Origin of the sequence: Microvirga subterranea (assembly GCF_003350535.1) — a bacterium.
In the GTDB taxonomy this organism is placed as follows: Bacteria; Pseudomonadota; Alphaproteobacteria; order Rhizobiales; family Beijerinckiaceae; genus Microvirga; species Microvirga subterranea.
Map to the genome: position 1 here is coordinate 296,727 of NZ_QQBB01000001.1, position 57,671 is coordinate 354,397.

Sequence of the window (57,671 nt, forward strand, 5' to 3'; positions counted from 1 at the left end):
GGTCGCGTACAACCGGCCGGGGCTGTAGCTCAGATGGGAGAGCGCTGCAATCGCACTGCAGAGGTCAGGGGTTCGAATCCCCTCAGCTCCACCAAGTCTTTGAATTCCCATCACTGTTCCTGAAATTGAGACGTCTCCTGGCACCACGGTGTCATGCGCGCATCCCGACGGATGCACGTTTCCGCGTGTGCAGCGTCTCAGAAGACCAACTTCTCCGCTCCTCCTGGCCCTCGACTGTACGACGTGCTCGAAGCCGTCCGGAGCGGCTGCCACTAACGGTCCGATGAGCGGGCGGAGTGGCTGACATTCGATAAAGGCGGCCGCCGGGAGGGGCAGCCGCCTGAGGATCGACACAACGCCTGTGCGGCTGCGGGACAGGCGCGGGCCCCCGCGACGCTTCCGGGTATTTACACGATATGGAAGTTGCTGCTGGTGAGCCACCACTGAAGCGGGCCGACTTCGGCGAACTTCACCGCCGCCGCCGCTCCGCTGCCGTCCCGGTCGTAATACAGGCCGCCGTCCCACGGATTATAGAGGACCCGGTCGTCCGCCTCGATCGCCTGACTGCCCCACCGGAATGCTTCTGCCGCCAACACGCCCCGGCACTGATCCAGGCCCGCGAAGGCCGCACGATCGAGCCGGATCGTGTCCTCCCACGGAGCAAAGTCCAGGACTCGGTCCACCTCGCCGCGGCCGGGCTTGACGTCGAACACGAACGTGTCGTGACCGGCGCCGCCGATCAGCACGTCGGCGCCCGTGTCGCCGTTCAGCACGTCATCGCCGTCCCCGCCATCGAGCCGGTCCCGACCGCCTGAGCCTTCGAGCCGGTCGTTCCCGCTCTCGCCGAAGAGGCGGTCGGCGCCTTGGCCGCCATGGAGCTTGTCGTGGCCGCCCCGGCCATAAAGCGAGCTCCCTTTGTCGGTCGCATGCAGCGTGTTGGCGAGTCCGTTGCCGATGCCCTTGCGCGCACTGCCCTCAAGCACCAAGGTTTCGACATTGGCGCCCAGGGTGTAGTTGACTGAGCTACGGACCGTGTCGATCCCCTCACCGCGTGCCTCACGCACCATGTCGCGGGTAGACTCGACGACGTAGGTGTCGTGGCCGCGCCCGCCCCTCATCACGTCCCGCCCGGCTCCGCCGTCGAGAACGTCATGGCCGTCGCCACCGTCGAGCAGGTCGTCGCCTGCGCCGCCGAACAGGCGGTCGTCCCCGCTCCCGCCCGAGACCGTGTCATTGCCGCTGTCGCCGTAGAGCCAGTCGTTGCCGCCGAGCGAGCCCATATAGTCGTCGCCCGCACCACCGTGCAGGGTGTCGTCGTCGGCTCCGAGCACGATGTGCTGATTGGCTCCGTCCGCGAACACCACTTGGGAACCGGACCCGCCCGTCACGCGCACGTTGCCGATCACCGTCGCGAAGGCGACGTGCTCGAGCGCGATCACCGTGCCGGCCGTCAGGCTGCGGGCATCGATCACCAGCGCCGTGACGGGATCGGCCGGATCGCTGCTGCCGCTGATCACCAGCGGGATACCGGAAACGGCGCCAGACTGGGTGAGGGTGAGCGACTGGATCACCAGTGGCCGGTCAACCGGAAGGCCGGCAAGGAAGCTGGAGCCGCCCCCGGCCAGGGTGGCGTGATCGGATGACTCGGAGCCGGTCGAGGCCTCGATGGCGCGAATCAGGTCCGTCAGCGACGATCCTGCCGGCTTCGGAGTGGCAAAGCCGCTGGCCGTGAGGCCGATGCCCGCGGTGAGCTGGACCAGGAGCGCGTTGCGTCCGCCGATGCTCACCAGCGGGATGTCCGCATAGCGTGTGTCGCCGCCGGTCTCGTTCCTGTCGCCGGTCACGACCGGCACGGTCACGATCTGAGTGGCGGTTCCGTCGCCGTTCTCCGTGACGGCGCGGTCGACAGCCACGCCGTCGATCACATCCGCATCCCTGGCGCCCTGCACATTGACGACGATGGAGCTCTGGGTCCCGTCGAGTGAGCGGATCGTGAAGGCATCCTGCCTGTGCTCTCCCTCCCCCAGGGCCTGGACGGCGGCGCTGGCGTTGTCGAGCAGGTAGGTCCAGGCGCCGGTGAGGTGATCGAATGCGAAGGTGCCGTAGGCGCCGCGCACCGGTGCCTGAGCCTGGAAGGACGCCTCGCCGGTATCCGCATCCGTGATCGTGACGACGCCCGATGCGGCGAGTTCTCTGTCTTCCCTCACCGACCCGGTCGATACGCCGCCGATCACCGCGGCATCGTTCCGACCTTCGATTCGGAAGGTGAGCGATGCGATGGCGGTGCCGCCGTTGCCGTCGGACAGGGTGTATGTGAAGACGTCGGTCGCGATCTGTCCGTCGCGCAGCGCCTGCGCCGCGGACGAGGCGACATAGGTGTAGCTGCCGTCCTCGTTGAGGATGAGGGAACCGTAGTCGCCGGAGAGCGAGGAGCCGACTTGGCCGGGGGTGCCGTTATGCGACACGCCGACCACCGCGAGCGCATCTCCGTCAGCATCCTTGTCGTTCGAGAGGACCCCGGTCACGATACTCGCCGTAACCATGCCATCCTCGACCACATCCACCGGACCGTCGACGACCCCCTCCGGCGCATCCGCCGCCGCGATCACATCGAAGCGCAGCGTGTGCTCTTCGGAGGTGTCGACGCCGCCGCCCGATGCGCCGCCGTCGTCCTGCACCTTGAACGTGAATGAGGCGATGCTGCTGCCGTTCAGGTCCGCAGGCGGCGTGTAGACGAGCCGGCCGAGATCGGCGGCCTGAATCACCTGCCCGGCCGTGACGGCTAGGCCGTCGAAGGTCAGCAAGCCGACGCCTGGAACGGAGGTCAGGATGACGGCCTTGATGGAGTCTCCGTCCACATCCACGAACGGGAAGCTCCCGGTCGAAAAGACGTAAGGGATGTCCTCGAGTGTCTGGACGAGGGCGTCCGTCGTGATCGGCGCATCGTTGACGGGCGTCACCGTGATGGTGAACGTATCGCTGGCCGACAGGGCGCCGTCGGAAGCGGTCACCTTGACGTCGAGAGACCCGTTGAAGTTTTCCGGCGGGGCCCCGGAGAAGGTTCGGGTCGCTTCATTGAAGGTCAGCCAGCCCGGCAGAGCGGAGCCGTCCTGCAAGGTCGCCGCGTAGCTCAGCGTGCTGTCGATGTCGGCAAAGGCGTTCTGCGGGAACGTGTACGTCCAGGTCGAGCCTTCCGTGATGATGCCGTCCGCGAGCGGCGCGGAAACGAACGGAGCGTCGTTCACGTTGGCGACCGTCAGCGTGAACGTGTCAGAAACAGAGAGGCTGCCGTCGGAGGCGGTGAGCTTGATGGTCAGCGCGCCCGTCCAGTCCTGCGGCGGCGTGCCTGAGAAAGTCTGCGTCGCGGCATCGAACAACAGCCATGCCGGGAGTGCGGCGCCGTCTTCCAACGATGCCGTAAGGATGAGAGAACTATCGACGTCCGTGAAGGTGCCGGCTGGAACAGTATAGGTCCATGCCGCATCTTCATCGATGGTCTTGTCGGACAGCGCGGCGGACACGACCGGCGCGTCGTTCACGCTGCTGACCGTCAGGCGGAAGACGCTGGATGCGCTCAACTCACCGTCGCTCGCGATCACCTTGAGGTCGATGTTCCCGGTCCAGTCCCGTGGCGGCGTCCCGGAGAAGTTGCGCGTCGCTCCGTTAAATGTCAGCCAGCCCGGCAGGGCAGAGCCGTCCGCGAGCGTGGCGCTGTATGTCAGCACGCTGGAGTCGACGTCGGTGAACGTGTTGGACGGAACCGTATAGGTCCAGAGGGTATCCTCGGTGATGGTGTCGCCGCCGAGCGGAGATGCGACCGCGGGAGCGTCGTTGACGCCCTCGACCGTGATCGTCGCGGTGGCCGTGTCGGATCGTCCGGTCGAGTCCGTCACCGTGTACTGGAAAGACGTGGCGCGCGTCTGCCCAACAGCCAGATCGGCGAAGTCGCCGTGGTCGTCGAACTGGAAAGTGCCGTTCGCATTCAGGAGAACGCGCCCGCCGCCGGAGAGGCTGGTCCACTGGCCGACATTCGCGGGAACGCCATTGATATCGGAGATCGCCTGCGGGTCCACGACGCCGAACGGGCCGCCGTTGTCCAGGTCCCGGTCGTTGGACAGAACATTCTTACCGGTCAGCACGATCCCGGCTTTGGCGCTGAACGCATCGTCGAAGGCCTCGGGCGCATCGGCGAGTTGATTGTCGTAGAAGACCGTCTGGTTGACGTTGGTGCCGGGCTGGAATCCCAAGAAATTCCAATGGAGCCCCAGGGTCTTGGTCGCGGTGTCGTAGGTTGGGGCGTAAACCGTATTGACGCCGCTCATCGAACCCTGATCGGCGATCGTTCCCGGAGCCACGCCTTCCGGCGCCAACCCTTCGATGCGGATGTGGAAGTCTGCCGGCTGCGCCGTTCCTTCGAACCTGGCGAAGACCTGATTGCCGGAAATGTCGATGGTGACCGTGCCCTTGAGAAGGCCATTCTCACCCTGAACCGGCTCGAGCGTACCGTTCCCGTCCGTATCCGATACGATGCGTGCGGAAATCGGCACTTGCAGCTCGGTCTGCTGCCCGACGACGACGGTCCGTTGATCGAGGATCAGGGTGGAATACCCGTATGGCGGTGCGCTCTCGAACCAACCCGCGACGGTTAGGGTGATCTTGACCTCAATGCCTTCGAGAGTGCCTGCCATCTCTTGCCCCCTGCAATCCGGCTCGGTCAGCCGGGATCAGCCGCTTCATTGCGCAACGCGGTTAACTCTTTTGGTAAATTTGCACTTGCGGCTTTCGGGAATAACCGCTGTCCATGACAGTACAATAGGAATAGTTGTTAGTAATTTATGATATAACGTTTAATACAAGTGTTTTATTGACCGGTAGTTACTTTGAGGCAACAGAATTATTGATCCTTGCGGGAATTTTGCAGCTCCGCTGCGCAGGACAGTTGTGGGCACCGGGCAGCGGATACTTGATGCCCAGTCGGAGTATACAGTCTGCCACGGTCGTCCAGCCGGCGGGCCATCGTCGGCTCCTGGGATCCAGCCCAGGGGCGGCCCTATGGCTCCACGATGAGGTCATCTCGGCGACGGCCTCGATCGCGCCGGTCGCCCCTCCGGATCCGCACCAGGATATTGCGGCTGAAGGAGTCTTCCGATCCGGCGGCTGATCTTCAGCCTGAGGAGAGCGCGGAGATGCCATTGCGGCCGCGCGCGGCATTCTGGGGCACGAAAGCACCTCTCGGAGCCAGGCCGACGCGGCCCTGCTCCTTTCCGACCGAGTGGGCCCTGCGTTCGATCAATCGTGCCCGCCGCCGGTCCGGTCGCAGGATGCGGCGGGCCCGATGGCTCTAACGCGTGGTATGCTCGGGCATGTGGACCGGCAGCATCAGGTGTTCATAGGGCGTGTCGGCCCACATGACGTAGGGCTGCGACGTATCGGGCTTCGGCGTCCTCGGATAGCCTTCCATCATGCCCTTGGCGCCGACCACCATCACGTGCGGGCCCGTCTCGACCCAATTGTTGTTCGCCTCCGGCTTCTCCGCATAGGGATCGGTGTTGCTGGCGTCCGTGCCGCCGGCCAGCATGTACAGGAAGCCGACCTTGTTGGCGGGCGGCGGTTTCCGCTCGAGCCATGCCTTGACCCACTCCATGGCGTTCTGGTCGGCGCACATGGGATCGGGTCCCGGCGTGCTCGGACTGTCGGGCAGGCAGGTGAACCCGTTGTCCCCTTTGCGAAGAACCTTCATCGTTCCGTCGGCCGACACCGTCACGACGCTCGCATGCTCGGCGACCGCGGGCGGAGCGGCCGACATGGCGCTTTTGATCAGATCCTGATCGCTCATCTGGCCCGCCGCATGCTGGGCTGAGGCCGAGGCGATCGAAATCACGGCGGAGACGCTGAACGCGGCCCAAGCGAGAGCGTGATGCCTGTTCATGGCTCACCTCCATTTGCTGCGCGACCGGCCGGATCAGGATACTCCCATGTCGGCAGGCGGCATAGGGGAAACGGAAGCGGGGCTTATGGGGTCGGAGACCGGCGCGATGACTTTTGGGCTTGAATTGCGAGCAGACTGAACAGAGAACCATCTGTCCACTTGAGAACATCACAAAGTATCTTAAATTAAACTAAATGTATAACGTTTCCGATCAGGTCATTAAGTAACTATTTATGCTGATGCGACGCTATTCCTTTTGACCCTGTTTATTCCTTTAGGTTAACCGAAGAAACGAGCCGGCGAGGGCACCTTTCGACGCGGCTGATTTTCACGTGGGGGCCAAATCATGGCGTTTTTCGATGTCACTAATGCCTTCGGGCAAGGGTTCAACATGTCTGCAACCGGCGACTCCGGGTGGAGCTTTGTTGAAGCCGATCCGAATGTCTCAGAGCAACTTTACAGCGATGATGGGAAGCTCATCACGTTCTCAGTGAACGGCAGTCCCTACATCAACTTTTATGGGTTCACCTACACGCTCGGTTATACCTATCCTGACGGGAATCGTGACGTTCTGATCGATAACATCTGGTATTACAACAACGGCCAGAATGTCATGTCGGTCACTCAGCTGAACCTTCAAACGACGATTTTTGATTTGCAAGGGAATGCTTGGTCCGTCCGCCTGAACAACGGCAACGACACCTTCGATGGCAACGATTACAACGACGTGATTCGAGGGGGGTTCGGCAATGACCTGATCATTGGTTACGCGGGTGACGACATTCTCCTCGGAGATCAGGGGAACGACACGATCGGCGGTGGAGCCGGAAACGACCTCATCTTTGGGGGCGATGGTTATGACACGGTGAGTTACGGCGGCTTCAGCACAAACTATATTTTCACCAGGAACGTCGATGGATCGGTGACAGTCACCGACACGACGGGCGGATGGGGCACCGACACGGTCTACGATGTCGAAGCGTTTTATTTTAACAATGGCACGTTCAGCCTTTCGAGCTTGCTGCCGATCGATCCGCCTGCCCCTCCGCCTCCACCTCCGCCTCCGCCTCCGACACCGGAAGAGATATATGCGGGCGAAGATACGCTATACGGGACCTCGGGCAGCAACACCCTCAAAGGGTACGGCGGAAACGACACGCTCCGTGGGCAGGGCGGCAACGATTACTTGTTCGGCGGAGACGGCAACGACGTTCTTTACGGCGGAGCCGGAAAAGATGCGTTCGTGTTCGATACCAAACCGAACAAGACCACGAACAAGGATGCGATCAAGGACTTCAAGGTCGTTGACGACACCATTCGCCTCGACAATGCCGTGTTCACGAAAGTGGGCGGAAACGGCACCCTTAAGGCATCTGCCTTCTGGACCAACACCACTGGCAAGGCGCACGACAAGGACGACCGCGTCATCTATGACAAGGACAGCGGCGTTCTGTATTACGACGCCGACGGATCCGGAAAAGGTGCAGCGGTAGCCTTTGCTACGATCTCCAAGAACCTCGCGCTGACCAACAAGGATTTCTACATCGTCTAATAATCACGGACGGTGAAACCCCGGAGCGATCCGGGGCTTCCACAATCAAAGGTGTGTCGCACGACATGCGGTGCGGCTCTCAAGCCATCAGATCGCGGTTTCCCGGCCCGTCAGGATCCAGGCTAGATGAGGGCGAGATCGAACGGGGTCCGGAAGCACTCGCTGACCAACGTATAGGTCCCGCAGATCAGACGAATGCCGCCCGGTCCATTGAAGACTGGAGCCGCCTATGATCTCTACGACGCCCAGTTCTCCTTGAAGTCGCCGTAGAGCGTGAGCCCGCCGTCGGCGAAAATCGTCTGGCCCGTCACATAGGCGGCTTCGTCCGAAGCCAGGAAGGCGAAGACCGGCGCGATGGCTTCCGGGCTCGCGGCGTAGCGCATGGGGATGTGCCGCTCCACGCCGGCGAGGCGGGCCGGATCGTTGCGCCAGGAATCGTTGAGGCTCGTCAGGGTCGCGCCGGGCCCGACGGCATTCACACGGATGCCGCGGTCGGCATATTCGAGCGCAAGAGTCCGGGTCAGGTTGCCGAGTCCGCCCTTGCTGATCGAATAGGCGAGATAGCCGGGCTTCGGGATCACCTCATGGGCGCTCGACGTGTTGATGATCGCGCCGCCTCCCGGGCGCGACAGGAAATGCCGGATCGCCGCCCGCGCAGCATGGGCCGCGCCGAGCAGGTTGACCGCAATGATGCGCTCGAGGACGGCCGGGTCGTAGGCGTCGCCCGGCGTCTCCGCCTGGATCCCGGCATTGTTCACCAGGACGTCGAGCCGGCCGAACATCTCGACAGCTTCGGCGACCATTCGGTCCGCCTCGGAAGCCGCACTTACGTCCGCTTCGATGATGCGGTGAGAACGGTCCCCGTGTCCGCCGTCCGTCGAAGCATGGCGGCAGCCCTCGAGGGCTGCCTCGGCTTCCGGGGCATCCCGCAGGTGGTTGATCGCGACTGTCGCGCCTTCCGCGGCGAACCGCTCCGCGACGGCGCGACCGATGCCGCGCGATCCGCCCGTGACGAGGGCGAAGCGGCCCTTCAGCCGGTCCATCCTCATGGCGCTTCTGCTCCTGCACCGGATGACCCGGCGCGCCGCCGCAGCACCATATAGGCGGCGGCCGTCCAGGAGAAGGCGTCGCCGCCGAGCCCCTCCCCGGTGGTCGGATCGAAATACTCGCAGAACCCTGCCCGCTCGATGGCCCCGACGGTGCCCTGCTCGATCCGGCGTGCAAGGTCCTCGGCGCCGTTCAGGCGCAGGCCGTCCGCGATGAGCCAGTTGACCACGGCCCAGACCGGTCCACGCCAGTAACGCTTGGGTTCGAAGGCGGGCGAGAAGGAGGGCGTGGTCGGTAGGCCGACGATAAGTCCCTGGTGCCATCGCTCGATTTCCGCCGTGACCGCCTTGCGCTGCACATCGTCGAGGCGCAGAGCCACCAGCGGCATGAAACAGGCCTGCGTCGGGGCGTCCACATCCTCGCCCGAGATCAGGTCGAGGGAGACGAAGCGCGAGAGTTCCGGCCGCCAGCGGCGCGCAAGACCGTCCAGGAGCCGCCGGTGAATGTCCGACAATTCTGTCCGTTCCTCAGCCGAGCCGAACGTTTCGGCGAGATGCATCAGGTCCGCGGTCGCCCGTGCGAGAATGGCGGTCATCTGCACGTCGGCGATCTTGAAAGGCGCGGCCGCCCATTGGCGCTGCGGGTCCCAACCACAGTCGCGATAGGTGTCCACGAGGTGGATGAAGCGCTGGTAGTCCTCGTCCCGTGGCCGCATGGCGGCGTCCACGTGACCGGTGTCCTTGCGTCGGATGGTCGTGGTGGTCGTGGTGGGAACGCGTGCGAGCGCCACGTCCCAGGCCGGTGAGTTGTCGCTGCCGCTCTCCCAGGGATGGAGGATCGCCACGAGGCCGAGGCTGTCGGGGTCACGCGCGCGCAGCCACCATCGGTGGGAGCGCAGGGCTGCCTGGAAGAGGGCGCTGGTGCGCTCCTGCGCCTGCGGCAGCCCCGCCTTGACGGCGGCCTCGTGAACCTGGCGGAGCGCCATGCCGAAAACCGGCGGCTGGGTGATGCCGGAGGTCGGGATGCGGTGGCGCGTGCCCCACACTTCGGGCCCGGGGAAATAGGTGTCGCTCGGGGCATGAAACACGATGTGCGGGATCATGCCGTCGTCCCACTGACCTTCCACGAGACGCTCGAGCTCGCGATAGGCGCGGTCCGCGTCGAACAGGGCGAAGCCGATTGCCACGAAGGCCGAGTCCCAGTTCCACTGGAAGGGATAGAGGCGGTCCGTCGGGACCGTGTAGCCGCCGCGGTCGTTGCGGGCGAGGATCGCGCGAGCAGCCTCGTCTCGGTCGAATCGGGTCATGTCGTTCATGGTCATCGTTCCATCATGCTCGTGCGACGGCGCGGCCGGTGGCGCCGTCGATCCAGGTCAAGCGTGCAGGGTCGACGGTGAGGCCGACCCGCTCGCCGGCGGTCACCGTAGCGGTGGGCGGCGCGACGATGCGGGCGAGCTGCCCGTCGATGGCGCCCGTCAGAAGGAGGTGCGAGCCCATCGGCTCCACCACCCGCACATCGAAGGGGATGCCGGATCCGTTCGACGCCAAGCTGGCATCCTCGCCGCGCAGGCCTAACTCCATCTCGCCGCCTGCTGCCGGACAGGGCAGAGCCGTGTCCCCGATGCGCGCGGTGCCTTGCGCGCAGCGCACCTTGATGAAGTTCATGGGCGGGCTGCCAAGGAAGCCGCCGACGAAGCGGGTCGCGGGCGTGGCATAGACCTCGAGCGGCGTGCCGATCTGGTCGATCCTGCCGCCATACATGACGGCGATGCGGTCCGCGAGGCCCATCGCCTCGGTCTGGTCGTGGGTCACGTAGATCGTGGTCGTGCCGGCCTCGCGCAGGACAGCCTTCAGCTCCGTGCGCATCTCGAGCCGCAGCAGCGCGTCGAGGTTCGAGAGCGGCTCGTCCATGAGGAGCACAGCCGGCTCGACGGCCAGCGCGCGGGCGACCGCAACACGCTGGCGCTGGCCGCCCGAGAGCTTTGCGGGATACCGGTCGAGATAACCTTCGATGTGGAGCAGCGCCGCCGCGCGCTCTACCTTCCGCTTCACCTCGTCCTGCGTGACTTTCTGCATGCGCAGCCCGAAGGCCACGTTCTCGAACACGGTCATGTGCGGGAAGACAGCGTAGTTCTGGAACACCATGGCGAGCCCGCGCTTGCGCGGCGCCAGCTCGCTCACGTCCCGGCCGCCGATCACGATGCGGCCGGAATCCTGCTTCTCCAACCCCGCGATGATGCGAAGCAACGTGGTCTTGCCGCAGCCGGACGGTCCCAGCAGGGCAACGAACTCGCCGTCGCGGACATTCAGCGAAACCTCCTGCAGGGCACGGAAGGAGCCGAATTCCTTGACGACGCGGTCGATGACGATATCGGCCATGAAACGCTCCGTTACTTGCTGGCGATGCCCCACACCGCGAACAGGTACTTTCTGACCGCGAAGATGAAGAGCACGGAAGGAAGAATGAGGATGAAGCCACCGGCGAAGCGGTAGTGCAGCGGGCTTTCGGCGAGGATCTTCAGCAGATAGGCCGTGAGCGTGCGCTCGCGTACCGTGAGGATCGAGGCGGCGAAGACCTCGTTCCATGAGATCACGAAGGCGAAGATGGCGGTGGCCGCGAGCCCGGGAAGCGCAAGCGGCATCACCACCTTCCAGAACGCCTGGAAGCGCGTGCAGCCGAAGACCCAGGCCGCCTCCTCGTATTCCCGCGGAATTCCCATGAAGAGGCTCTGGGTGACGAGCGCCGCGAAGGGCAAAGCCAGCACGGTATGGATGAGCGAGACGCCGAAGGGCGTGTCGTAGAGCCCCAGACGGATGAAGGAGACGGTGAGCGGCAGCGCCAGGATGGCGAGCGGAAAGGCGCGGGTGAGCAGCACGAGCAGCCGATAAGCGTTCTGCCCGCGGAAGGCGTACCGCGCCAGCGCATAGCCGGCTGGCGCACCGAGCAGGATGGAGAACACCACCGTCAGGCCTGCGGCGATGAGCGAGTTGAGGAGCGCGTTGAACACGCCCTCAATGGCGAGAAACTGCATCATCGGCGCGAAGGACACATCCGACGGCCAGATCGATTTCGGCCAGCGGAAGACGCCGAGCCTGCCCCCGAAGGCGCCGAGCGCCACGAAGTAGATCGGCACCAGCACCCAGGCAAAGAGGACCGCCATTCCGGTCCAGAGCAGCAGGCGCCGCGCCGAGGGCAGGGTCATGCTGCGGGCAGCTGTCGCCGGCTGCACTTCGGATGTGGTCGCCGTCATGGCAGCTGCTCCGGACGGGTGCGCAGGACGCGCAGGTAAAGGGCGGTGGCCGCGAGCGAGATCGCCATGATGAGGACCGCGTAAGCCGCGGCGACGCCGTAGTTCTGGTTCTCGTTCTGCCAGGTATAGGCCTCGCCCGCGAGAACCGGGAAGTTGCGGCCGCCGAGCGCGTACACGACGGCGAAGACCTCGAAGGCGAGCACGGTGCGCAGGATCAGGGCCGATTGCAGGCTGGGTTTCAGCAGCGGCAGGGTGATCCTGCGAAAACGCGTCCAGGGCTGCGCGCCGAAGATCTCGGCCGCCTCGGAGAATTCCTTGGGAATGAGCTGCAGGCCCGCAATCAGGATCACCAGCACGATGGCGGTCGCGCGCCAGATCTCCGCCATGGCGATGGCGGCAAAAAGACTCCAGGGCGTCTCCTGGGAAAGCCAGCCCACAGGACCTGGGATGATCCCGAGCGCGTAAAGGGCGGAGTTGAGATAGCCCGTGTTCTGCAGGAGCGACAGCCAGGCGAGGCCTGCCGCCAGATCGGAGATCCCGAGCGGGATGGTGAGGATCCAGAGCGCGATGTCGCGGCCCTTTTCCAGCTTGGACACCATGGTGGCCATGACCAGCGCGAGCGCGACCTGGATCGGCACGACCACCAGGGTCAGCAGGAAGGTATTCTGGATGGCGAGCGAGAAGTTGAGATCGCCCGCCATGCGCTGGTAATTGACGAGCGACAGCCCCTCGTCGCCCGAAAACGACAGCCAGACGGTCTGGACCAGCGGCACGAGAAAGAACGCCGCCAGAAAGAGGACCGACGGCGCGATGAGCGCATAGGGAATCCAGGATGTGCGCGAGGACATGAACCGCTCCGATCACGGAAGGTTGAGCCCGGCAGGTCAGCGCCGCCGGGCTCCGGGTTCGATCATTGGACCGGGCAGGCGCCCTGGCTCGGCTTGTCCGGCGCCCAGCACGGTGCGCCCGTATCCTTCATGAGCGCATCGAGCACCTTGGCCTGGCTTTCGAGCACGTCCTTCACGGGCTCGTTGCGCAGCACGATGCGCTGGAAGGTGTCGGTATAGACCTTGTTGAACTCGCCGCCCTTGGCGCCGAGCCCGACAGGCAGGAGGGACACCAGCGCGTCCTTGGCGTTCTGCGTCGCGTCGACGGCGCCTGCCAGCAGCTTGATGCCGGGCGCAAGGTTCGGCGGCAGGTCCGCCTTCACGACCGGAAAGAAGCCGACCTCCGCGGCCGTCGCCAGCTGCGTCTCCGGCTTGGTCATGTGCTCGATCACCGCCACGCCGCCGGCGCGGTTCGGGGCTCCCTTCGGAATCGCGAGGCCGGCGATCACCGGCATGTAGCCGCGTCCCTTCGGGCCGGCTGGAGCCGGGAAGGCCACGAACTGATCGGGCTGCAGGGTCAGGGCCTCCTTCACGCGGGCGATGTGGTCCCAGGCGATCCAGACCTCGCCAGCCATCAAGGGCTCCTGCATGAAGTTGTAGTTGGTGGAGTTCGGGCTCGACACCGCCCAGAGCTCCTTCATGGCGTTCCAGCCGGCCTCGGCATCCGGCGACTTGAAGGTGGTCACGACACCGCCCGTGAAGGACGGATAGAAATAACCCTGGAAGAAGCGCGGCATCAGGCCGGTCGGTCCGGCCGGGAAGCCGAGGCGGCGCTGGCCGGTCTTGTCGACGATGTTCTTGGCCCATTCCTGCAGCTGGGCGTAGGTCAGCGTGTTCACGTCGGCGCCCTGGGGCAGATATTGCAGCGCCTGCTTGTTCGCGACCATCACGTAGGTCGCCTGCATCCACGGAATGTACTGCTGGTGGCCCGTGCCGAGCTTGCCGAGTTCCATGAGGCTCGCCGGGATCCCGCGGTCCTTCAGCTTCGCGGCCACGTCGTCGATGGGTTCGATGTCGGCCGGAACGTGCGGCTGCAACTCGCCGTGGAGCGCGCCGACCACACTGGCGGTGCGCTTGCCGGCCTGGGTCTCGGCCTTCATGCGCACGGCGAAGGCCGGCGGCTCGTCCACCACATAGATGACCTTGCCGGACAGCCCCTTCAGAAGGACGTCGCGAACCTTGGTCGCCTCCTCGATGGGCCGAAGCTGCGTCGAGTAGAAGATCGTCTCCTGGGCCTGCGCCGCGGAGACCCCGCCGAACAGGGCGGCGGCGACGGCGATGGCGCGGAACGGCACCGGGTGCGTCATGTGTTTCCTCCATCGGGCCCTTTCGACACGCCGCTCGGCCCGGGTCCGGAAGGCCCGAGCGGTTTGCAGGTCAGCCCTCCGGTCCGTGGGTTGCCCGCGGAACCTGCCGAACCGGCAGAATGGTCTGGAGCTCGCGCGGATCACGGCCGCCCAGGCGCGCGATCAGCATATCGGCGAGCCGGCGTCCCACGTCGGGAGCGGCGATTTCCATGGTCGACAGCGGCGGATCGGTGTAGGCGCCCGAGGGCAGGTTGTCGTGGCCGATCACGGCGACATCGCGCCCGGCGACGAGCCCCCGCTCCTTCAGGGCGCTGAGCGCCCCGATGGCGATGCTGTCGGTGGCGCAGAGCAGACTCGTCGGCGCCTGAGGCTGGTCCAGCAGCCACTTGGCGGCCTCGTAGCCGCCGGCCTCGTTCGGCTGCGCCGCATATTCCAACGCATCCGGAAGGCCCTCGTCCGCCAGCCCGCCGAGCCAGCCCTTGCGGCGCAGATGCGCGAAAGTGAGGGCCTGCGGTGCGGAGATATGCGCGATGCGACGGTGACCGAGGGCGGCGAGCAGGCGCGTCGCATCCCTGAAGCCACTCTCGCCGTCGCCGTCGATGAAGGCATGGTCCTCGGGTCGTTCCGTGCGCCCGTGAGTCACGAACGGAATGCCGCGCTCCTTCAGGAAGGTGACGCGCTCGTCCTCAAGCCGCGTGCGGACGACGATGACCGCATCGGCCCGGCCACCATCGATGAGACGGCGATAGGTCTCCATCTCGGCGGCGGGGCTCGTGGTCGGCAGCAGCATCAGGTCGAGCCCTTCTTCGGCAAGACGCTGGCTGCACGCCGCAAGGATGTTCAGGAAGACGGGCGGCCCCACCCGGCCCGGCTCCAGCGGCAGGGTCACGGCGACGGCCTCCGCACGGCGGCGGCGCAGGCTGCGGGCAGCGGAATTGGGCCGGTAATTGATGGCCTGCGCGGCTGCGCGAACCCGTTCGCGCGTCGCAGGCGCGACGTCGGAATAGCCGTCGAGCGCCCGGGACACGGTGGTCGTCGACAGGCCGAGGGTTTGGGCGAGTTGCTTCAGTTTCGACACCGCAGCAGGCCTCCGTGCGGAGAGTTCACCCGAAACGATTTGGGAAGTCAATGGCACGGGAAACGCCCCTGTGGTAAGAGACGGGCAGACCAGGGAGGTAGCGATGCGGCAGGCGTGGCGGTGGTTCGGTCCGAATGACCCCGTGAAGCTCGACCACGTTCGGCAGGCAGGGGCCACCGACATCGTGTCGGCCCTTCATCACGTGCCTCCCGGAGAGGCCTGGACCCGCACCGAGGTCGAGCGCCATCGGGATCTGATCGAGTCGACGCCCCCCGGACGCACGCCCCTCGCCTGGAGCGTCGTCGAGAGCATCCCGGTCGCCGACGACATCAAGCGCCAAGGACGCGATGCGGCTCGCTCGATCGAGGCCTGGATCGCGAGCCTCGAGGCCGTCGCGGCGGGCGGCCCCAAGATCATCTGCTACAACTTCATGCCGGTGCTCGACTGGACGCGCACCGACCTCGACTGGCCGCTGCCGACCGGCGCGACGGCGCTGCGGTTCGACCAGGCGAGGTTCGCGGCCTTCGATCTCCACATCCTGAAGCGGGCGGGAGCGGAGGCGGATTACGACGAGGCCACCCGCTCGCAGGCGAAGGCCGTCGCCGATCGCCTCACCGGCGAAGAGGCGCTCACGCTCACGCGCACGATCGCAGCCGGACTTCCGGGCGGGACGACCGAGGCGCTCGATCTCGAAGGTTTCCGCGATCGCCTCGCAGCCTATGCGGAGATCACGCCCGAGCGGCTGCGCGCCAACCTGATCGCCTTCCTGGAGGCCGTGACGCCGGTGGCGGAACGGCTGGGCGTGAAGCTGACGCTCCATCCCGACGATCCGCCGCGTCCGCTCTTCGGGCTGCCCCGGATCGCCTCGACGGCGGACGATTACGATGCGCTGTTCCGGGCGGTTCCGTCCGAGGCGAACGGCATGTGCTTCTGCACCGGCAGCCTCGGCGTGCGGGCCGACAACGACCTGCCGGCGATCGCACGGCAATTCGCGGGGCGCATCCATTTCGTGCATTTGCGCGCAACGAAGCGGGACACGGACGGGCTCAGCTTCCACGAGGCCGATCACCTCGATGGCGACGTCGACATGGTGGCGGTGATTGGAGCCCTGCTCGCGGAGGACCGGCGACGTCCGAAGGACGTGCGGATCCCGTTCCGTCCCGACCACGGCCACCGCATGCTCGACGATCTCGACCCGAACCGTCGGGTCAATCCGGGCTATACCGCCATCGGCCGTCTCAAGGGATTGGCGGAGCTGCGCGGCGTGATGCGCGCGCTCGAACGGACCCTCTGAGGCATCCGGCCGGAAAGCGGATCTTCGCCGGCATCGGCGCCGGTCAGAGCCTCTCCAGCAGGAGGGCGCTGACGTCGTCCTCGAGGCGCGTGCCCCCACGCCAGTGCAGGACTTCCTGCGCGATGGCCTGGAGGAGGGAGCCGGCTCGCGCCGTCGAATGCGCGCGGATCAGCCCGCTCAGCCGCTCTTCCGAGAACACCTCGCCGGCGGCATTCTCCGCCTCGACGATTCCATCGGAATAGAGCAGGAGGGCATCGCCTGCCGAAAGGGTGAACGGCACCGCATCGTAGACCGGATTTTCATTGATGCCGATCGGAAGGCCCCCGTCGCCCAGAGGCGTGATGCTCCCGTCGTGCCTGATCAACAGCGGATGGGGATGTCCCGCCTGCACCATGGATCCCTCCCCGGTCTCCGGGTCGATCTGGCCATAGATCATGGTGAAGAACGGCAGGTCCTGCGGCCAGTCCCTGGCCGCCTCCTGGACGAGCTCCTCCGGCCGCAGGGAGACGTTCCTGACGGCCGCCTGGGAGATCAGGTGGTGAGCCGCGACCGACACGAGCGCCGCCGCTGCGCCATGTCCGCAGACGTCGATGTGGAAGAAGGACAGGCGGCCATCGGCCTGGCGGACGACGTTGAACGTATCGCCGCCGATGAAGCTGGACGACTGAAGGAGCCCCTCGTGCCGGAGATTGCCGATGATACCGTCCTTCGGAACGAGACCGTTCTGGACAAGAGCCGCCGCTTCGAGATCCTTGCGGTACCGCGCCTCGCTCTCGCGCACCTCGTCTTCGGCTGTCCGGCGCGCGGTGATGTCCGCCGTGATGCCCGCGAGGCTTCTGAGGCCGTTGGGGCCCTTCTGGACCTCCGCCCGGTGCTCGATCCAAATCATCGAGCCATCCGGTTTGAGGAAGCGAACCTCGATGCTGTAGGAGGCGTCCTCCGCCAGGGCCCGGGCCAGGGCATCGCGCTGCAGCCGCCGGTCGTCGGGGTGGATCCTTGCGACGAATTCCGCAGCCGGCCCGTTGCTGATGCCGAGCAGATCGAGGGCATTATCGGACCAGGTCACGTAGTCGGTGGTGAGGTCCCGCTCCCAGGCGGCGATCCGTCCGCCCTGCAGGGCGAGGCGCAGCTGCTCCTCGGTGCGCTTCTGGTCGGTGACGTCATGGCCCTGAAGAAAGATCCCGGTGACTGCCCCGTCCGCACCGATGATCGGCTGGAAGACATAATCGATGAACCGGTTCTCCATCGGCCGCCCGGGCATGCGGTGGATGCCGAGCGGACGGCCGCGTCCCATGACGGCCTCGCCGGTCGAGGTGACGCGGTCGAGAAGGTCGAAGAACGTGTCGCCCAGCTCCGCCAAAGCCTCCCGGATCGGTCGGCCGATGACATCGCGATGGCCGATGAGTTCGGCACAGGCCGCGTTGACCATCTCGATGGTCTGCTCCGGCCCTCTGAGAACGGCGATGAAGCCCGGCGCCTGCTCGAGCAGGCGCCTCACCTCCCCGGCTTGAAACGCAGCCCTTTCAGGGTTTGGCCGATCCACGCCCTGCTGGGCATGCCATCGGTCACGCTGCACAGATCCGGAGTTGCTCATCGCGCATCATCTCTCACCACGCGCGAGAAACTCTCGTCCAGCGCCGGCCGTTTCATGGAGAGGAGGACCCACCCCTTACGGAATCACCAAAACCGCACAATGTTGACAATGTTGGGGCATCGCAGGAACTCGGCACATCACGAGGTCGATGCTGAATCGGCAACGATCATAGTAATTTAGTAACAATCATCGTGCTGGATCCGTGAGACGGACGCACCTTTGCGGCGCTTCCCTCTCAGCCGAGGAGCGCACGCTCGACGCTCGCGGCAATCTCCAGCAGGCGACGGTCCTGGCCGTGTCGCGCCACCATCATGAAGCCGACGGGCCGCGGACAGTCCGGGATCGGCAGCGAGATGCCGGTCAGATCGAACTGGTTGCCGAACATGGTGTTGCGCAGCACCAGCCAGTCCGTTCGGTTGTAGAGCTTGTCGTCGGTGAGGAGCGGCGCCGTGAGCGGAGCCGAAACCGTGGTGGTCGGAAGCGCCAGGACGTCGACGGGGGCAAGCCGCGCGTCCATGGCGGCGGCAAGCTCCCGACGCCGCCGGAGCATGCGGATATAGACAGGCGCCGCCACCTTCCCGCTTCGGGCGATCCACCACCGCACCCGCGGATCGATCAGATCGGCCTTCGCGTCGAGCCAGTCTGCATGAACCTCGGCCGCCTCGATGGACGCGATGGAGGCGTGGACGGTCGTCTCCGCCATCGCGGCGAGCAGGTCCTCGATGCTGTGATCGACGATCCTGGCTCCGGCCCGGGCCAGGCGTTCGAGGGTAGCCTCAAAGGCGTCGCCCACCATCTCTTCCTGCTCGTCGAACAGGCGTCCGCGCGGCACGCCGATCCGCAGCCCCGACAACGGGAAGGACCGAAGCGCCTCCGGCTCCTCGCCGGCCATGACGGCATCGGCATCGGCGCAGTCCTGGACGCTGCGCGCGAGCGGCCCGATGGAGTCGAGGCTCGGCGCCAGCGGAAACGCCCCGGCCAGAGGCACCCGGCGGGCCGTGGGCTTGAAGCCGACGACGCCGTTGAGCGCAGCCGGAATGCGGACGGAGCCGCCCGTGTCGCTGCCGATGGAGATGTCGCTGGTGCCCTCGGCCACGGAGACCCCTGCCCCGGAGGACGATCCGCCCGGAATCCGATCCGGATCCGCGGCATTGCCCGGTGTTCCGTAATGCGGGTTGAGGCCGAGGCCGGAGAAGGCGAACTCGACCATGTTGGTCTTGCCGACGATGACGGCGCCGGCCTGCCGCAGCCGCGCCACGACCGTCGCGTCCTTGGCGGCGGGAGGCATGTCCTTCAAGGCGACGGAGCCCGCGGTGGTGGTCTCGCCGGCCACGTCGAACAGGTCCTTGATCGAGACGATCGCACCGTCGAGAGGGCCGAGCGACAAGCCGGCTCCCTTGCGCGCATCGGCGGCATCGGCCGCGATGCGTGCGGCCTCGTCATAGACGCGCAGGAACACGCACTCGTCGGCCTCGCGGTCCTTCAGGCGCTCCAGAATGCCCTCGAGCCTGTCCCTGACGCTCGTCATGATGGATGCCGCCCCCACGCCTATGAACGATGCAGGTTAGCATCCAGGGCCGCGTGAGGCTGTCAACCCTTCGGCTACCAGCGCAGGCGGAGCTGCGCACCGACCTGGAAGCGGCTCCAGGGCTCGTCGTCCTGCAGCACATCGAAGTTGTTGTCGTCGGACGAGCGCGCATAGGACAGGATGTGGTTGGCGTAGAGCGCGAAGGTTGCCTGCGGCGCAAATTCGTAGGCGATGCGGGCGGACGCGTACGACACGAAGCCGCCGCTTCCGGGGTCGCTCAGGCCATAGCCGGCCGCGCCCTGGAAATCGTAGGTCCAGTGCTCTGCCAACGTGCCCCAGAGCTGCATGCTCAGCTCGAAGGACTGGTAGCGGTCGGGATTCCAGTATCCGTTGTCGAGCACCCTGGCGAAGTCGAACGCCGTGTAGCGAAGGCCGAACCAGAGGTAGGGATCCGCCGAGAACCGCTTGGCGATCTCTGCCTGTCCCCAGACGCGCTCGTTGCCGTCGGTGTAGTGGCTGTAGATGCCGCGGCCGCTGATCCGGAAGGCGTTGTCGGGCGTGTAGTCGACCGAGAATCCGACGTCGTCGGCGAACACGTCCTTGACGATGGAGCGCGTGTTCTCGTCCGGATAGCGCCGCGCCAGATTGAGATCGAGGCGGATGACGTCGGATGGAATGAAGCTCAGCGTCGTCTCGTGCGTGACCTCCACGTCCTGGTCGTCCGGCTCGTCCTCGAGGTTGAGGAAGAGGGACGATTTGAACTCCAGGACATCGTTGAAGCGGTGACGGCCCGCGACGCCGATGCTGTAGATGTCGACGGTGGGAAAGTCCCCGCCCTCGAAGTGCATCGCGCGCGCCTGCGGCCCGAACTTCGTCAGGCCAGCGTTGAAGGTCAGCTCGTGCGAGATCAGGAAGGTCGAGATCGACAGGTCGTCCGAGCGGCGCGCATGCCAGGCTTCGATCGTGGTCAGCGGGCGGCGCTCCTGGAAGAGCTGGTCGAGCAGCCGCTGGGCCGTCTCGTCGCCGGGCTTGCGGGCGAGCAACGCCTCGGCGTAGCTCTGCGCCAGATCGGGGCGTCCCATTTCCTGCCGTGCCTGCGCGGCGATCAGCAGGGTGGCGGGGTTCCGGTCGCCGCTCGCCAGCAGCGGCTCGATGCGCGCGAGCGCCCGGCGCGGCAGCCCCATCGAGCGCTCGGCCGTGGCGGCACCGCGGGTTGCGTCCACATTGGCCGGCTGAAGCCGCAGCACGGCCTCGAAATCGACGAGCGCCTCCTTGTGCCGCGTGATGTCGTTGAGGGCGTTGCCTCGCCCTATAAGGGCGTCGACATCGTTCGGCGACGACGCAAGGATGTCGGTAAAGACCGGGATGGCGAGCGGCTGCTGGCCGCTCCAGGCAAGGGCGCGTGCCAGGCCGAGCTTCGCGTGGCGCGTTTCCTTCGCCGTGAGATCGGGCCGCCTCAGGACCTCCTCGAACAGCGGGATCGCGCGTGCCGGCTGGCCGGCATAGAGCACCTGCTCGGCATATTCGCGCAGCAGCTCCCGACGGCGACCGGGCTCCACCGCGAAGGCGCGCTCGAACAGCACTACGGCCTCCGGGCTGCGGCCCTGGCCGGCGGTCTGGCGGGCAGCCCCCACATAGGCGTCGGCAAGGGCCTTGCGCACGTCGTTGTCACGGGGGCTCTGCTTCAGGATCGCCTGGAGGGCCGGAATGGCCTCGCGGAACTGGCTGCTCCAGAGGAGCGCGAAGGCGAGGCCCCGCCGCAGGCGCTGGGTCTCCTGGGCCGTCCGCTCGCCCGACCGAAGGGCCTCGCGATAAAGCGGGACCGCCCGATCGGGTTTTCCCGAATAGGCGATCTGGTCCGCATATTCGGGCAGCAGCTCCTGGCGGCGCTGCGGCGCCGTCTCAATGGCGCGGCGGAAGAAGTCCGCGGCCTCCGCATTGCGGGAGCGCCCAGCGACATGGCGGGCGGCGCCCACGTAAGCATCGGACAGGGCCTTGCGGGCCTCGGAGTCATCGGGAGCGTTCCGCAGGATCGTCCCCCAGGTCTCGATGGCGGACGGAAACTGGCTGCTCCACAGGAGCGCGAAGGCGAGCGCCCGGGTGGCCTGCCGACGCTCGTCAGCCGGGAGGTCCCTGCGGTCGAGAACCTCGCGATACACCGGCACGGCCCGGGCCGGCTCGCCCGCATAGGCGAGCTGGTCGGCATATTCCCGGGCAATCTGCGACCGCTTCGACGGGTCGAGCCTGATCGCCCTCTCGAAGAGCGCAAAGGCTTCCTTGTTGGCGCCCCGTCCGGCCGCCGCGCGGGCCTCCGCGATGGCTGCATCGGCCGGGCCTGCCGGCTGGGCCGGCGCCGGAGTCTGCGTGCCGGCGCCGGCAGCGGGCGTTCCGGGGCTTCCCGGGGCCCGCCCGGTTCCGCTTGCGCCCGGGGCCTTTGCGGCTGCCGCCTGCGCGTCCGCGAGCCCCTTGCGGGCCTCCGCATCGTCGGGCGCCTGTCGCAGCACATCCTCGAACGCCGTCACGGCCTCGCGGGGCTGTCCGCTCCAGAGCAACCCGAAGGCAAGGCCGCGCCTCAGGCGACGCAGGTCCTGATCAGAGCGCCCCCCTTGGCGGAGGCCCTCCCGGTAGAGCGGCACCGCCTGAGCCGGCTGGCCGCCATAGGCGATCTGGTCCGCATATTCGGGCAGCAGTTCCTGGCGGCGCTGCGGCGCCGTCTCGATGGCGCGGCGGAAGAAAGCCGCCGCGTCCGCGTTGCGCCGCGCCTCGGCGGCCTGACGGGCCGACCCGACGAGGGCGTCCGACAGGGCCTTTCGGGCCTCGTCATCCGCCGGCGAGCCCCTGAGGATCGTCTCCCAGGACCGGATCGCTTCAGGGAACTGGCTGCTCCAGAGAAGCGCGAAGGCGAGATTGCGCGTCGCGCGCTGGCGCTCCTCGGGGGCGAGGTCCTGCCGGCCGAGCACCTCGCGGTAGATGGGCACCGCCTGCTGCGGCCGTCCCGCATAGGCGAGCTGGTCGGCATATTCGCGCGCGATTTCCGGACGGCGGGACGGATTGAGCGTGATAGCGCGCTCGAACAGCGGCACGGCCTCCTGGCTCGCCCCGCGCTCTGCGGCCGCGCGGGCAGCTCCGATGGTGGAATCGACGATGGCCCGCCGGGCTTCCGCGTCGCCGGGATTGGCATCGGCGATCGGCTGCCATGCATCGATCGCCTCCTCGAACTGGCTGCTCCACAGGAGCGCAAAGGCGAGGCTTCGGGTGACGCGCTGACGCGTCGCAGGGTCGAGGCCGGGATCGGCCAGGAGTTCCCGATACACCGGAACCGCTTCGGAAGGACGCCCCGCATAGGCAAGCTGGTCCGCATATTCCGGCAACCACTCGCGGCGCCGCGTCGGTGCGAGCTGAATCGCCTGCTCGAACAGCCGGGCGGCTTCGCGGTTGTCGTTCGTTCCGGCGGCACGCCGGGCATTCGCCACGAGCTCCTCGGGCGCCTGCGCCTGGACCGGTCCCGCCAGGCCCAGGCCGGCAACCATCAGCAGGCCCGCAATTCGGGCGCGAAGAGAAGGCCTGCGTATCAGCATCAGTCGGGGAACTCGAATCGGAAAGGGCGGCGGACGGAGATGTCTAGATATCTGGAGTTTGCTCTTATAACAGGTAAAAATTAGTCCGCATGGCGGATCGGTCCAGACACTTTCTGCCCTAAAACGAGAATCCCGGCTCCTCCCCCAGGAGTTGCCTCATCGTGGCTTCCCTTTTCGGAGACGTTTTCTTGTCCCGCCGCGCCTCACGGTTCCAAACCCAGACCCCTTGGACTCCCCTGCCCTATTCGCCCTGGCACGAAACTCTGTGGCAGTTCCTGGCGACATCCAGCCTGGTCTTCGGGGCCTGGTACGTGGGCTGGCGGTGGCTCGGTTCCGTCAATTACGACGCCCTCTGGTTCTCGATCCCCCTGCTGCTCGCGGAAACGGGGGCCTTCTTCGGCCTCGTCCTGTTCACGGCCAATCTCTGGTCGGCCAAGTCGCCGGCGCCGGCTCCCCTTCCGGCCGGCATCCGGGACTGCACCGACGACCCCGAGATGCCCGACCGCCCCCTATCGGTGGATGTCTTCTTCGCCACCTACAGCGAGGATCCGGAACTCGTCCGTCTCGGGCTCAAGGACGCCAAGCGCTTCACCTATCCGTATCCCATCGACGTGAAGATCCACGTGCTGGACGACGGGAAGCGGCCTGCCATGGAGGCGGTCGCCCGCGAAGAGGGGGTGAACTACATCACCCGCTCCGACAATGTGGGGTTCAAGGCCGGCAACCTGCGCAACGCCATGACGGTCACGTCTGGGGACTTCATCCTCATCTGCGACGCCGACATGCAGCCCTTCCCGACCTTCCTGGAGGAGACGCTCGGCTATTTCCGCGACCCCAAGGTCGCCTGGGTGCAGACGCCCCACTGGTTCTATGACGTCCCTCCGGGCGTCCCCCTGCCGGCGGCCCTGGAACGCTGGCTCGGCGGCGCCGGCCGCCTGCTCGGCAAGGGCTTCGAGCGCATCTTCGGCCCGGTCCAGATCGGCGAGGACCCCTTCGCCAACGATCCGCAGCTCTTCTTCGACGTCATTCTCCGCAGGCGCAACTGGGCCAATGCCAGCTTCTGCTGCGGGGCGGGCTCGATCCACCGGCGCGAGGCCGTGATGGAGGCCGCCCTCCGGCAGTGGTCGGACCAAGTCGCGGCCGCGGCCGGACGCAACGAGGCCGCCGCACGCCGCCTGACGGGCGAGGAGGCCATCGCCGAGTCGATCCGGGATTCCATGCGCTGGCAGGGAGCCCTGGAGGAGGAGTTCCAGCCCTACAAGTTCCATGTGTCCGAGGACATCTACACCTCGATCGTCCTGCACAGCGACCGCGAACGCGGGTGGAAATCGGTCCTGCACCCGAAGGTGCAGGCCAGGATGCTGTCGCCCAACGACCTTCTGAGCTGGACCATCCAGCGCTTCAAGTATGCGGGCGGCACCCTCGACATCATGGCGCACGACAACCCGCTCTTCCGCAAGGGCCTGACCCTGCCGCAGAAGATGATGTACGCGTCGACCTTCTACTCGTACCTGTCGCCCCTCTGGAACATCGTGTTCCTGTTCTCGCCGATCATCTTCCTGTTCTCAGGGATCGCACCGGTCGCCGGATACTCCCTCGACTTCTTCATCCATATCGCCCCCTTCCTGCTGCTCAACGAGCTGTCGCAGCTCGTGGCCCTGTGGGGCAATTCCAACGCCAAGGGCCGCGCCTGGTACCTGGCCATGTTCCCTCTGAACCTTCAGGCTATGTGGGCGGTCGTGCGCGGCAAGAAGATCTCGTTCCCGGTCACGCCCAAGGACCGGCAGGTCGGGACCTATCCGCGCCTCGTCCGGTGGCAGATCGCCCTGGTGGTGCTCACCGCAGCCGGCCTCATCTGGGGCTGGAGCGCCTTCGCGGCCGGCGTCGCCGGCTACTCGCTCGGGGCCATGATCGCCAACACGGTCTGGGGCACGAGCAACATGCTGTCGATGCTGCCCATGATCCGGGCGGCCTTCTGGCAGCCCGATCCGGTTTACGAAGCGGCCATTGTGGAAGGTGCCACGCCCTGAGCGCGGGGCAGCCGGAAACGCACTCGCTCAGGCGCCCTCGAGAGTCTCACTGACGGTGAAGACGCGGTCGAGGGTGGTGAGGCGCAGGAGCTTGCGGACCTGCGCGCCCGGCGCGACGAGGCGGAGATTTCCCTCTGCCCGGCGGGACGCCTTGAGGCCGGAGACCAGCGTGCCCAGCCCCGTGCTGTCGATGAAGGATACCTGGTCAAGGTCGACCGCGATGTGAGCCCGGCCCTGAGCGAGCGCCTCTTCGAGCGACTTCTGCACCTTGGGCGCGGCTGCGGCGTCCAAACGGCCGTCCAGGCGCAGAACGGCTGCGTCCCCGTCCAGCGCCTCAAGCGCGATCTTCATGTCTCTGCCCCCGCGGCCGAACCGGCCAGAACCGTTCGGCCGGTTCGCCCGGCCGGCCTCTTGCTTGTGCGAAATCCGCGATAGCCCGACGAAAATCGTCCGTGAAGCGGAAAATGACCGGAACCTGGCTCGTGTAACAGGCAATCGCCTCGAGGCGCCGGTCGAGGGTCGCTCCGATCGCGATCGAGAACGGCTCACCGACCGCATCGCCCAGCGCCGCCAGACGGGCGGCCGCTCCGGCCGGGGTGTGAATCGCGTAAGGGCAATCCTCGTAGGCGTAAACCTCGACGCCCCGGGACGCCAGATGACGTCCGGCCTCGAAGACGAGCTGGTGATCCACATGCGCCCCAATCCCGAGCGGGACGAAGACGCGGGTTCCCGCGCGCCATTCGGGCAGATGAACGATCTCCTCCGCCAGATGGGCCGCAAGGTCCATCTCCTCGCCTCGAAGGGAGCCGAACAGTTCCGAATCGGATTTATATCGGTCGCCGCGATAGATAGCGTCCGGCAGGCCGAGCCACCGGACGTCGCAGCCGAGGGCCCGTGCGGCCGCCGCATCCTCGGCTCGGCGGATGCGCTGAACCTGCTCAGGGTCGGCCACCTTCCAGCGGGAGTGCTTCCAGGCGGCGAATTCGCCGACCATCTCGTCGACCAGCTCGCCCGCGAAGACCGTCACCATATGGGCCGCATCGCCTCGTTCGGACATGAGCGCGACGGTGCCGCCGCAGGACAGGGGAACGTCGTCGTAATGAGGCTGGATGAAAAGCGCCGGTCCCGGCTTCGGTACGTCCATAGACCCTCGCTTAACCTCCCGCACGACGTAATCTCAAAAGCGGATGTGATCTCCGGCTCCGAAAGGAAGCCGATTGCATTCCAGGCCCGGACCGATGAATGATCCGGGACAGCCTCTATAACAGGCATATGGCTTTCCATAGACTGGACGGCCTGAAAAGATAACTTTCCTCTCCGGGAATCGATCCGGCCGCACCATCGGCCAGGCGAAACCCGCCCCATGGAGACCTCTCGCTTGCCTGACGTGCTCTTCCGCTCCTCCAGCCCTGGCATTTCGTCGTCCGGGCTCACCTGTCCGTCGCCGAATCCTGCCGTTTCGAGGGGGGCCGCGCGGTGACGTTCAAAGAGGGCCTTCTCAAGGCGCGTGGGCAGATCACGTTCGTCGTGGCGCTCGCGGTGTCCACCGGAATCATCATCTATCTGGAGGCGCTGGATACGGAGGCACGCATCCAGGCGCGCGTGGCCGCCGAGATGTCCCGGCAGAAAGTCGCCGCGACGCCGGCGCCGCAGCCTCTGCAGGCCGCGATCGAGACGGCTCTACGCGAGGCGCAGGCCTCCTATGCGTCGGATCCGGGAGCCGCGGCCAACAGAGCGGCTCTCCTGGCATCCGTCTCGAGTGCGGTGCAGCTCGGCGTCCTGGACCCCGAGGACGGGTTTTCCCGCATCCGCAAGGTCCTGGACGAGATGGAGCAAAGGCCGGGCGAGCGAACCTCGGCTCTCGTGTCGGCCCTGGGCGTCACAGCGGTCGCGTTCCCGACGCTTCAGGACCGCATCGCCCGCCTGTCTTCCGCCTCGTAGGGGAGGACCGGCGTCAGGCGACGCGCTTGATCATGCGCAGGCGATTCTCGCCGCCTTCCGACGTGTACTCGACCTCATCCATGTTCATCTGGATGAGGGCAAGTCCCATGCCGCCTTCGGGCACCTCGTCGAGATTGGTCTCGTCGAACGCGAACCGCTCCTCGGAGGCTTGGTCCAGAAGCTCGGTCCGCATCGGGGAGGCGTGATCGATGACGTCGATCACCACCTGGTCCTTGTGCAGGACGACATGGACTTCCACGTCCTGGCCGGGCTGTCCCTGGTAGCCGTGCTTGATCACGTTGTTGATCGCTTCGACGACGCTGATCTCCACCGCATCGGCATCATCGGTGGAAAGAAGCCCGGAGCAGACGCCCCGGACGGCCCGGGCGATGTGGGCGACCTTGTCGAGGTCGCTGTCGATGGAAAGGCTGATTGAGGAGGCCATTCTGGTGCTTTCGCCTGTCTTACCGGGGCGCATCAGGCAGAGAGCTGCGCGACGGCCGCATCGACCGAGTCGTGAAGGGTGAAGACCTTGTCCATGCGGGTCAGCGTGAACAGGCGGCTGACGGCCCCCTTGGCGCCCGCGATGGCGAGATTGCCGCGCGGCCCGAGGCGCTTGAGACAGGAGACGATCGCCCCGAGGCCGGAGCTGTCGACGAAATCGACGCCGCTGAGATCCAGAACGAGCTGATTCTGCCCACTCTCGATGCACTTCGTCATCTCGTCCTTGAACAAAGGAGCCTTGCTGGCATCCACGCGTTTTTCCCCGACATGGACGACGAGCACGTTGTTCCTGAGCTCAGACGTGAGCATGGGCATTTGTCCTTTCGTTTAACCGTTCCAGCATGAGAACGCTCAGATCATCGTCCAGCCTCTCAGAGCCGCGCCAATTCCGCAATGTTTGATCGACCTGGTCGAGGAGGAGCGTCGTCGAACCTCGGGAATGCTCGCGCACCAGCTGGCGCAGGCGCCCTTCGGAGAACTGTTCCCCGGCCGCGTTCTCGGCCTCCACGAGTCCGTCCGAATAGACCAGCAGCCGGTCGCCCGGGCCGAATGCGAATTCCAACCTCTCGTAGGACACCGTCGAGACCATCCCGACAGGAAAGCCTCCCTCGCCGATCGGTTCCACGGAACCATCGGACCGGATGAGCAGCGGGTGCGGATGCCCCGCCTGGACGATGGCCCCGCGCCGGGTCCGGGGATCGATTTCCCCGACGATCATCGTGAAATACGGCAGGTCCTCCGGCCAGTCGCCGTTGATGCGTTCGACGAGTTCCTCCAGGTGCATGCCGTCGGACTTTGTGAGGAGGGCCTGCGACAGGATCTGGTGCGACGCGACGGACACCATGGCGGCGGGCGCTCCATGGCCGGCCACGTCCACCTGGAAGAACCCGACGCCCCCGTCGCTGCGCCGGACGACATTGTAGGTGTCACCGGCGATCAGGCTCGACGGGCGGAAGAGCCCGCGATACTGCACGTCGCCCAGGATCGCGGGCGGCGGCAGCATGGTGGACTGGATCACGGCGGCGGCTTCGAGGTCCCTGCGCAGCTGACGGTACGCATCCTTGAGTCGCGCATGCAGCATCTCCTTGTCCTGCTGCGCCCGCTGCCGCCGGATCGCATTGGCCTTGAACACGCGCAGCGTGTCGCCCATTTCGCCGATCTCGTCGGTCCGGGCGTGGCGGGGCAGCGGCGCCGAAAGGTCGTTCTCGGCAAGCCGCAGCATGGTGGCGTTCAGCTCCTCCAGGGGGCGGACCACCCGCAGGCGGACGACCAGGATGCTGGCAGCAACGGCCGCGATGCCGCCCAGGAGCAGGCCCGACCAGAGCAGGACCGACCGCCGGGCCGCCGCGAGCTCCCCTTCGAGACGCTGACGCGAACTCTTCAGCAGCTCCTGCTGCATCGCGGCAACACGCTCGAGCGCCCCGCCCGCGATCTCGTACCACTGGTCGGATCCGATGGCGGGGCGGACGCCGCCGCTCAGCGCCGCCAGGAATGTCCGCTGCAGCGGCCCCAGCGTGGCGCCGTATTCTTCCTGGGCCGCAGCGATGGCCGCCTTCACGGGCTCGCTCAAGGGAGCATTCAGCTGCCCCTGGACGAGATCCCACGCCAGGTCGGCCCGCCCCGCATTGCGGCTGACAGTCTCGACTTCCGTGGCCCCCACCCCGCCCGGACGGCTCAAGGCCCAGGTCAGCAGGGCCTGGTTCCGCGCGATGCTCTCGCTGATGACGCCCCCATAGGTCCGCAGCACGGCCTCGGCCCGCAGGGCCGGCTCCAGCGGCCGCTCCTGCTGCAGCAGGGTGAGGCGGAAGGATTGGACCTCCTCAATGAGCCGGGTGGCCTCCTGGAACCATCGCGGCACGATCTCGGCTCCGCGGCGGTCCGGGTCCGCCGCCAGATGCTCGTCGGCCTGCCGGCGCAGCCTTGCAAGGTCCCGCTTGACCCCTTCGAGCGAGGACAGGCTCCGGGCCGAATCGCGCAGAGACGCCTGACGGCTCGTGATCTCCCGCTCGGCCCGCTCCAGGGTCTCATCGACCCGACGACGCGCCGCAAGCAGGTCCTCCCGCCGTCCCGGCTCGTCGTCGGACCCGATGAGCAGCATCACGGTCCGGCTTCGCTCGTCGCCCAGGGCGTTGGCATTGAGCAGAAGCGGCTCGCGGACCGCATTGGAGGCCTCTACGCGTTGAGCAGCCTGGTATTGAAGGGTCTCCGCCCGAATCTGAACCGCCACGGCGACGAGCAGGGCCGCGCCGAGGAAGGCCGTCAGGATCAGGAGAATGTAGCGGATTTTCATGGAGAGGCGATCGGACGGCGACTCGGGCTTATGGTGGGATTCGCAGGATTAGGAAAATTCAGACGGTACGATGACATCGCTCATACATGATCCGGCCAGCCTGCGCGAGGCCGCAGCACGTCATGGCCTGCTCTATGGGGCGGCCCTCGGCACGGCCGACCTCGATGTCGAGCGCCTCCGACGCATCGTGCTGCGCGAATGCAGCCTCCTCAGCCCCGAATACGAGATGAAGTGGGACCACATCGGCATCCGGCCGGATTACCGGGCCGGCGACCGGCTGGTGGCCTTCGCGGCCGAGCACGCCCTGGCGGTTCACGGCCATGCTCTGTGGTGGCACGGATCGGTTCCAGCTCCTCTGAAGGGCGCCTCCCGACAGGCTTTTGCCGCCGCGGCCTTGCGGCACCTGACGGCCACGGTCCGGCGCTATACAGGACGGATGCATTCCTGGGACGTGGTCAACGAGCCGCTGGAGGAGGAGCCCGGCGGACGTCCGGACGGCCTGCGTCCCACACCCTTTCTCGACGCCCTCGGGCCCGACTACATCGCCGTCGCGTTCCGGAATGCCGTCGAGCTCGACCCCGGGGCGGTCCTGGTCCTCAACGAGATGGGCCTCGAATACACGTCCCCGGAGGCCGACAGGAAGCGCCGGCTGATGCTCGCGCTGCTCGAACGGCAGCTGGCCGACGGAACCCCGATCCACTGCCTCGGGCTTCAATCCCATCTCGATGCGGTGGATCAGCCCCGCCGCCATCCGGAGCTGCGGGCCTTCCTGAGGGAAGTGCGGCAGATGGGACTGGGCGTGATGATCACGGAGCTCGACGTCAGCGACCGCCATTGTCCGCGGGATCTCCGGCGGCGGGACGCCATGGTGGCGGACGTCTACCGGGCGCATGTGGAACTCGTGCTGGAGGAGAGCCGCACGCTCGCCGTGACCACATGGGGTCTCGACGATGGCCGGTCCTGGCTCGCGGAAGGGCGGCCGCGGCCGGACGGGGCGGCGGTGCGGCCCCTGCCCTTCGACAGGGCCCTGCGGCGAAAGCCGGCCTGGCGCGCCCTGAAGGAGGCCTTCCTGCGATTTCGGTAACGGTCGGGGCGCCGGCGTCCCGGGAAACCGTTAACCGCGACGGTATCGCGCCCGCGTGACGTGCTACCGAAGTCGTCCTGGATCGGTTATCCAGAGGAGGCAAAGGGATATTGACCTTTGCCGACAGGCCGGGCGTTACCGAACCAAGCACGCGCAGAGGATCGAGGTCGATGGTTTTTCCAGTCGGACCCAACGAGGAGGAGCGCCTGAGAGCCCTCCTGGAGACCGGCATCCTCGATACGGCGTCGGACCCGGCCTTCGACGCCGTCACGGCCGAGGCCCGGGCGCATTTCGGCGTGCCCATGTGCCTGGTCACGCTCATCGACCGCGACCGGCAGTGGATCAAGTCCGCGCAAGGGGTCTGCATCCCGGAGACTCCGCGCGACATCGCCTTCTGCAACTACACGATCCTCAGCGACGAGGTCTTCGTAGTCGAGGATGCGCTGGCCGACGAGCGCTTCAGGACCAATCCCGCCGTCACCGGCGAACTCGGCGTCCGGTTCTATGCGGGCGCTCCGCTGATCTACATGAAGAACATCCGACTCGGGGCCCTGTGCCTGCTGGACACGAAGCCGCGTACCTTCTCCCGTGGGGACCGGGCCGAGCTTCTCCTCTTCGCAGACCGGATCGTGGCGGAGATCGCGGCCCGCGAGTTCAACAAGATCCCGTAAGGGTCGGCAGGAGCCGGCTTCATTCGGTGGCCAGCCGCCAGGGATGCGGCGGAAGTGTCGGTGCGGTCAGGCTTACGCCGAACACCTCGGCGAGACGATCCTCCGTGAGCACCTGATAGGGGGCCCCACAGGCGACGAGCCGCCCGGCATGCATCAGGGCGAGTGTGTCCGCCACCCCGGCCGCAAGCTGCAGATCGTGCAGCACCGCCAGCACCGCAAACCCCTCTCCAGCAAGACGCCGGGCCTGAGCCAGGAGAGCGAGCTGGTGCTTCAGATCGAGGCTCGCGATCGGCTCGTCGAGAAACAGGATCTGACGGGCCTCGACGCTCCGGCCCGCCTTCAACTGCGCCAGGACGCGCGCGAAATGCACCCGCTGGCGCTCGCCCCCCGAAAGCGTCTGGTAGTTGCGTCCCGCGAGATGAGCGACATCGGCATCTGCCATGGCCTCGTCGACGAGCCGCTCACGGTCCGGTCGCGACAAGCCCCGACCGATTCCCTCGACGCCGAGGCCCGCCACTTCGACGGCCTTGAAGGGGAAGCCCAGGTCGGAGGCCTGCGGCATCACCGCCCGCAGATGCGCCAGCCGCCATGCCGGGATCGACCGGACAGGGCAGCCGTTCAACAGGACGGCTCCGTCGGTCGGCGCAAGCTCGCCGCACAGAAGCTTCAGGAGCGTCGACTTGCCGGCACCGTTGGGGCCGATGACGACCGTGAAGGTTCCGGCCTCGAGCGAGAGATCGACCTTGTCGACCAGAAGACGCCTGTCGGCCGCGAATGAAACCTGCCTCGCCCCGAGGATCGTGCTCATGACGAAACGCCTCCCTGGCGGCGCAGCAGGAGCCAGAGGAAGAACGGCGCACCGATCGCGGCGGTCAGGATTCCGATCGGCAGCTCCGCCGGCGCAGCAATGGTGCGGGCGACCGTGTCCGCACCGACCAGCAGCGCTCCGCCGAGAAGCGCGGAGGCCGGCAGCAGGAAACGGTGATCGGGCCCGGCCATGAGGCGCAGCACGTGCGGCACCACGATGCCGACGAACCCGATCATGCCGGCGCTCGCCACCGATGCGCCGACGGACACCGCCACGAGCAGGATCGCGAGCGCCTTCACGCGCTGCACCGGGATGCCGAGATGGAAGGCTTCCGCCTCCCCGAGAGAGAGCGCGTTCAATCCGCGCGCAAGGAAAGGCGAGGCGATGAGCATCGGCAGGATGAGCGGCGCGACCGTTGCGACCTTGACCCAGCTCGCGCCGCTGAGGGAGCCCAGCGACCAGAACGACAGGTCGCGTAGCTGCCGGTCGTCGCTCAGGTACGAGAACAGCCCCATGACGGCGCCGGCGAGGGCACCGAACGCCACGCCAGCCAGCAGCATGGTGGCGATCGAGGTCCGTCCGCTGCGCGTTGCCACGAAGTAGAGTCCGAGCGTGGTCAGAAGGCCGCCCGCGAAGGCGCCGACCGGGAGGATTCCAAACGGAAGCGGGCCTACGAGCGGCACGAGCAGCGCGTCGCCCAGCACGATCGTCGCGGCCGCGGCCAGCGCAGCGCCGGCCGAGACGCCGACGAGGCCCGGATCGGCCAGCGGATTGCGGAACAGGCCCTGCATGAGCGCGCCGGACACGGCGAGCGCCGCACCGATCAGAAGGCCGAGACACAGGCGCGGCAGCCTAACCTGAAGCACGATCAGCGCGTCGCCGCCCGCTGCTCCCGCAAGCGCTGCGGCGACGCGCGCGAGCGGGATACCGGTCGCTCCGAGGCTCATGGCCAGAACGCACATGGCGACGAGCAATCCGATCAGTGCAGTGATGAGGGGCCATCGGCGGACATGATGCCGAGAGCGACGCGACGGCACACTCATGGCGAGCGCGATCATGGCCGGGCGATCTGCCGTGCAGCGGCCGGAAGATCGGGGTGAAGCGCCGCCATCAGCTCCTGCGCGGCCTGTGGCGTGCGCGGTCCGAAGCCCAGCAGGTAGAGCCCGTCCATTACCACGAGCCTGCGACCGGCGGCGGCCGGCGTGGCCGCGAAGGCCGGCAGTGCGAACGGGTCCTGCGCCTTGCCGCCAGGCCCGTGCTCCATCATGACGATGGCCTCGGGCGCTGCCGCGATCAGTCCTTCGTCCGAAAGGGGCTTCCAGCCTTCGAGGGACGAAGCCGCATTTTCGGCGCCAGCCAGCGCCAGCATCGCGTCGGCCGTCGTGCCTCTTCCGCCGACCATCGGCCGGCCGTTCTGGAGCGACAGGATGAAGAGCGTGCGGACGGGCCGCTGCACCTGCGCGCGGTTCCCGGCGAGCCGCGCGAAACCGCCTTCGACCTCCTCCACCAGCGCTTCGCCCCTGTCGCCTGCCTCGACGGCCTTCGCGACCTCCCGGATGCGGCGGATGATGCCCGCTGCGCTCGGCGTGTCGGGAACGCGCACGACTATAACGCCGGCCTGCTCGACGAGACGGATGGCGTCCGGCGGGCCGGCGCCGTCGATCGCGATCACGAGGGACGGATTGAGCGACAGGATCCCTTCTGCTCCGAGGGCGCGCACATATCCCACGTTCGCCTTCGTCCTGAGCGCGTCGGCGGGATACTGGCTCGTGGTGTCGACGCCGACGATCTCGCCGTCATGGCCGAGCCGATAGAGGATCTCGGTCACGGCGCCGCCGATGCTGACGATGCGGGGCAGTTTGGCCGCCCCAACGGAGGACGAGGCGAGCACCAGGGCGGACGACAAGAGGAATCTGCGGCGGGACAGGTTCGTCATGATGGGATCCCTTACTTCGTGAGAATGAGCTTGCCGTTTGCCGTGACCCGCAGCCGGTATCGCTCGCCGCGGTGGAGGAGTACCACCTCGCGGGCGTTGCCGATCAGGGTCATCACATCGATCTCCCTGACGGCTGCGGGCTTGGGCGCGACCGCATCGGAGGGCGGAGGCAAGTTCTGCACGACGTTCTCCAGTTTTTATGTCTTCTAAAGTACCGAAAATTCTGTAACTTTGATGTATTCGCAGTTTAGAATAATGTAAAACTGCGTTTTCACAGCTCGATATTGACGGCGTTACTCGATTTGGATAACGGATGCAAACCCTCTTCGACAGAGGATGAGTTGTAGCCAGCCAGCGCGAGCCTGATTTCTCCGCGAGCCAGCCAGTCGTTCAACAAAGCTCCATCAAAGACTGGAATCGTCAGGATGATCATGTTCCTGCGCGAAGGGCTTCGCGCGTCCACTTCACCTCTTGCCCTTCTCGTGCTCGTGCCGCTCGCCGGTGCGCCCTTCACGTCGGCAGCGAAAGCCCAGAGCGGCCCGTCCGCTCCGGCGGCGGTCGAGGGAGATGTGCTGGAACTCGACACGATCACGGTGACGTCGGGCAAGACCGAGGACAAGGTGATCAACGACCTTGCCGGATCGAGCGTGGTCACGCGCCGGCAGATCGATCTGTTCCAATCGTCCCGAATCTCCGACGTTCTCCAGGGCGTCCCAGGCGTCGCCGTGCAGGAGACCGGAACGGACCCGGGCCAGGCAGTCAACATCCGCGGCCTTCAGGATTTCGGCCGGGTGAACGTGCTCGTGGACGGTGCGCGCCAGGACTACCAGGTGAGCGGCCATGGGGCGAACGGCACCTTCTATCTCGATCCCGAGCTGATCGGGCAGGTGGACGTGGTGCGCGGCCCGGTCTCGACCGTCTACGGGTCCGGCGCCATCGGCGGCGTCGTCTCGTTCCGCACGCGGACGATCGACGACATCCTCAAGCCCGACGAGCGATACGGCGCGGTCCAGAAGTTCGGCGCCGGAACGAACGGCGCGGGATTCCTCACCAACAGCATGGTGGGGGCGCGCATCGGCACGGCTGCGGACGTGTTCGGCCAGTTCCTCTACCGCAACACGGGCAACTATCGCGACGGCAACGGCGACACGATCCGAGATTCCGATTCCGAGCTGACCTCGGGTCTGTTCAAGTTCAACCTTTACCCGGCTGACGGCCACACGGTGAGCGGCTCCGCCCTGCTGCAGAACTACGACTTCGCCAATAACGGCGACACCGGCACGGGAACGCGGTTCCGGAACGACGTCACGGCCAACACTTTCACGCTCGGCTATCGCTTCAGCCGCCCGGACATCCAGTGGTTCGACCTGAACGTGAAAGCCTACTACACCACCACCGAGGACCGGAAGCGCGTCGTCACGCCGAGCCGGACCTACGGCAGCCTGGGCGTGAAGCCCGGCGATCCGCTGAACTACAGCATGGATACGGCTGGCTTCGACATCAGCAACACCGCCCGATTCGAGACCTTCGGCCTCGGCCACGCCCTCACCTTCGGCATCGACGGCGCACAGGACCAGGGCAAGACGGACGACCGGGCCGGCGGCTACGGCTCGGCCTTCACGCCCTCGGGCGAACGCCGGCTCTTCGGCGGCTTCATCCAGGACGAGGTCAGGGTGACGCCCTGGCTGCGCGCCATCGGAGCCCTGCGCTTCGACGGCTACGATCTGAACGGCGGCGGCATCGGCTCGGACGGATCGCGCGTCTCGCCCAAGATCACGGTGGGCGTCGCGCCGGTCCAGGGCATCGAGTTCTACGGCACATATGCGGAAGGCTACCGCGCACCCTCGATCACCGAGACCCTGATTCAGGGGGCGCACCCCTACCCGGTCTTCAACATCCTGCCGAACCCATCCCTGAGGCCCGAAGTGGCGCACAACCTCGAAGGCGGCGTCAACGTCCAGTACGACAACGTGCTGCGCGACGGCGACAGCTTCCGCGCCAAGGCGTCGGTGTTCCACAACGAGATCGACGATTACATCGACACGGTCGCGGTCGGCCCTGTCTACAACGTGCCGGTCGTTCCGGGCATGCCGGTCTTCGTCTGCAACTTCGTGCCTACGCTCTGCGCCATCCCCATGCGGGACCAGCAGTATCAGAACATCGCCAAGGCGCGCCTGCAAGGAGCGGAGCTGGAGGCTGCTTATGATTGGGGCGGCGGCTTCGTGAGCCTCGCCGGCACCATCATCGACGGTAGGAACGAGGTCACGGGCGATCCGCTCAATTCGGTGCTGCCGAATCGGATCAGCACGACGGTCGGGCTGCGCCTCTTCGACGACAAGCTCACGGTCGGAACCCGCCTGACCTTCTTGGACGATGCCCAGCTCGCCGTCACGAATCCGACAAAGGGCTATGGCCTCGTCGATCTGTTCGCGTCCTACCGCTACGACGAGAACATCAGCGGCGACGTCAGCATCCAGAACGTGTTCGACCGGCAGTACACCCAATACCTGAACAGCAACGCCAGTCCCGGCCTCACGGCCAAGTTCGGCCTGACGGTCAAATTCGCCAGCCGCTAAGTCACTGACACCCAACGATGAGGAGTGCACATCCGATGTTCATCGCCATGAACCGCTTCAAGGTCCTGAAAGATGCCGCGCAGGAGTTCGAGCAGCGCTGGCTCACGCGGGAGAGTCATCTGCACGAGCTCGACGGCTTCGTCGAGTTCCACATGCTGCGCGGGCCGGAGCGTGAGGATCACGTGCTCTACTCCTCGCACACGGTCTGGGCCACGAAGGCGCATTTCGAGGCCTGGACCCGCTCGGAGCAATTCCGCGCCTCCCATACCCGTGCAAGCACCGGCTCCAACAAGCCGCTCACCCTCGGGCACCCGGAATTCGAGGGCTTCGAGGTCATCCAGACCATCGGGTCGCTCCCGAAGGCGGCGGAGTGAGTGCAGCCATGGCCCAAGTCTCTCCCCTCGCTCGCCCGGAGGACCGGATTCGCGCGCAGCTCGCCGCGAAGCCCGACGGTGTCCTCGAGACCATCGCGGCCGATGTGGGCGTGCCGCTCGCGGACGTCCTCGCGTGCCTTCCCGAGGGCGCGTCCGTGCCGGCGGACGGCTCCGCCTTCGAGGAGATCTGGAAGGATCTGGTGGCCTGGGGCGAGATCACCTTCGTGGTCCATACCCGCGACGGCGTCTTCGAGTGCAAAGGCGGCATCCCGTCGGGTTCTTTCGGCCGCGGCTACTTCAATGTCCACGGCGACAGCCCGATCGGCGGGCACCTCAGGGCCGATCGCTGCCAGTCGATTCATTTCGTCGACCGCCCCTTCTTCGGCAAACGCTCCTGCTCGGTGCAGTTCATCAACCTGGAGGGCGAGGCCATGTTCAAGGTCTTCGTCGGCCGGAACGGGGACCGGAGCCTGAAGACGGAACAGCTTGCCCGCTTCGAAGCTTTACGCGACAGAATGGCCGCACGCTCATGAATGCGGCCGTTTCCTGGGCCGCAGGGGAGAAAGATGGCATGAAGGATCCGACGCTGCCGGTCGACAACGAGGCCCGCCAGATCGCCAAGACCCTGATGCGCACGGCGCGCTCGGGCGCGCTTGCCACCAACGATCCCGCGGCGGGCTTTCCCTTCGCCAGCCTCGTGGCGGTTGCCACCGATCTCGACGGATCGCCTCTGATCCTCACGTCGCAGCTCTCGGTGCATACCAAGCTGCTCGAAGCCGACAACCGCTGCTCCCTGCTGCTGTCCGCCTCCGGCAAGGGCGATCCGCTCGCCCATCCGCGCATCACCCTGCCGGCCGAAGCGAAGCGGATCGAACGCGGGACGGCCGAGGGCGACCGGATCCGTCGCCGCTACCTGGCGCACCAGCCGAAGGCCAGCCTTTACGTGGACTTTCCGGACTTCTCGTTCTGGCGCCTCGACGTCACGTCGGCGAGCCTCAACGGAGGCTTCGGGCGCGCCTACCGGATGGACCGGACCGACGTGCTGACGTCGCTCGACGGACTGGCCGACCTCGTCGAGATGGAGGCCGGCGCCGTCGAGCACATGAACGACGACCATGCCGATGCGGTCGCGCTTTATGCGGCGCGCCTGTGCGGCGCCCGCGAAGGCGCATGGCGCCTGTCGGGGATCGATCCGGAGGGAATGGTGCTCGCACTCGGGGACGAGATCGTGCGCCTCACCTTCCCCGAGCCCCTGAAGAGCGGGGCGGAGCTGCGGCCCCTGCTGGTCCGGCTGGCGCAGGAGGCGCGCAGCCGGACGCAGCAAGGCTGAGGCGTCGCTTTACGACGCGTATTTGCCCTGGAGATAGGCGAGATAGGGCGCGGGATCGAGGCCGCGGCCCGTCTCGCGCACCAGTAGCTCGTCGCGCATGAAGCGGCGGCCGTGCTGCCAGATCTTGCCGCGTAGCGCGTCCGCAAGACCAGCATAGTCTCCCGCATCGACCGCCGCGTCGAGGCCTACATCCTGCCGGCGCAGGGTCTCCATGACCTGGGCGGCCATGACGTTGCCGATCGTGTATGTCGGGAAGGAGCCGATGTAACCCGTCGACCAGTGCACGTCCTGGAGCACGCCCTTGGAGTCGTTCGGCACGTCGAGGCCGAGATCGCGCTTGATGGCGGCATTCCAGGCGGCCGGCAGGTCCGCCACGGGCAGCGAGCCGTCCATGAGGGCGCATTCGATGTCGACGCGCAGCATGATGTGGAAATCGTACGTCAGCTCGTCCGCCTCGACCCGGATGAAGCCCGGCTCCACGCGCGTGACGGCGCGGTAGAACTCCTCCGCGCTCACATCGCCGAGCTGATCGGGGAAGTGCCGCTGCAGCTCCGGGAAATGCAGCTGCCAGAAGGTCCGGCTGCGCACCACGTGGTTCTCCCACAGGCGCGACTGGGATTCGTGCGCCCCAAAGCTCGTGCCCCCGACCGCATAGAGGCCGACGAGGTCAGTCGCCAGCGTCGTGCGGGTATAGGCCGGGTCGACGCCCTGCTCGTAGAGTCCGTGGCCTGTCTCGTGGGCGGTGCCGAAGAGGGAGGCCGGAAGATAGTTGCGGTTGTAGCGGGTCGTGATCCGCACGTCGTTGCGGGTGAACGACACCTCGAACGGATGCACCGTCGTGTCGAGACGTCCGCGCTTCAGGTCGTAGCCGAGCTTTTCGGCCATGCTCAGCCCGAAGGCCCGCTGCCCCTCCTCGGGGAATTCGCGGAACAGGAAGTCGGAGCGCGGCGCCGGGCGCGAGCGCGCAGCATCCAGGATCGGCTGCATGCTGGAACGCAGAGTCGCGAAGAGGCGCTTGAGGCTGGAAGCCGTCTCGCCCGGCTCGTAGATCGACACCATGGCGTCGTAGGGGTGCTCGCTCCAGCCGATGCAGTCCGCATAGGCGCGGGAGAGCTCCACGGTCCTGGCGAGGTGGGGCGCAAAGATCGAGAAGTCGCTCTTGGCGCGCCCCTCGATCCAGGCCGCCTGCGCCACCGTGCGAAGAGCCGCCCGCTCCTGAATGAGGGAGGCCGGGACGCGGCGATGATGCTCGAAGGCATGACGCGTCTGCGCCACGATCCGCCGCTCCGGCGCATCGTCGGGCAGGCTCTCGATGGCCCGCTCGGCATTGCCGAGCGCCGCCTCTGTCTCCGACGAGAGCAGGAGGTCGCGCGCCACCCGCGTGAGGGTCGCGATCTGCTGGCCGCGCGTCTCCGCGCCGCCCGGCGGCATCATGGTGCGAGAGTCCCAGGTGAGGACCGAAGTGGCGTTGAGCACGTCGTTGACGGCGGCGACGCGCTCGTTGAGCGCGGCAATGGAGGCTTGCTGGGTCATGTCACGGGATTTCTGCGGTTATTCGGTGCCGCCGGTGTTGAGATGGCAGGCCGAGAAGCGGCCGGGGCCGATCGCGGCGAGAGGCGGAGCCTCGCGCTTGCAGCGCGGGCCTGCGAAGGGGCAGCGGGGATGGAAGTGGCAGCCGCTCGGCGGATGAAGCGGCGACGGGATCTCGCCCGCGATGGGCCGGAAGTTCTTGCGGCCGACGCCGACGCGCGGAACGCTCTCGAACAGGGCCCGCGTGTAGGGGTGGTTGGGCGCCGCATAGAGTTCGGCCGTCGGCGCGAGCTCCACGATGCGTCCGAGATACATGATCGCGACCCGGTCGGAGACGTGACGCACCACGCCCAGATCGTGGCTGATGAAGATCGCCGTGAGGTCGAGGTCCTGGCGCAGGTCCATGAACAGGTTGAGCACCTGCGCTTGGATCGACACGTCGAGCGACGCGACCGGCTCATCGAGGACGAGCAGATCCGGCTTCATGGCGAGCGCGCGGGCGATCGCGATGCGCTGGCGCTGTCCGCCCGAGAACTGGTGCGGGAAGCGGCGGCGATAGCTCGGGTCGAGGCCGACGCGTCCCAGCATGTCGGCCACGTAGGAATCGGCGTCGCGCGACTTCACGATCCGATGCGTAATCGGGCCTTCCGCCACCGTGTCGCCGATGCGCATGCGCGGATCGAGGCTCGCGAAGGGATCCTGGTGCACCATCTGCACCCGCGTCGTGAGCTTCTGGGTGTGGCGGCCCTGCTCCCTCGCGACGGGCTTGTCGTCGAACAGGATCTTGCCGTCGCTCGGCGCGTAAATGCCGGCCACGATGCGCCCGAGGGTGGACTTGCCGCAGCCGGATTCGCCCACGAGGCCGATGACCTCGCCCTTGCGGATCTTGAGGCTGACGTCGCTGACGGCACGGACGATCTCCGTGTTGCGGCCGGCGCCGATGAGGCCCGCGATGCGCTCCCCGAGGCTCGGGCGCTTTACGAAGCGCTTCGATACGTGGTCGATGTCGAGGAGAGCGGCTGACATTTATCGGTCTCGATCGGGTAATGGCAAAGGGCGGTGCGTCCGTCTCCGAAGTCTTGGACGGGCGGCGTGGTGGTGCAGGCGGGTCCTGCCCTGAAGCAGCGCGGCGCGAAGGCGCAGCCCGGCGGCAGGTTGGCGAGCGACGGCGTCGACCCCGGAACCTGCGGCAGACGCGTTCCGGGCTCGTGCTCGGCCGGCACGGAGGCGAGGAGTCCCGCCGTGTAGGGATGACGCGGCGCGGCGATCACGTCCGCGGCCGCACCGGTCTCGACGACGCGGCCCGCATACATGACGCAGATGTCGTCCGCGAGGCTCGACACAACGGCGAGGTCGTGCGTCACCCACACGAAGGCAGTGCCGGTCTCGTCGGCGAGACGGCGCACCTCGGCGAGGATCTGGCCCTGGATCGATACGTCGAGCGCCGTGGTCGGCTCGTCCGCGATGATCACGGCCGGGTTGTGCAGGAGCGCGATGGCGATGGCGACCCGCTGGCGCATGCCGCCGGAGAGCTGGTGCGGATAGGCGTCGAGACGCTCTTCCGGGCTCGGGATGCCGACCTTGGCCAGCGCGTCGCGGGCACGGGTCCAGGCCACCTTGCGGGAGACGCGGTCATGGGCGCGCACCGCCGCGATCATCTGCGTCCCGATCTTGAGCACCGGGTTGAGGGTCATCATGGGGTCCTGGAACACCATGGCGACCTGCGCGCCGCGCACGCGGCGGATGGCCTCGCCCTTGAGCTTGGTGAGGTCCTGGCCGTTGAGCAGCACCTGGCCGCCGGCGACCTCGCCCGGGGCCTCGATGAGGCCGAGGATCGAGTAGCCGGTGACGCTCTTGCCGGAGCCGGATTCGCCCACAAGGCCGAGGATGCGTCCGCGGCCGACCTCGAAGCTGACGCCGTCGACGGCCTTGAGGATGCCGGCCCGGGTGTGGAACTGGGTCCGGAGGTCTTTGACGCGAAGGACGGGCTCGCTCATCGGCTGCGCCTCGGGTTCAGGACGTGACGCACCTGGTCGCCCACGAGATTGATGGCGACGACGGTCAGCATCAGGGCGATGCCGGGATAGATCGAGATCCAGTAGCGGCCCGAGAGCAGGAACTGGAAGCCGTTGGAGATCAGCGACCCCAGCGACGGCTGGGTCAGCGGCAGCCCGAGGCCGAGGAACGACAGGGTGGCCTCCAGCGCGATCGAGTTCGCCACCTGCACGGTCGCCACCACGATCAGCGGCGGAAGCGCGTTCGGCAGGAGGTGGCGGAACAGCACCTGGCGGGCCGGCAGCGGCGTCGACAGGGCCGCCTCGATGTAGTCCTTGCGGCGCTCCGCGCTCGCCGCGCCGTGGGTCGTGCGGGCGAAATACGCATATTGTGCGGCAACGAGCGCCGTGACGAGCTGCGGCAGGCCCTGTCCGAGCATGGCGACGAGCACGAGCGCGAGAAGGATCGCCGGCAGCGAGAGCTGCAGGTCGATGACGCGCATGATGATCGCCTCGATCCGGCCGCCGTAATAGGCCGCGATGAGGCCGACCGTGGCGCCGAGCACGAGCGCGAAGGTTCCGGCCATCACGCCGACGATCAGGCTTGTGCGCAGACCGTAGAGGATGGCCGAGTACACGTCGCGGCCGGCGGCATCCGTGCCGAGCCAGTGAACGTAGCCGCCCGACCCAACTTCACCGGGCTCGAGGCGGGCGTCGAACAGGTCGAGCGTCTGCTGGTTGTAGGGATCCTGCGGCGCCACGAGCGGCGCAAGGACCGCCATGAGCACCACCGAAACGATGACGATGAGCGCCGCGACCGCAACAGGGCTCTGCTTAAAGTCGGACCAGAAATTGCCGAGCCGGACCCAACGGGTCTCGGCCGGAGCGGAGATGGCGGGAGAGCTGCTCATGAGGCGGCCTTCACACGGATGCGCGGATCGAGCTGGCCGTAAATCAAATCGACTACGAGATTGATCACGACGAACAGGAACACGACGAGGATGAGGTAGGCGACCATCACGGGCCGGTCGAGCACGGTGATGGAGTCGATGATGAGCTTGCCCATGCCGGGCCAGTTGAACACGGTTTCGGTCACGACCGCGAAGGCGAGCGTCGAGCCGAGCTCGAGGCCGAACACGGTGACGATCGGAATCGAGATGTTCTTGAGAACGTGCAGGCCCACGACCTTGCTCTCCGACAGGCCCTGGGCGCGGGCGAAGCGCACGTAGTCTGAGCTCATCACCTCGATCGTGCCCGCCCGGGTGAGGCGGATCAGGAGGCCGAGCTTGAACAGGGCGAGGTTGAAGGCCGGCAGGATGATGTAGCTCCAGCCTTCGAGCGACGTGATGGAGAGCGGCATGCCGAGCACGTTCGTCACCGGCCCGCGGCCGCCGGAGGGCAGCCAGCCGAGCTCGACCGCGAACATCATGATGAGCAGCAGGCCGACCCAGAAGGTCGGAACGCTGAAGCCGAGGACCGAGAACGCCATGATGGCGCGGGCCGACAGGGAGTCCGGCTTGTAGCCGGCCCAGAGACCGAGCGGGATGCCGAGGCACGTGGCGATCATCATCGCCGTCAGGGCGAGTTCGAGGGTCGCGGGGAAGCGCGACCAGATCAGGCTAAGCACCGGGAGGCGATAGATGAACGACTCGCCGAGATCCCCGTGCAGCATGTTGTTCATGAAGATGAAGTACTGCTCGATGAGGGGACGGTCGAGGCCGTAGCGATGGATCAGCGCCTCGCGCAGGGCCTGGTCCGAAGCGGGATCGATCATCACATCGATCGGGTTTCCGATGGCGTAGACGCCCAGAAACACGATGATCGACATCGCGATAATGACCAGGAGCGCCTGAAGAATGCGCTGGATGAGAAATCCGATCATGCTGTCTCGCGCATGGTTTTGAAAATGCCGTCAGGCGAATGGGAACACTGAGCCTGACAGGGTGACGTCAAAAAGATTGTCCGGAGCGCCGCGATTTCGTGAGAAACCGAAGCGACTCCGGAAGAAGGACCGGCCGGGCTGCCCCTCCCGGCCGGCAGAGTGTCGGATCAGCTCTTCGGCTTGATCTCATAGGCCAGCGTCTCCTGGTCGACGCGGGCCGGGATGGTCATCATGCCCTTCTTGGCCGCCCAGACGGTCTGGAGCTGCACGGTCGGGATGAGGGCGCGGTCGTTCATGGAGACTTCCGTCACCTTCTCGAAGAGCGCACGGCGCTTCGCGTCGTCCATGGTGCGGGAGCCTTCCTGCAGGAGCTTGTCGACCTCGGGGTTCGAGTAGCCCTGCTTGTTGAAGGCGCCAAGACCCGTAGTCGGATCCGCCGTATGCACGAGCGAGCCATAGGTGTAGCTCGCCTCGCCGGTCAGGGTGCCCCAGCCGCTCATCCACAGGGAGAACTCGCCCTTCTGCTGGGCCGGGAAGAACACCGTGCCGTTCAGCGCGTTGGCGTTCACCTTCAGGCCGGCGCGGGCCCACATCTGCGAGAGCGCTTCGCACACTGCCGAGTCGCCGGGCAGGCGGTTGTTGGTGCAGTGGAAGTCGATCTCGAAGCCCTTCGGGTAACCGGCGTCGGCCAGGAGCTGCTTGGCCTTGGCGAGGTCGTAGGGACGCTCGGGCAGGTTCTTGCTGCCGCCGAAGAAGCTCGCGGGCATCAGCTGGTTAGCCGGACGGCCCAGACCTTCGAGCACGACGCGCACGAGCGTTTTGCGGTCGATGGCAAGGTCCATGGCCTCGCGCACCTTGGGGTCGCGCAGCGGGTTGGCGTCGATTTCCTTGCCGTCGACCTTCACCTTGCGCGGCAGGGTCTCCTTCACGTTCGGCGTGAGGTTCAGGAAGTAGACCGAGTCAGCCACGAAGGTGTCGACCGACTTGTCGCGCTGCATCGCGGCGTAGTCGGTGGCCGGAACGTAGTTGACAAGATCGACCTGGCCGGACTTGAGGGCCGCCATGCGGGCCGGATCGTTCGGGATCTCCTTGCGGACGACCTTCTGCCACGGCTGCTTCTCACCCCAGTAGCCGTCGAAGCGCTCGAGCACGAGATCGCCCTTGGGCTCCCAGGAGACGAACTTGTACGGGCCCGTGCCGATGGCGGCCTTGCCGGAGTTGAACTGCTCGTTGCGGGCCTCCGCGCCGATGCTCTTAGACACGACGAAGAGGCGGATGAAGTCGTTCGGCAGCGTCGGGGCCGGCTTCTTGGTCTTCACGTGCAGGGTGTACTTGTCGGCGACCGACGTGGACTCGACCTGCTTCGTGTAGATCGTCATGCTCATCGGGCCGGTCACGACCGGGATGCGGTCGATCGAGAACTTCACGTCCTCGGCGGTGAGCTCGGACCCGTCGTGGAATTTCACGCCCTCGCGGATCTTGAATTCCCAGGTGGTGTCGTCGATCGGCTTCCAGGACGTCGCGAGACCGGGCTTCAGCTGCAGGTTCTCGTCCGCCATCACGAGCGTATCGAAGATGTGGCGCAGGGCCTCGGCCTGGCTGCCCAGGGTCGACCAATGCGGGTCGATCGAGTCGGGACCGGCGCGCAGGCCCATGGTGAGTGTCTGCGCCGAGGCCGCGCCGCTCAGCGTCGTTCCGAGAAGGAGGGCTGCGACCAGCGCCCCGCCAAGCTTGAAAGTTTGTTTCACTGCATATCCCCTCTTGCTAATGACCTTACTTTTCGTTCAAGGTGTTCTTGTCGATTAGAACGGTAGGTCACCGCGTCAATTAAAGTCAACTGCGACGTGATTAAAACTCAAACATACTCTGCCGTTTCCGTAGGCAACTGTAATAATGAAGCGGAACAGACGCCCGAGGAGCGGATTCTGGCGAGCCTTGCGAATGCGCTCGACCGCACGCTTCCGGTGCCTCTCGGCATCCAGCTGCGCGGACTGATCGAGTTCGGCATCGCACTCGGCGAACTACCGGTGGGACAGCGCCTGCCTTCCGTGCGCGAGTTGGCCGAGCGCGCCGGGATCGCCAACATGACCGTCGCGACGGTCTACCGGGAACTGCGGCACGCAGGGCTGATCGAGTCCCGTCCCGGCGCCGGCACCTATGTGGGCGAGGGTCATCTCGGCGACGGCGTGCGCACCACGGCCATGCGCAAGATCCAGGCGCGCATCGAATCGCTGTTCGACGAGGCCGAGCAGCTTGGACTTGCGCCCTCCGTCGTGTCGTCGCTCGTCAATGCCCGCGCGGCGCGCGGCCGCACGCCGACCCGCCCCGTGCGCCTCGTGATGGTGGGCAACTTCATCGACACGACGCAGCAATATGCCGATCGCATCCAGGAGTATCTCGGCCCGGGAGACACCATCGCGGTGACGACAGTCGATGGTCTGCAATCGGGTGAAGCCTTCCCGCAGCCCTGCGACATCTGCCTCACGCTCGCCCACCGCCGCAATGAGGTCGAGCACCTGATCCCGACCGGCATTCCGGTCGTGGGCCTCAGCTTCATTCCGGCCGAGGACACGCGCAAGCTCCTCGCCACCATCGACCCGATGGCCCGGGTCGGCATCGTGTCGATCTTCCCCACCTTCATGGCTCTGATGAAGCCCGGCGTGCTGCGCTTCGCGCCTCACGTCTCCGACGTCGACGTCCGCCTTATCACGGCGCCCGACCTCAAGGCCTTCCTGGCCTCCGTCGACGTCGCCATCTACGCCAGCGGCGCGGAGGCGACCGTCAAGGAGTTCCTGCCGCAGGGACGGCAGGCCATCGAATTCCGATACGTGCCCGATCCTCACGCCATCCGGCAGACCCTTCTGCCGGTGATCGAGCGGCTGCGTTCGGCAACGAATCAAAACGAGGACCAACTTTCATGAAAATCAGCGAGATGAATTGGTTTCAGGTCGAACAGTACCTGAAATCGGACGACCGCGCGGTCGTGCCGCTCGGCTGCACGGAGCAGCACGCCTACCTGAGCCTCTCCGTCGACAGCATCCTGGCGGAGCGCGTCGCGACCGAGGCCGCCGAGCCTCTCGGCGTGCCGGTTTTCCCGGTCGTCGGCTACGGCATCACGCCCTATTTCATGGCCTATCCGGGCACCGTGTCGCTGAAGGCAGACACGTACCTGCGCATGCTGACCGACATCCTCGACTCGCTGCGCCGCACGGGCTTCCGTCGCATCCTGTTCGTCAACGGCCATGGCGGCAACACGCCGGGCCACACGGCGGCGATCGAGTGGATGGGCCAGAACCCGGATTGCCGGGTCAAGTTCCACAATTGGTGGAACGCGCCGAAGACCTTCGAGAAGGTGAAGCAGATCGATCCGGTCGCCTCGCACGCCTCCTGGATGGAGAACTTCCCCTGGACGCGCCTGCCCAACATCGCGCAGCCCGATCACCAGAAGCCGATGGTGGACCTCGACCGCATGCGCACCTTCGGGCCCGAAGGCGTGCGCGAAATCCTCGGCGACGGCAATTTCGGCGGCCGCTACCAGCGCTCCGACGAGGACATGAACGCCATCTGGTCCGTCGCCATCGATGAAACCCGCGCACTGATCGAGAGCTGGTGATGACGAACGAAAACACGATCCTGATCTGGGGCGCCGGCGCCATCGGCGGAACGCTCGGCGCCTACCTGATCCGCGCGGGCGAGGACGTGGTGCTCGTCGACATCGTCGCGCCGCACGTGGAGGCCATGAACCGGGACGGCCTCGCCATCGAAGGCCCGGTCGAAACCTTCCGCCAGCCGGTCAAGGCGCTGACCCCGGATCAGGTAACCGGCCGCTACAAGCGCATCATCCTGGCCGTGAAGGCGCATCACACTCGCGATGCGGTGCGCGCCCTTAAGGATCATCTGGCCGACGACGGCTCCGTGCTGTCGGCGCAGAACGGGCTCAACGAACTCGTCATCGCCGAGGAGATTGGCGCCGAGCGCACCGTGGGCTGCTTCGTGAACTTCGGGGCGGACTGGCTCGAGCCCGGCCGCATCCTGTTCGGCAACCGCGCCGCCGTCGCGGTCGGCGAGATCGACGGCCGCATCACGGAGCGCGCGAAGGACTATCATCGCCTGCTCTCGATCTTCGAGCCGAAGGCGGTGCTCACCGACAACATCTGGGGCTATCTCTGGGGCAAGCTCGGCTACGGGGCTCTCCTGTTCGTCACCGCCCTCACCAATGCCTCCATGTCGGAGAACCTGGCCTCCGAGAAACACTTCCCGGTGTTCCGCCGCGTCGGCCAGGAGGTCATGGCGATTGCCAAGGCGCGGGGCGTGAGCCCGCTCGGCTTCAACGGCTTCGACCCCGAGGCCTTCATGCCGGGCGCGAGCGAGGAGGCGGCGCGCCGTTCCGTCGCCGACATGGCGGAATTCAACCGCCACACGGCCAAGACCCATTCGGGCATCTGGCGCGACCTCGCCGTGCGCAAGCGCAAGACGGAGGTCGATGCGCAGCTCGCCATCATCGCCGATCTCGGCGACGAGGCGGGCATCCCGACCCCTGCCCTCAGAAAGCTCGTCGGACTGATCCACGACCTCGAAGACGGCCGTCGCGAACTCTCCTGGTCCACTCTTGATCTGATGCTCGAACCATGAAGCTCGATTTCACCAATCGTCGCGCCGTCGTGACCGGCGCCGCCCAGGGTATCGGGCGCTCCATCGTTCAGGCTCTCGCAGCGGAGGGCGCCCAGGTTTGGGCGCTCGACCTCGACGCCGAGGGCCTGCGCGTCGCCGCGGAGGCGGGCGCCAGGGCGACCCGGACCCTCGACCTCGCCGACCGCTCGGCGGTGTCGGACGTGATGAACGAAATGGCCGCGGACCTCGGGGGCATCGACATTCTGGTCAACTGCGCCGGCGGCGTGCGCGGCCAGGTGGCGAAGCCGATCGAGGAGGTGAGCGAGCAGGACTGGCTCGTTCTGTTCGAGGCCAATGTGCATGGCGCGTTCTATTGCTCGCAAGGAGCGGCGCCGCACATGAAGCGCCAGGGCTTCGGCCGGATCGTCAATATCTCGTCCGGCGCGGGCCTGCGTCCGAGCCTGACCGGGATCCAGGCCTATACGGCCTCGAAGCACGCTCTCGTCGGGCTCACCAAGCAGCTGAGCTTCGAGCTCGGCCCCCATGGCGTCACCGTGAACAGCGTCGCCCCGGGCTTCGTGCTGTCGAACCCGGCGACGCAGCGCCAGTGGGAGAGCTACGGTCCCGAGGGACAGGCGCGGCTGGTGGAGAGCATCCACACCCGGCGCCTCGGCCGCCCGCAGGACATCTCGGACGCGGTGCTGTTCCTCTGCTCCGATGCCGCCGCCTGGATCTCCGGGCAGATCATCTCCGTCGACGGCGGACGCTCCTGAGGCCGGCTTGCGCCGGCTTCACAACAACAAAGGGAAGGCCCATGAATGACATCAGCAGCAGCCAGCCGTGGAGCTGGGACGAGAGCACCTGGCGCACCAAGGTCGAGCACGTCCGGGCCGGGCGCTCCCTGAAGCCCGCCCGCTGGAAGAACGGCGCGCGCTGCGCCGTCGCTCTCTCGTTCGATTCCGACCACGAGACCAACGAGCTGCGCGACGGCGGCCGGTCCATCGGGCGCATGTCGCAGGGCCAGTACGGCAACCGGCAGGGCGTTCCCCGCATCCTCAATGCGCTCGCGAAATACGACGCAAAGGCCACCTTCTTCGTGCCCGCGGTCGCCGCGCTCCTCTACGAGGACGAGCAGCGCCGGGTCGTGGCCGAGGGCCACGAGATCGGCATCCACGGCTGGATCCACGAGCTCAACAGCCAGCTTCCCTACGAGATCGAACGCGACCTGATGTTCCGGGCCACCGACACCCTGGAGCGCGTCACGGGCGTGCGCCCCGTAGGCCTGCGCACCCCGTCCTGGGACTTCAGCCCCGACACGCTGCGCATCGAGCGCGAGCTCGGCCTCCTCTACGATTCCTCCCTCATGGCGGACGACGACCCCTACGAGCTCGTCGAGAAGGGCGAGCCGACCGGCATCGTCGAGTTGCCGGTGGAGTGGATCCGCGACGATGCGGTCTATTTCAACATGCACCGGTTCAACGGCCTGCGCCCGCACACGCCGCCGACCGCCGTCTACGACATCTTCTTCCGCGAGTTCGAGCGGGCCTACGAGGAAGGCGGCCTGTTCCTCCTCACTATGCACCCGCACGTGACCGGCTACCGCTCGCGCATCTGGATTCTCGAGAAGCTGCTGGAGGAGATCACGCAGCGCTCGGACGTGTGGATCGCGACCCATGCGGAAGTCGCCGCTTACGTGAAGCAGGAATGCGCCTGATGAGCGGGCCCCGCCGCGCCCGGGACTTCGGCCTCGCCTGCGGCGCGCTGCCCGCAGGCCCGCGCAACAGCATCTGTGACGTTCCGGGCGTGCGGGTTGGCCATCGCACCCTGAACCAGGGCGAGCTCCGCACCGGCGTCACGGCCATCGTGCCGCACGACGGCAACCTCTACCGCGACAAGCCGGTGGCGGCGGTGCATGTGCTCAACGGCTTCGGCAAGAGCGCGGGTCTGGTGCAGGTCGAGGAGCTGGGCGTCATCGAGACGCCGATCCTCCTCACCAACACCCTGTCGGTCGGCACCTGCTGCACGGCGCTCGTCCGCCAGGCGATCGCCCGGAACCCGGATATCGGCCGCGAGACCGCCACCGTGAACCCGGTGGTGTTCGAGTGCAACGACGGCTATCTCAACGACATTCAGGCCCTCGCCGTCACGGAAGACGACGCGCAGGCGGCCCTTGCCGGAGCCTCATCCGATTGCACCGTCGGCGCGGTCGGCGCCGGCTGCGGCATGAGCACCTTCGGGTTCAAGGGCGGCGTCGGCACGTCCTCGCGCCGCCTCGACCTCGACGGCCGCGACTTTCATCTCGGTGTCCTGGTCCTGTCCAATTTCGGCCGTGCCGGCGACCTGCGGCTGCCGGACGGAACGCGCGCGTCGCCCGAGATGGCGGACACCGAACCCGCAGCCGAGAAGGGCTCCATCATCATCGTGGTGGCGACCGACATCCCGCTGAGCGACCGGCAGCTCAAGCGCGTGATCCGCCGCTCCGGCGTGGGGCTTGCGCGCCTCGGCTCGTTCTGGGGCCATGGTAGCGGCGACATCGCGCTCGGCTTCACCACCGCCAACCGCCTGTCGCACGACGAGAAGACGGCGCTCGTGACAATCGACATCCTCAACGAGAACCGCATCGACCTCCTGTTCGAGGCCATGGCCGACGCGACCCAGGAGGCCGTGCTCGACGCCCTCGCGGCGGCCGGCCCCATGACCGGCCGCGCCGGTCATCATCGCCCCGGACTCGCGGAAGTCCTCACCCACCTTCCTTCGACGAAAGCCTGAACCCATGACGTCCACAGCCGACAATGATTTCGTCCTCGCCGTTCACGGCGGCGCCGGCACCATCCTGCGCAGCAAGATGACGCCCGAGCGCGAGGCGGCTTATCACGCGGGCCTGCGTCGCGCGCTGGATGCCGGGCGCAAGGTCCTGGCCGAGGGCGGCACGGCCCTCGACGGCGCGACCGCCGCCGTGATGGCGCTGGAGGACGAGCCCCTGTTCAATGCGGGCCGCGGCGCGGTCTACACCTCCGCCGGCAAGCAGGAGATGGATGCCGCCGTCATGGCCGGCCGGGACCGGGCGGCCGGTGCGGTGGCGGGGATCTGCGGCCCGCGCAACCCGATTCTCGCGGCCCGCGCCGTGATGGAGCATTCGGGCCACGTGTTCCTCATCGGCGAAAGCGCGATGCAGTTCTGCCGCGACCGGGGACTGGCCTTCGAGGAGCCCTCCTACTTCTTCACCGAAGCTCGCTGGCAGGCCCTGCAGGACACCCTCGCCATGCGCCGCAGCGGCCAGGAGGACCAGGACGAGTCGCGCAAGCACGGCACGGTCGGGGCCGTCGCGCGCGACCGCCACGGGAATCTCGCCGCCGCGACCTCGACGGGCGGCATGACGGCGAAGTCACCGGGCCGCGTCGGCGACAGCCCGGTGATCGGCGCCGGCACCTGGGCCGACAACGAAACCTGCGCGATGTCAGGCACCGGACACGGGGAGATCTTCATCCGCTATGCGGCGGGCCACGAGATCGCTTCGCGCATGCGTTACGCGAAACAGTCCCTGGACGAAGCCACGCGCGCGGTGGTGATGGATCTGCTGGCGCCTGTCGGCGGATCCGGTGGCATCATTGCGGTCGACCGGACCGGCGCGGTGTCGCTGCCGTTCAACTGCTCCGGGATGTACCGAGGCTACGTGCGCGGCGACAATATCCTGCGGACGGCGATCTACGACGAGCCCTTCGTGGAGCTCCGCCAGGACTGAGCCTGCCGAAACCGGCGCTTCGCCCCGTCAGGCGAAGCGCTTCTCCTCCTCGTCGGCCACTTCGGCCGCGATCAGCACCGACTCGATAGGGAACGTGATGACGCAGCGCACCCCGGCCGGCGCAAAGTCGAGCTTGATGTCGCCCCCGAGCTGCTGCGCCAATCCTCGCTGAATGAGTTTGGTGCCGAAGCCCTGCCGTTCGGGCTTCTTCACGAGCGGACCGCCCCTTTCCGTCCACTCCACGAGGAGCAGAGCAGGGCCAGGGCCGCTCGTGACGGCCCACATCACGGACAGTCTGCCGTTCTCGGCCGAAAGGCTTCCGTACTTTACGGCGTTGGTGGCGAGTTCGTGCACCGCCAGCCCGAGAGCCAGCACGGCGCTCGGCTGTAGATTGACCTTAGGTCCCCTGAACCTGATCCGCTGGCGCAAGGCGTCCTGATAAGGATCGAGCTCGCTTCTGAGCACATCTTCGAGCAGCGCGCCGCTCCAGCTCGTGCTGGTGAGCAGGTCGTGCGTCTTGGCGAGGCCCTGGAGGCGCCCGATGAACGCGTCCCACGCGTAGGGGTCCCCCGCCTCCGCGGCCCGGCGCGTCATGGCGGCGACCGACTGCACCGTCGCCAGGGTGTTCTTGACCCGGTGGTTGAGCTCATGCAGCAGAAGCGCCTGCCGCTCGTCCGCCTCCCGCCCCTCCGTCACGTCCTGCGAGACGCCCACCATTGAGAGGGATCCGTCCGGGCTGAGGCGCGTGCGTCCGCTGATCCGGATCCAGTGCTCGCTCTGATCCGGCCAGATGGCGCGGTATTCCACATGCAGATCCGTCCGGTTCGCCATCGCATGCGCGACGGCCTCCGCCTGCTTGGGCCGGTCGTCCGGATGAATGGCCGCAACGAGATCCATGTAGGTGAAGGGCTCGTCCGGCGCGCGGCCGAAATTCGCCCTGCACATCGGACTGGTCAGGAACTCGCCCGTCGAGGGGTTGTACTCCCAGGACCCCAGTTCGCCCGCGCCGAGCGCAAGGCGCAGGCGCGCCTCGCTTTCCGCGACATGCGCCAGCACCTCCTCGCGAGACTGCTTCTGGCTGCGGATCGCCGTGGAGGCCTCGGCGAGCGCGTTCCGGATCGCTTCGAATTCCAGCACGCGGGTCGGCGGTCCGTCGACCGGCTCCCCGCGCCCCAAGGCCTGCGCGGATGCGACGAGCCGGTCGACCGGGCTCGCGATGGAGCGCGACAGGATCGCGGCCAGGACGCCGCCCGCGATCAGGACGGCCGCGAGCCCCAGAAGCCAAAGGAGCGGGCGCCACAGGGCCGCGGCGGTTTCGGATGCCGGGAGCCCGATGATGAACGACCAGCCATAGGCCTCCGAGCGGTTGAAGTAGGTGCGCACGGGAATGCCGTCCAGCGTCATGCTCTCCACATTGCCCTCCGCGGAGGACGCGATGGCTTGCAGCAGCCCCGGGCGGACGTACTGCCCGATGAAATGCTCTGGCTCCCGGGATCGGGCGACGATCTTGCCGCTCTGGTCCAGGACGGAGGCGCTCCAGCCCTCGGCGATGCGCTGGTCCTGAATGAGCTTCTGGAACACCTCGGAGCCGATGGCCGTCGAGAGCACGTAGGCGACCCTGTCGGCGACGACGACGGGCACGTCGAGCGTGACGAGGCGCTGCTCGGTGATCGGCCGCACGGCGAATTCGGACAGTTCCGTCCGGCGCGTCTGCTGGATGCGGCGGATCGTGTCGGGCCTGATGCTGTCCGGCAGGGGCGTGCCATAGGCCACGCGCGTGTTCAGCAGCACCTTGCCGTCCATGCCGGTCAATACCACCCAGGCCGGCTCCGGCAGGCCCGCTTCCTTCGCCTGCCGATAGAAGGCCGCGAAGTCTCCGGTGCGGAGATGCGGCGAGGATGCCAGGATCCGCATGGCGGTCTCGGTCTTCTCGATCTCCCGATCGAGCGACAGGGTCATAGCGCGGGTGATGTCCTGCACGCGCAGATCCGTCGCCTGTCGCTCGGCCCGGTATACCGAGTAAAATCCGGCGCAGGCGATCACGATGGCCGGCAGCACGAGCGCCAGGACGAGGCCCCAGAGCATGTGGCGCAGCGAGATGCGCGACGCCCCGAAGGAGCGGCCCTCCATGGATCCGGCCTGGTCGGTTGTCCCACCCCTGTCGCTCATCGCTGCTCGCCACCTCCCTGCATCGGCATCGTGACGCGGACGAGAATGGCGGGGTCGTCCTCCGGCCATTCGACAACGGCTTCGAGCTGGCGAGCCAGGGCTTTCAGGATGGTTCCGGTGCTGGAGTCGCGGGCCGCCTTCTTCTCCCCGGGGCTGAAGTAGTCGTCCGAAAGCTGGAAGTACACGCGCCCGTCGCCGGAGCCCATCGCGAGCTTCAGCTTTCCGTGCCGGTGCTCGTAGGCATGGGCGAGGGCATTGACGACGATCTCATTGAACAGGAGCGCCATCGGGGCGGCCTTCGCGGCCTCCACCTCGATGGTCCCGACATCGAATTCCGGGACGATGCGGACAGCCTCCATGTTGGCGGTCAGCTCCTCGCAGAGGCTCCTGGCGAAGGTCGCCGCATCGAACCGGGCGGAGCCCTTACCGTCGTAGAGATCCCGATGCGCGGCCGCGAGCGCATTGAGGCGCTGCCGCATGTAGCCGAGGGCGTCGCGCACATCCTTGTTGTCCGCCTGGCGGATGTCCATCCCGATGAGCGACATGAGGAGCTGCAGGTTGTTCTTCACCCGGTGGTCGAGCTCGTGCAGCAGGGCCGTCCGCTCGTCCAGGAGCTGGTGCAGGGCCTCCTGGGCTCGCCGCCGCTCGATGCGCGCGTGAGCTTCGGACAGGGCGCGCAGAACCGTCGCAGGCAGGCGCTCGAGCCGCTGCTTCAGGACGTAGTCCGTCGCACCCCGCTTCAGGGCCTCGATCGCCACCTCCTCGCCCAGCGTTCCGGACACGAAGATGAACGGCGTGTCGGGGCAGAACTCCCGCGCCAGGTCGAGCGCGCTCAGCCCGTCGAAGGCGGGCAGGAAGTAATCGGCCAGGATGAGGTCCCAGCAGGTCTCGCGAATGGCCTTGGTGAAGTCGGCGCGGCTGACGACGTTGTCGATCTCGGCCGCGAGACCGGCGGAGGCCAGCGTTTCCGTCACCAGCTCGACGTCGAGCACGCTGTCCTCCAAGAGGAGGATGCGCAGCGCACGATCCGTCTGAGGTGCAACGGGCTGGTCCATCGGGCCTCCCTAGCCGCCGTTTCGCGGCGGCGGCTCGTTGAGGATCGCCCAGAAGACGCCGAGGTCCTGGATCGCATCGAAGAACTCGCGGAAGCCCACGGGCTTCACCACGAAGGCGTTCACGCCGAGTTCGTAGCTGCGCACCACGTCGCTCTCCTCCCGCGAGGAGGTGAGCATGACCACGGGCGTGTGCCGCAGGACCGGGTCCGCCTTGACCTTCTCCAGGACCTCGAGGCCATCCACCTTCGGCAGCTTGAGATCGAGCAGGACGACGGCAGGGTCGCTGGTGTTGCGGCTCTCGTGCACGCCGCGGCGGTACAGAAAATGGAGCGCCTCCGCGCCGTCGCGGACGACCACGACTTCGTTGGCGAGCTGGCTCTGCTCCAGGGCAGCCAGCGTCAGTTCGATATCCTTCGGGTTGTCTTCGACCAGAAGAATAGGCTTCAGTTCCGGCATTCACGCCGCTCCTTCGGAAACAGGCAAGGAAAAGTAGAATGTAGCACCCTGGTCGAGAACACCCTCGGCCCAGGCGCGGCCGCCATGTCGCTCCACAATGCGGCGAACATTGGCCAATCCGATCCCGGTGCCCTCGAATTCCTCCATCCGGTGCAGGCGCTGGAAGACACCGAACAATTTGCCGACATAGGTCATGTCGAAGCCGACGCCATTGTCCCGAACGGAATAGACGATCTCTCCGTCGTGCCGCAGGCCGCCGATCTCGATCCGGGCCTCGTCACGCGTTCGGGTGTATTTCACGGCGTTCGACAGAAGGTTCTCCCAAACGAGGCGGATCATCACCGGGTCCGCGACGGCCGGGGGCAGGTCGTTGATCTTCCAGGCGACCCGGCGCCCGCCCACCTCCATGGCGAGCGATTGCCGGACCTCGTCGACCATCTGGCGCATGTCGAGGCGCCGGGGCTTCAGGGAGGTGCGCCCCATCTGCGAGAAGCTGAGCAGGTTGTCGACCAGGGTGCCGGCCGTATAGGCGGATTCGATGATCGTGTCGACGTAGCGGCGGCCGCGCTCGCTGAGCTGCTCCGCCTCCTGCTTCTTCAAGAGCTCGGAGTAGCCCACGATGTGGCGGAACGGCGCGCGCAGATCGTGCGAAACGGAGTAGGAAAAGGCCTCCAGCTCCTTGTTGCTGCGCTGCAGCTCGCTCGTCAGCTCCGCAAGCTCCTCGGCCCGGCGCAGGACGATGCCGACGACCGTGTTGCGCAGCTCCTTGACGGCCTCGATCTCGGTCGGATCCCACGGGAGGGCGCGGCCCCGCACGGTTTCCTTCCAGATCTCGAAGGAAAGCCGCGGATGAAGCTTCTGCACGCCCCCCACCTCCTGGACCGGCTTCGTCGGGTCGCCGCCCCAGTTGACCGTCTGCACGACCTCGGGCCGGAACCAGAGCACGTAGCTCGCATGCCGCTTCGAGATCGAGATCGAGAGCAGGCCGCTCGCCACATCCGCATAGGCGGACGCCTGAGGGAAGTGCTGCGACAGCGTATCGGTGGCGAACACGTCCTCGTCGTGGTGCTCGGCGAGCCAGGCATACAATGCCCTGACGGCGCTCTCGCTCGGCGTCTTCCCGAGGCGCCAGCAATGATCTCCGGACACGATCGCGGCGCCTTGGGCACCGGCCAGACGCATGAGTTCCGAGGGGTGCTTCACCAGGCCCTCGATGAAGATCTCTTCCTCGGCCATATGGGCGAGAAGCCGCGCCTGCACGGACCGAAGGCGGATGCGGTTCTCGGCCAGGATCGTGTTCTCGCGCGCTTCGAGCTGCAGCGAGAAGATCTGGGTGAGGAAGTCACAGGCATTGCGCACCTGCAGCGGAACCCGCCGGGGATCCTTGTTGTGGCAGGAGATCAGCCCCCACAGCCTGCCGTCGCGCAGGATCGAGATCGACATGGACGCGAGCGTGCCCATGTTGCGCATGTACTGAAGATGAACCGGGGAGACGCTGCGCAGCACCGAGTCGCTCAGGTCGAGCGGCGTCGGATCATGGGACTCGATGGGAACCGGCGTGTAATTGGCGTCGGGAATGATGCGAAGCCGGTTGCGCCGGTAGAGCTCCCGCGCCTGGGCCGGGATGTCCGAGGCCGGAAAGCG

The 57,671-nt window shown here is 66.7% G+C and carries 49 protein-coding genes and 1 tRNA gene (1 of these 50 only partly in view); 18 read left to right on the top strand and 32 right to left on the bottom strand.

Going from position 1 to position 57,671, the window contains the following annotated elements:
* The first annotated feature begins 18 nt into the window (after positions 1-18).
* Positions 19-94, top strand: a tRNA-Ala gene (locus tag DES45_RS01330).
* 313 nt (positions 95-407) lie between these two features.
* Here the strand turns inward: DES45_RS01330 and DES45_RS01335 are convergent.
* The gene (locus tag DES45_RS01335; protein WP_114768177.1) at positions 408-4,688 is read right to left on the bottom strand and encodes a tandem-95 repeat protein; all 4,281 of its coding nucleotides are present in this window, start codon (positions 4,686-4,688) and stop codon (positions 408-410) included.
* A gap of 653 nt (positions 4,689-5,341) precedes the next feature.
* Complete coding sequence (locus tag DES45_RS01340) at positions 5,342-5,929, bottom strand: hypothetical protein (RefSeq protein WP_114768178.1); 588 nt, start codon at positions 5,927-5,929, stop codon at positions 5,342-5,344.
* 346 nt (positions 5,930-6,275) lie between these two features.
* Here DES45_RS01340 and DES45_RS25950 point away from each other — a divergent pair, with 346 nt between their 5' ends.
* On the top strand, positions 6,276-7,481 hold the full coding sequence (locus tag DES45_RS25950) for a calcium-binding protein (RefSeq protein WP_114768179.1): 1,206 nt from the start codon (positions 6,276-6,278) through the stop codon (positions 7,479-7,481).
* 236 nt (positions 7,482-7,717) lie between these two features.
* Here the strand turns inward: DES45_RS25950 and DES45_RS01350 are convergent, their stop codons facing one another.
* The 7 genes from DES45_RS01350 to DES45_RS01380 all read right to left on the bottom strand — a co-directional run bounded on the left by DES45_RS01350 (position 7,718) and on the right by DES45_RS01380 (position 15,050).
* A complete protein-coding gene (locus DES45_RS01350) occupies positions 7,718-8,530 on the bottom strand; it encodes a glucose 1-dehydrogenase (protein ID WP_170151350.1) in 813 nt (270 codons plus the stop codon).
* The gene (locus DES45_RS01355) at positions 8,527-9,849 is read right to left on the bottom strand and encodes an MGH1-like glycoside hydrolase domain-containing protein (protein WP_425374248.1); all 1,323 of its coding nucleotides are present in this window, start codon (positions 9,847-9,849) and stop codon (positions 8,527-8,529) included. Before DES45_RS01355 ends, DES45_RS01350 begins: the two co-directional genes overlap by 4 nt.
* Positions 9,850-9,856: 7 nt before the next feature.
* Positions 9,857-10,906: an ABC transporter ATP-binding protein gene (locus DES45_RS01360; RefSeq protein WP_114768181.1), complete on the bottom strand. Its 1,050-nt coding sequence runs from the start codon at positions 10,904-10,906 to the stop codon at positions 9,857-9,859.
* 11 nt (positions 10,907-10,917) lie between these two features.
* Complete coding sequence (locus DES45_RS01365; RefSeq protein WP_114768790.1) at positions 10,918-11,730, bottom strand: carbohydrate ABC transporter permease; 813 nt, start codon at positions 11,728-11,730, stop codon at positions 10,918-10,920.
* Positions 11,731-11,774: 44 nt separating this feature from the next.
* On the bottom strand, positions 11,775-12,626 hold the full coding sequence (locus DES45_RS01370) for a carbohydrate ABC transporter permease (protein ID WP_114768182.1): 852 nt from the start codon (positions 12,624-12,626) through the stop codon (positions 11,775-11,777).
* Positions 12,627-12,688: 62 nt separating this feature from the next.
* Positions 12,689-13,972, bottom strand: coding sequence for an ABC transporter substrate-binding protein (locus DES45_RS01375; RefSeq protein ID WP_114768183.1), 1,284 nt, complete (start codon positions 13,970-13,972; stop codon positions 12,689-12,691).
* Between the two features lie 70 nt (positions 13,973-14,042).
* Positions 14,043-15,050, bottom strand: coding sequence for a LacI family DNA-binding transcriptional regulator (locus DES45_RS01380; RefSeq protein WP_114768184.1), 1,008 nt, complete (start codon positions 15,048-15,050; stop codon positions 14,043-14,045).
* Between the two features lie 103 nt (positions 15,051-15,153).
* On the opposite strand from DES45_RS01380, the gene uxuA reads away from it, so the two are divergent.
* Positions 15,154-16,344 (top strand): mannonate dehydratase, encoded by a 1,191-nt coding sequence (gene uxuA / locus DES45_RS01385; RefSeq protein ID WP_114768185.1) that lies wholly within the window; start codon positions 15,154-15,156, stop codon positions 16,342-16,344.
* Between the two features lie 43 nt (positions 16,345-16,387).
* On the opposite strand, the gene DES45_RS01390 is transcribed toward uxuA, so the two are convergent.
* The 3 genes from DES45_RS01390 to DES45_RS01400 form a co-directional block, all read right to left on the bottom strand.
* Complete coding sequence (locus DES45_RS01390) at positions 16,388-17,842, bottom strand: PP2C family protein-serine/threonine phosphatase (protein WP_170151351.1); 1,455 nt, start codon at positions 17,840-17,842, stop codon at positions 16,388-16,390.
* Positions 17,843-18,173: 331 nt separating this feature from the next.
* A complete protein-coding gene (locus DES45_RS01395) occupies positions 18,174-19,466 on the bottom strand; it encodes an amidase (RefSeq protein WP_114768187.1) in 1,293 nt (430 codons plus the stop codon).
* Between the two features lie 74 nt (positions 19,467-19,540).
* On the bottom strand, positions 19,541-22,996 hold the full coding sequence (locus DES45_RS01400) for a tetratricopeptide repeat protein (protein WP_170151352.1): 3,456 nt from the start codon (positions 22,994-22,996) through the stop codon (positions 19,541-19,543).
* A gap of 236 nt (positions 22,997-23,232) precedes the next feature.
* Between DES45_RS01400 and DES45_RS01405 the strand changes: the two genes are divergently transcribed.
* Entirely contained in the window at positions 23,233-25,074 is a 1,842-nt protein-coding gene (locus tag DES45_RS01405) for a glycosyltransferase family 2 protein (protein ID WP_114768791.1), read from the top strand.
* A gap of 27 nt (positions 25,075-25,101) precedes the next feature.
* On the opposite strand, the gene DES45_RS01410 is transcribed toward DES45_RS01405, so the two are convergent.
* Complete coding sequence (locus DES45_RS01410) at positions 25,102-25,425, bottom strand: STAS domain-containing protein (RefSeq protein WP_114768189.1); 324 nt, start codon at positions 25,423-25,425, stop codon at positions 25,102-25,104.
* On the bottom strand, positions 25,409-26,218 hold the full coding sequence (locus DES45_RS01415) for a PIG-L deacetylase family protein (RefSeq protein WP_114768190.1): 810 nt from the start codon (positions 26,216-26,218) through the stop codon (positions 25,409-25,411). Before DES45_RS01415 ends, DES45_RS01410 begins: the two co-directional genes overlap by 17 nt.
* 332 nt (positions 26,219-26,550) lie before the next feature.
* Here DES45_RS01415 and DES45_RS01420 point away from each other — a divergent pair, with 332 nt between their 5' ends.
* On the top strand, positions 26,551-27,015 hold the full coding sequence (locus DES45_RS01420; protein ID WP_114768191.1) for a hypothetical protein: 465 nt from the start codon (positions 26,551-26,553) through the stop codon (positions 27,013-27,015).
* Between the two features lie 13 nt (positions 27,016-27,028).
* Here the strand turns inward: DES45_RS01420 and DES45_RS01425 are convergent, their stop codons facing one another.
* The 3 genes from DES45_RS01425 to DES45_RS01435 are packed head-to-tail and all read right to left on the bottom strand — an operon-like array spanning position 27,029 to position 29,809.
* Positions 27,029-27,460, bottom strand: a complete 432-nt coding sequence (locus DES45_RS01425) for an ATP-binding protein (RefSeq protein WP_170151353.1) — start codon at positions 27,458-27,460, stop codon at positions 27,029-27,031.
* Positions 27,461-27,492: 32 nt separating this feature from the next.
* Entirely contained in the window at positions 27,493-27,828 is a 336-nt protein-coding gene (locus DES45_RS01430; RefSeq protein ID WP_114768792.1) for an STAS domain-containing protein, read from the bottom strand.
* Positions 27,815-29,809, bottom strand: coding sequence for a SpoIIE family protein phosphatase (locus DES45_RS01435; RefSeq protein ID WP_114768193.1), 1,995 nt, complete (start codon positions 29,807-29,809; stop codon positions 27,815-27,817). Before DES45_RS01435 ends, DES45_RS01430 begins: the two co-directional genes overlap by 14 nt.
* Positions 29,810-29,879: 70 nt before the next feature.
* On the opposite strand from DES45_RS01435, the gene DES45_RS01440 reads away from it, so the two are divergent.
* Both DES45_RS01440 and DES45_RS01445 read left to right on the top strand, forming a co-directional pair.
* Positions 29,880-30,893 (top strand): endo-1,4-beta-xylanase, encoded by a 1,014-nt coding sequence (locus DES45_RS01440; RefSeq protein ID WP_114768194.1) that lies wholly within the window; start codon positions 29,880-29,882, stop codon positions 30,891-30,893.
* A 170-nt stretch (positions 30,894-31,063) separates the two neighbouring features.
* Positions 31,064-31,564: a GAF domain-containing protein gene (locus DES45_RS01445; RefSeq protein WP_114768195.1), complete on the top strand. Its 501-nt coding sequence runs from the start codon at positions 31,064-31,066 to the stop codon at positions 31,562-31,564.
* 19 nt (positions 31,565-31,583) lie between these two features.
* Here DES45_RS01445 and DES45_RS01450 read toward each other — a convergent pair whose 3' ends face one another.
* The 5 genes from DES45_RS01450 to DES45_RS24955 all read right to left on the bottom strand — a co-directional run bounded on the left by DES45_RS01450 (position 31,584) and on the right by DES45_RS24955 (position 34,741).
* On the bottom strand, positions 31,584-32,372 hold the full coding sequence (locus DES45_RS01450) for a heme ABC transporter ATP-binding protein (protein WP_114768196.1): 789 nt from the start codon (positions 32,370-32,372) through the stop codon (positions 31,584-31,586).
* Positions 32,369-33,415 (bottom strand): FecCD family ABC transporter permease, encoded by a 1,047-nt coding sequence (locus tag DES45_RS01455; RefSeq protein WP_114768793.1) that lies wholly within the window; start codon positions 33,413-33,415, stop codon positions 32,369-32,371. Before DES45_RS01455 ends, DES45_RS01450 begins: the two co-directional genes overlap by 4 nt.
* 11 nt (positions 33,416-33,426) lie before the next feature.
* Positions 33,427-34,308: a heme/hemin ABC transporter substrate-binding protein gene (locus DES45_RS01460; RefSeq protein WP_114768197.1), complete on the bottom strand. Its 882-nt coding sequence runs from the start codon at positions 34,306-34,308 to the stop codon at positions 33,427-33,429.
* A gap of 11 nt (positions 34,309-34,319) precedes the next feature.
* A complete protein-coding gene (hemP, locus tag DES45_RS25505) occupies positions 34,320-34,490 on the bottom strand; it encodes a hemin uptake protein HemP (protein WP_245429688.1) in 171 nt (56 codons plus the stop codon).
* Between the two features lie 89 nt (positions 34,491-34,579).
* On the bottom strand, positions 34,580-34,741 hold the full coding sequence (locus DES45_RS24955) for a hypothetical protein (protein ID WP_170151355.1): 162 nt from the start codon (positions 34,739-34,741) through the stop codon (positions 34,580-34,582).
* Here DES45_RS24955 and DES45_RS01470 point away from each other — a divergent pair.
* The 4 genes from DES45_RS01470 to DES45_RS01485 are packed head-to-tail and all read left to right on the top strand — an operon-like array spanning position 34,740 to position 38,588.
* The gene (locus DES45_RS01470; protein WP_114768198.1) at positions 34,740-36,884 is read left to right on the top strand and encodes a TonB-dependent hemoglobin/transferrin/lactoferrin family receptor; all 2,145 of its coding nucleotides are present in this window, start codon (positions 34,740-34,742) and stop codon (positions 36,882-36,884) included. The two genes, DES45_RS24955 and DES45_RS01470, sit on opposite strands and share 2 nt — an antisense overlap.
* Positions 36,885-36,919: 35 nt before the next feature.
* Positions 36,920-37,258: a heme-degrading protein HmuQ gene (gene hmuQ, locus DES45_RS01475; RefSeq protein ID WP_114768199.1), complete on the top strand. Its 339-nt coding sequence runs from the start codon at positions 36,920-36,922 to the stop codon at positions 37,256-37,258.
* An 8-nt stretch (positions 37,259-37,266) separates the two neighbouring features.
* Complete coding sequence (hutX, locus tag DES45_RS01480) at positions 37,267-37,791, top strand: heme utilization cystosolic carrier protein HutX (RefSeq protein ID WP_114768200.1); 525 nt, start codon at positions 37,267-37,269, stop codon at positions 37,789-37,791.
* Between the two features lie 38 nt (positions 37,792-37,829).
* Positions 37,830-38,588 carry a HugZ family pyridoxamine 5'-phosphate oxidase gene (locus DES45_RS01485; protein ID WP_114768201.1) on the top strand — a complete coding sequence of 253 codons (759 nt, stop codon included), beginning with the start codon at positions 37,830-37,832 and terminating at the stop codon, positions 38,586-38,588.
* A 9-nt stretch (positions 38,589-38,597) separates the two neighbouring features.
* On the opposite strand, the gene DES45_RS01490 is transcribed toward DES45_RS01485, so the two are convergent.
* The 6 genes from DES45_RS01490 to DES45_RS01515 form a co-directional block, all read right to left on the bottom strand.
* Positions 38,598-40,121, bottom strand: coding sequence for a carboxypeptidase M32 (locus tag DES45_RS01490; protein WP_114768202.1), 1,524 nt, complete (start codon positions 40,119-40,121; stop codon positions 38,598-38,600).
* 18 nt (positions 40,122-40,139) lie between these two features.
* On the bottom strand, positions 40,140-41,144 hold the full coding sequence (locus DES45_RS01495; RefSeq protein ID WP_114768203.1) for an ABC transporter ATP-binding protein: 1,005 nt from the start codon (positions 41,142-41,144) through the stop codon (positions 40,140-40,142).
* On the bottom strand, positions 41,096-42,115 hold the full coding sequence (locus DES45_RS01500; protein ID WP_114768204.1) for an ABC transporter ATP-binding protein: 1,020 nt from the start codon (positions 42,113-42,115) through the stop codon (positions 41,096-41,098). The genes DES45_RS01495 and DES45_RS01500 overlap by 49 nt, the downstream gene beginning before the upstream one ends.
* Positions 42,112-43,023, bottom strand: a complete 912-nt coding sequence (locus tag DES45_RS01505) for an ABC transporter permease (RefSeq protein ID WP_114768205.1) — start codon at positions 43,021-43,023, stop codon at positions 42,112-42,114. Before DES45_RS01505 ends, DES45_RS01500 begins: the two co-directional genes overlap by 4 nt.
* Entirely contained in the window at positions 43,020-43,994 is a 975-nt protein-coding gene (locus DES45_RS01510) for an ABC transporter permease (RefSeq protein ID WP_114768206.1), read from the bottom strand. The genes DES45_RS01505 and DES45_RS01510 overlap by 4 nt, the downstream gene beginning before the upstream one ends.
* 167 nt (positions 43,995-44,161) lie before the next feature.
* Positions 44,162-45,742 carry an ABC transporter substrate-binding protein gene (locus tag DES45_RS01515; RefSeq protein WP_114768207.1) on the bottom strand — a complete coding sequence of 527 codons (1,581 nt, stop codon included), beginning with the start codon at positions 45,740-45,742 and terminating at the stop codon, positions 44,162-44,164.
* A gap of 96 nt (positions 45,743-45,838) precedes the next feature.
* On the opposite strand from DES45_RS01515, the gene DES45_RS01520 reads away from it, so the two are divergent.
* From DES45_RS01520 to DES45_RS01550, 7 genes are read left to right on the top strand one after another with little or no spacing between them, the layout of a single operon-like run.
* Positions 45,839-46,915 (top strand): GntR family transcriptional regulator, encoded by a 1,077-nt coding sequence (locus DES45_RS01520; RefSeq protein ID WP_170151356.1) that lies wholly within the window; start codon positions 45,839-45,841, stop codon positions 46,913-46,915.
* 11 nt (positions 46,916-46,926) lie between these two features.
* Positions 46,927-47,607 (top strand): creatininase family protein, encoded by a 681-nt coding sequence (locus DES45_RS01525; RefSeq protein WP_342633496.1) that lies wholly within the window; start codon positions 46,927-46,929, stop codon positions 47,605-47,607.
* The gene (locus tag DES45_RS01530) at positions 47,607-48,626 is read left to right on the top strand and encodes a ketopantoate reductase family protein (RefSeq protein ID WP_114768210.1); all 1,020 of its coding nucleotides are present in this window, start codon (positions 47,607-47,609) and stop codon (positions 48,624-48,626) included. Before DES45_RS01525 ends, DES45_RS01530 begins: the two co-directional genes overlap by 1 nt.
* The gene (locus tag DES45_RS01535; RefSeq protein WP_114768211.1) at positions 48,623-49,378 is read left to right on the top strand and encodes an SDR family NAD(P)-dependent oxidoreductase; all 756 of its coding nucleotides are present in this window, start codon (positions 48,623-48,625) and stop codon (positions 49,376-49,378) included. Before DES45_RS01530 ends, DES45_RS01535 begins: the two co-directional genes overlap by 4 nt.
* 41 nt (positions 49,379-49,419) lie before the next feature.
* A complete protein-coding gene (locus tag DES45_RS01540) occupies positions 49,420-50,319 on the top strand; it encodes a polysaccharide deacetylase family protein (RefSeq protein WP_114768212.1) in 900 nt (299 codons plus the stop codon).
* Positions 50,319-51,374, top strand: coding sequence for a DmpA family aminopeptidase (locus DES45_RS01545; protein ID WP_114768795.1), 1,056 nt, complete (start codon positions 50,319-50,321; stop codon positions 51,372-51,374). The genes DES45_RS01540 and DES45_RS01545 overlap by 1 nt, the downstream gene beginning before the upstream one ends.
* Before the next feature lie 4 nt (positions 51,375-51,378).
* Positions 51,379-52,347 (top strand): isoaspartyl peptidase/L-asparaginase family protein, encoded by a 969-nt coding sequence (locus DES45_RS01550; protein ID WP_114768213.1) that lies wholly within the window; start codon positions 51,379-51,381, stop codon positions 52,345-52,347.
* A 27-nt stretch (positions 52,348-52,374) separates the two neighbouring features.
* Here the strand turns inward: DES45_RS01550 and DES45_RS01555 are convergent, their stop codons facing one another.
* The 4 genes in view from DES45_RS01555 to DES45_RS01570 are tightly spaced (at most 9 nt apart) and all read right to left on the bottom strand, a layout consistent with a single transcriptional unit that may run on beyond the window.
* Entirely contained in the window at positions 52,375-54,516 is a 2,142-nt protein-coding gene (locus DES45_RS01555; protein ID WP_147282327.1) for an HWE histidine kinase domain-containing protein, read from the bottom strand.
* A complete protein-coding gene (locus tag DES45_RS01560; protein WP_114768215.1) occupies positions 54,513-55,571 on the bottom strand; it encodes a sensor histidine kinase in 1,059 nt (352 codons plus the stop codon). Before DES45_RS01560 ends, DES45_RS01555 begins: the two co-directional genes overlap by 4 nt.
* Positions 55,572-55,580: 9 nt before the next feature.
* Positions 55,581-56,027 carry a response regulator gene (locus tag DES45_RS01565; protein ID WP_114768216.1) on the bottom strand — a complete coding sequence of 149 codons (447 nt, stop codon included), beginning with the start codon at positions 56,025-56,027 and terminating at the stop codon, positions 55,581-55,583.
* On the bottom strand, positions 56,028-57,671 hold the 3' portion of the coding sequence (locus DES45_RS01570) for an ATP-binding protein (RefSeq protein WP_114768217.1). The gene runs 597 nt beyond the window's last position; only the last 1,644 of its 2,241 coding nucleotides appear in the window; its start codon lies off the right edge, out of view; it ends in the stop codon at positions 56,028-56,030. It lies immediately after the preceding gene.

Coding starts and splice junctions, on each gene's coding strand:
- DES45_RS01335 (WP_114768177.1), bottom strand. CDS start 4,688: ATGGCAGGCACTCTCGAAGGCATTGAGGTCAAGATCACCCTAACCGTC.
- DES45_RS01340 (WP_114768178.1), bottom strand. CDS start 5,929: ATGAACAGGCATCACGCTCTCGCTTGGGCCGCGTTCAGCGTCTCCGCC.
- DES45_RS25950 (WP_114768179.1), top strand. CDS start 6,276: ATGGCGTTTTTCGATGTCACTAATGCCTTCGGGCAAGGGTTCAACATG.
- DES45_RS01350 (WP_170151350.1), bottom strand. CDS start 8,530: ATGAGGATGGACCGGCTGAAGGGCCGCTTCGCCCTCGTCACGGGCGGA.
- DES45_RS01355 (WP_425374248.1), bottom strand. CDS start 9,849: ATGACCATGAACGACATGACCCGATTCGACCGAGACGAGGCTGCTCGC.
- DES45_RS01360 (WP_114768181.1), bottom strand. CDS start 10,906: ATGGCCGATATCGTCATCGACCGCGTCGTCAAGGAATTCGGCTCCTTC.
- DES45_RS01365 (WP_114768790.1), bottom strand. CDS start 11,730: ATGACCCTGCCCTCGGCGCGGCGCCTGCTGCTCTGGACCGGAATGGCG.
- DES45_RS01370 (WP_114768182.1), bottom strand. CDS start 12,626: ATGTCCTCGCGCACATCCTGGATTCCCTATGCGCTCATCGCGCCGTCG.
- DES45_RS01375 (WP_114768183.1), bottom strand. CDS start 13,972: ATGACGCACCCGGTGCCGTTCCGCGCCATCGCCGTCGCCGCCGCCCTG.
- uxuA (WP_114768185.1), top strand. CDS start 15,154: ATGCGGCAGGCGTGGCGGTGGTTCGGTCCGAATGACCCCGTGAAGCTC.
- DES45_RS01395 (WP_114768187.1), bottom strand. CDS start 19,466: ATGACGAGCGTCAGGGACAGGCTCGAGGGCATTCTGGAGCGCCTGAAG.
- DES45_RS01400 (WP_170151352.1), bottom strand. CDS start 22,996: ATGGTTGCCGGCCTGGGCCTGGCGGGACCGGTCCAGGCGCAGGCGCCC.
- DES45_RS01410 (WP_114768189.1), bottom strand. CDS start 25,425: ATGAAGATCGCGCTTGAGGCGCTGGACGGGGACGCAGCCGTTCTGCGC.
- DES45_RS01415 (WP_114768190.1), bottom strand. CDS start 26,218: ATGGACGTACCGAAGCCGGGACCGGCGCTTTTCATCCAGCCTCATTAC.
- DES45_RS01425 (WP_170151353.1), bottom strand. CDS start 27,460: ATGGCCTCCTCAATCAGCCTTTCCATCGACAGCGACCTCGACAAGGTC.
- DES45_RS01430 (WP_114768792.1), bottom strand. CDS start 27,828: ATGCTCACGTCTGAGCTCAGGAACAACGTGCTCGTCGTCCATGTCGGG.
- DES45_RS01435 (WP_114768193.1), bottom strand. CDS start 29,809: ATGAAAATCCGCTACATTCTCCTGATCCTGACGGCCTTCCTCGGCGCG.
- DES45_RS01440 (WP_114768194.1), top strand. CDS start 29,880: ATGACATCGCTCATACATGATCCGGCCAGCCTGCGCGAGGCCGCAGCA.
- DES45_RS01445 (WP_114768195.1), top strand. CDS start 31,064: ATGGTTTTTCCAGTCGGACCCAACGAGGAGGAGCGCCTGAGAGCCCTC.
- DES45_RS01450 (WP_114768196.1), bottom strand. CDS start 32,372: ATGAGCACGATCCTCGGGGCGAGGCAGGTTTCATTCGCGGCCGACAGG.
- DES45_RS01455 (WP_114768793.1), bottom strand. CDS start 33,415: ATGAGTGTGCCGTCGCGTCGCTCTCGGCATCATGTCCGCCGATGGCCC.
- DES45_RS01460 (WP_114768197.1), bottom strand. CDS start 34,308: ATGACGAACCTGTCCCGCCGCAGATTCCTCTTGTCGTCCGCCCTGGTG.
- DES45_RS01470 (WP_114768198.1), top strand. CDS start 34,740: ATGTTCCTGCGCGAAGGGCTTCGCGCGTCCACTTCACCTCTTGCCCTT.
- DES45_RS24955 (WP_170151355.1), bottom strand. CDS start 34,741: ATGATCATCCTGACGATTCCAGTCTTTGATGGAGCTTTGTTGAACGAC.
- hmuQ (WP_114768199.1), top strand. CDS start 36,920: ATGTTCATCGCCATGAACCGCTTCAAGGTCCTGAAAGATGCCGCGCAG.
- hutX (WP_114768200.1), top strand. CDS start 37,267: ATGGCCCAAGTCTCTCCCCTCGCTCGCCCGGAGGACCGGATTCGCGCG.
- DES45_RS01485 (WP_114768201.1), top strand. CDS start 37,830: ATGAAGGATCCGACGCTGCCGGTCGACAACGAGGCCCGCCAGATCGCC.
- DES45_RS01490 (WP_114768202.1), bottom strand. CDS start 40,121: ATGACCCAGCAAGCCTCCATTGCCGCGCTCAACGAGCGCGTCGCCGCC.
- DES45_RS01495 (WP_114768203.1), bottom strand. CDS start 41,144: ATGTCAGCCGCTCTCCTCGACATCGACCACGTATCGAAGCGCTTCGTA.
- DES45_RS01500 (WP_114768204.1), bottom strand. CDS start 42,115: ATGAGCGAGCCCGTCCTTCGCGTCAAAGACCTCCGGACCCAGTTCCAC.
- DES45_RS01505 (WP_114768205.1), bottom strand. CDS start 43,023: ATGAGCAGCTCTCCCGCCATCTCCGCTCCGGCCGAGACCCGTTGGGTC.
- DES45_RS01510 (WP_114768206.1), bottom strand. CDS start 43,994: ATGATCGGATTTCTCATCCAGCGCATTCTTCAGGCGCTCCTGGTCATT.
- DES45_RS01525 (WP_342633496.1), top strand. CDS start 46,927: ATGAATTGGTTTCAGGTCGAACAGTACCTGAAATCGGACGACCGCGCG.
- DES45_RS01530 (WP_114768210.1), top strand. CDS start 47,607: ATGACGAACGAAAACACGATCCTGATCTGGGGCGCCGGCGCCATCGGC.
- DES45_RS01535 (WP_114768211.1), top strand. CDS start 48,623: ATGAAGCTCGATTTCACCAATCGTCGCGCCGTCGTGACCGGCGCCGCC.
- DES45_RS01540 (WP_114768212.1), top strand. CDS start 49,420: ATGAATGACATCAGCAGCAGCCAGCCGTGGAGCTGGGACGAGAGCACC.
- DES45_RS01545 (WP_114768795.1), top strand. CDS start 50,319: ATGAGCGGGCCCCGCCGCGCCCGGGACTTCGGCCTCGCCTGCGGCGCG.
- DES45_RS01550 (WP_114768213.1), top strand. CDS start 51,379: ATGACGTCCACAGCCGACAATGATTTCGTCCTCGCCGTTCACGGCGGC.
- DES45_RS01555 (WP_147282327.1), bottom strand. CDS start 54,516: ATGAGCGACAGGGGTGGGACAACCGACCAGGCCGGATCCATGGAGGGC.
- DES45_RS01560 (WP_114768215.1), bottom strand. CDS start 55,571: ATGGACCAGCCCGTTGCACCTCAGACGGATCGTGCGCTGCGCATCCTC.
- DES45_RS01565 (WP_114768216.1), bottom strand. CDS start 56,027: ATGCCGGAACTGAAGCCTATTCTTCTGGTCGAAGACAACCCGAAGGAT.